Below are 57,671 nucleotides of genomic sequence, written 5' to 3' on the forward strand. Positions count from 1 at the left end.
TCTGACCGACTACATCGCCAAGTTCGACCGGCCCGGCCTGATCGCGGCGCTGAAGGAGCAGACCACGATGCATGCGACGCCCGAAGTGCTGGAGCAGGCGGCATGAGCGAGACCAGGAAGGACACCCGCGATGAGCCGCACCATCGACGCGATCAGCGGCAACACCACCCAGTTCGCCACCGCGATGATCGGCGGCCAGCTGTTCGGTTTGCCGATCAGCCGGGTGCAGGACGTGTTCATGCCGGAACGGCTGACCCGCGTACCGCTGGCGCCCGACGATGTCGCCGGCGTTCTCAACCTGCGCGGCCGGATCGTCACCGCGATCGACATGCGGGCCCGTCTCGGCCTGCCCAAGAACCAGGACGGCAAGCCGCCGATGGCGATGGGTGTCGACCTGCGCGGCGAATCCTATGGCCTTCTGATCGACTCCATCGGCGAAGTGCTGACCCTGCCGGACGAGGGCCGTGAGACCAACCCGGTCAACCTCGATCCCCGCATGGCCTCCTTCGCCAACGGCGTCCACCGCCTCGACGGACAGCTCATGGTCGTCCTCGACGTCGACAAAGTGCTCGAAATCGCAACTCAACGTATGGCTGCTTGACCTAGCGCACCGAACCCAGCTCACCGCCCTCGAATTCTCCCGGGAAGGAACGCATGACACCGCTCGATTACGAGTACCTGCAAAAGCTGCTCAAGGACCGTTCCGGCCTGGTGTTGTCGGCTGACAAGAAGTACCTGCTCGAGAGCCGGTTGCTGCCGCTCGCCCGCAAGGCGGGTGTGCCGGGCATCACCGATCTGGTGCAGAAGATGAAGGCCGGATCGGACTCGCTGATCAACGACGTGGTCGAAGCGATGACCACGAACGAGACGTTCTTCTTCCGCGACAAGACGCCGTTCGATCACTTCAAGGACAGCGTCATCCCCGAACTGATCAAGGCGCGCGCGGGTCGCAAGTCGCTGCGGATCTGGTGCGCGGCGTCGTCGACCGGCCAGGAGCCGTATTCGTTGGCGATGCTGCTGAAGGAGAAGGCCGCTGAACTCGCCGGCTGGCGGATCGAGATCGTCGCCACCGACCTGTCGCCGGAAGTGCTGGAGAAGTCCAAGGCCGGCCTCTACACCCAGTTCGAAGTGCAGCGCGGCCTGCCGATCCAGCTCTTGGTGAAGTACTTCAAGCAGGTCGGTACGATGTGGCAGCTCAATGCCGACGTGCGCTCGATGGTGCAGTACCGTCTGTTCAATCTGTTGCAGGACTTCACGGCTCTCGGCAAATTCGACGTGATCTTCTGCCGCAACGTGCTGATCTATTTCGATCAGGCGACAAAATCTGATATCTTCAACCGGCTGATGAAGGTCAACGAGCCGGACGGCTACCTGTTTCTCGGCGCCGCCGAGACCGTGGTCGGTCTCACCGACTCCTACCGGATCTGTCCGAAGCGGCGCGGTGTGTACCTGCCGAACAGTTCTGCCGCCTCGACGGCTCCGGGGCTCGCGCTTGGCGGCTTGAAGACGAGTGCCCTGACGGGGCGATAAAGGAGGACGAAGTGGCGTCCGAGAGCGGCGGGCCGGAACGGGTGTCCTTCGGGCGTGGCTACAACGTCTGGATCATGGGCATCGACGGCACTTGGCGGCGCAACTGCGTTCTCAAGGCGGTGTCGAGCGTCGATGCCGAACTCGAGCTCGAAGGATCGATCGAAGGCCTCAACCTGAAGGAATTCTTCCTTCTCCTGTCCTCGACCGGTCTCGCCTATCGTCGCTGCGAACTGATCCGGGTCAACGGCTCGGAGATCGACGTTCGCTTTCTCAGCACCCGCAACAAGAGCGTCAAACCTTCCAGCCGCGACGACCGGATGGCCTGAGCCTGAATGACAAATTGCGTCAAATTCGGCAGGGAACTGCTAACCGATTATCCGAAGGTGACGCGGGTCTTGGTTCTGCAAACGCTTCTTTCAACGGTCGAGTGGTAGGATCATTTCGCGCTCTGGTTGGCGGAAGTCAGTTCGTTCCTGACTACGTCAGCCGGATCGCAGAGGAAAACGCGCAGACGATAAGCGACGCGTTCAAGGAGCTCTGACAGAGAGCACGGCGATGCTAGATCCAACCAACCATAATCCGGCGATCGATGTTCTCGTCGTCGACGATGATCCGGTTCAGGGGGCGATCGTCAGCGGTGTCTGCACCAAGCTCGGTTACCGCCCGCATTTTGCCTCGTCCTATCATGAAGCGGCCGCGCGTCTCGCGACCGGCCGGTTCGACTACATCACGATCGATCTGTCGCTCGGCGATCACGACGGCATCGAACTGCTGCGGCTGATCGCGGAGACCGAGGCCAAGCCGCGTCGGATCATCGTCATCAGCGGATGCGAAGAGCGCATCCTCAATGCCACGGTGAGGATGGCCCACGCCGTCGGGATGCTCGACACCATTTCGCTGCCGAAGCCGATCGATCTGGCGCTGCTGCGCGGTGCGCTAGCGCCGTTCCAGGAAGCCGCGGCGTCGCGGCGCGGAGTGGATGCGCGGCTGTCCGACATCACGGTTGAAGATCTTCGCCGCGGTCTCGACGATGGTGAAGTCTATGCCGCGTTTCAGCCGAAGATCGATCTTTCCACCGGCAAGGTGACCGGCTGCGAAGCGCTGGCGCGCTGGGACAGCGCAGCGTTCGGTCCGGTTGGCCCGGATGTCTTCATTCCGCTCGCCGAACAGGGCGGGCTGATCAAGACGATGACGCTGCGGATGCTGCGCGACTCGATGACGTTCGCGGCCGCGTTCCTTCCGACGGAGCCGAAATTCGTCGTGGCGGTCAATCTGTCGGCCTCACTGCTGTCCGACACCTCGCTGCCGGAGGAGGTCGAGTGCCTGCTCGCCGAGATCGGCGTGCCGGCGCGGTCGCTGATGATCGAGGTCACCGAGACCACCGCAATGGCTGATGTCGGCCGTGCCATGGACGTGCTGCTGCGGCTTCGCCTCAAGGGCATCGGCATCTCGATGGACGATTTCGGCACCGGCTATTCGTCGCTGTCGGCGCTGGCGCGAATGCCGTTCAGCGAGCTGAAGATCGATCGCTCCTTCGTCAAGGACTGCCTGACCGACGCTGACATGTGGAAGATCGTGTCGTCTTCCGTCGCGATCGCGCATCAGTACAACATGAAGGTCGTGGCCGAAGGCATCGAGGATGCCGCGACCTGGCATGCGCTCGATGCGCTCGGCTGTGATATCGGCCAGGGCTTCGAGTTCTCGCGTGCGCTGCGCCAGGATGCTTTCGTCGAGTGGTATCGCGGCTGGATGGCGCGGCCTCCGGCAACGCGGGCGGCCGTTGTGCCGCTGCAGCGGGAGGCTTGAGCACTCAAGCCTCCCGCGCATCTCGATCCAGCGTCAGCCCGCCAGTTCCACCAGTTGATTGTCGTCTGCCGCCACGCGGCGCGCTGCGCTGAACGCCGCTTTGATCTGCCTGGTTATCGCCACGTATTCGGCTTGCGTCAGATGCGGTGCGGCGTGCTCGAGTTCGCGCGCCAGCCCAGACAGTGTGTCGAGCCCGAAGGTGGCCGCCGCGCTCTTGAGCGAATGTGCCTCGCGTTCGATCCGGCGGCGCTCACTGGCGATGTCGAGGCTGTCGAACAGCGCGATCCTGGCTTCGGTGTCGCGTGCGAACACCGACAGCACCGCCAGCGTCGCATCCTCGCCGATCTCCTCGACCAGATGGCCGAACGCCTGGCGGCCGACATAGAGCTGCCCCGCGCCGCCGAGGTCCGACGGCGCCGCAGTCTGCTCGGCGTTATCGCCCGGCGGCGGAGCGAGCGGCGCCGGGGCGGGTACGAGGCGAGGAGACTCCGCAGCAGGCAGCGGCGGCAGCGCGCGCAGGATCGCTTCGATCAGCGCCTTCTTGCGAACCGGCTTGGCGACATGGTCGTTCATGCCGGCGTTGCGGCAGGCGGCGGCGTCTTCGGCGAAAGCATTGGCGGTGAAGGCGATGATCGGGACATTGGCGAGCGCGCCGCCGTGTGAGCGGATCGCGCGGGTGGCATCGAGCCCGTCCATTTCGGGCATCCGCACGTCCATCAGCACCACGTCATAGCCGAACCGGGTCGCGGCGGTCACCGCCTCGGTGCCGTCGCAGGCCGTATTGGTCTGGACCCAGAACTCGCCCAGCATCTGCGCTGCGATCGCTCGGTTGGTCGGATTGTCGTCAACTACCAGCACCCGCAGCGGCCGGCCTGCAGCCTCGATCCGCGCACGGAATTGAGCATAGACGGCCTGGTCGTCCTGCTCCGGCGGCGCCGCATCGTCGGCAATCGGCAGCGTCAGCGAGAAGTGGAATTCGGAGCCGCTCCCCGGCGTGGAGGTCACGCCGATCTTGCCGCCCATCTGCTCGATCAGGCGCTTGCTGATCGCAAGACCAAGTCCGGATCCGCCGAACCGCCGACTGATCGAACTGTCGGCCTGGACGAAATCCTTGAACAGCGAGTCGATCTTGTCGGGCGCGATCCCGATGCCGGTGTCGGTGACGATCCAGCGCATCCGCGCGTTCGTGGCGTCGCGCGAGATGCACTCGGTTGTAATGGTGATCCGGCCGGCGGTCGTGAATTTCACCGCGTTTGAAATCAGGTTGAGCAGCACCTGCCGGATACGGCCGGCGTCGCCGGTCAGTGCCTCGGGGATATCGCCGCGGGTTTCCTGACGGATCACCAGGCCCTTGGCGACCGCGCGCGGTCCGATCACGCTGAGCGTGTTGTCGACGATGCTGCGCGGTGCGAATGGGATCGGCTCCAGGCTGAGCCGGCCGGCTTCGAGCTTGGAGAAGTCGAGGATGTCGTCGAGGATTTGCAGGAGGTTGTCGCCGGCATCATGAATGCTGGTGACCGCCTGGCGCTGCTCGGCGTCGAGACGCGTCTCCAGCAGGTTGGTGGCAAGCCCGATCACGGCGTTCATCGGCGTGCGGATCTCATGGCTCATCATCGCCACGAAGCTGGATTTGGCCGCGCTCGCCGCCTCGGCCGCCTCGGCATAGAGATGCTGCTTACCCCACCAGCGCGCGATCGCAACGCTGCCGGTGATGATGACCAGTGCGCTGATCACCGACATCGCGATCATCAGCGCGGCCATGTCCTGCCAGCTCTGCAGTGCGCTGTCCTCCGGTTGCGTGACACGGACCACGACCGGGTAGTTCGGCAGCATCCGCGTCACACGAAGACGTTTGTTCGGCCCCGCAGCCTCCCGCTGGCGTCCCCCTGCGGCCAAGGCCAGGCGGCCGGCGTCGGTCACGACGGTGCCGAGCCGGTCGGAGTGGGGATAGTTGACCAGCAGCGTGCCATCGGATCGCATCAAGGAGATTTCGGTGCCGGTCCCCGGGGAGGTGGCGGCGAAGAAATTCTCGAAATACTGCACCGAAATCGCACCGAGCAGCAGGCCGATGAAACCGCCGCTGGCATCGTTCAGACGATGCGCAAGGTAGATGTTCCAGGTTCCGGAACCGCGGTTCCGGGTGGGAGCGCTGACGAACGAGGTCAGCGCCGGATCGCTGCTGAGGGCCCGGAAGTAGTCGCGATCGGAGATGTCGACGTTGGGAATCGGCCAGTAGCGCGAGAAATTGATCAGCTTGCCGGTCTCGTCGATCATGGTGACGGCGTCGACCTGCGGCATCCCTGTGATCTTCTCGCTGAGCAGCGAATACACGCTCTGCTGCGACATCAGCCGTCGGTAGGAGGCGCTGTCGGTCACGCCGGCGCGGCTGACATAATCACGAATGCTGGAAAGCAGCAGGTCCATCGACTTGAACGACCGATCGGCCTCTTCGGCAAGCGTCAGCGTGTACCGCTCCAGATTGGTCTCCGCCGTCTGCAGCGTGCTTTCGCGCAGGTTGCCGAGGAAGATCAGGTTGGTGCCGACGATGGTGGCGATCAGCACGATCGTCGTGACGCGGAGGGCCACCAGCGATCGCTTCAGGTTCGGGCGGGTCGGCGGCAGCATCGGACGAACGGGCTCCCGGTCAATGATCCGCGGCCGGAGCGGGGCCCCGTCGCGCGCCGATGGCGTCTTGATGGAAGCAGCGCAGCAACGGTGCCGGCCGGAGTTTATCCCCGCGGCCTTCGCCGTTTTGATAGCGCTTGCTTGCTCGAATCCGGTTCATAATGATATTCGGGAACTTAAGTTCTAATCGAGGATATCGGGAAACTCCCGGTCGGTTGGTTCGTACTAGATGAGTGTGTTGTGGGCGACGCTCGAGGCGGGCGCTTACTTAGTAGGGGTGGAAGCAGATAACACCGGCGACCTCGCACGTTTCTGAGATCACCATAACGGTTTGGTGCTGTCTTCGCGTTAACTTGGTTCCCCGTAGAATTACGGGCTGCAATTGAACAGTACGTTCCATTCATGGTTTTACCGGGAGGTCGTGTAATGAACGAACAAGCATCGGGAGGAGAAGTCTTCGTTGTCGATGACGATCCGGCGGTGCGCGAGACACTGTCGATCGTGCTCTCGGCGGCGGGCTATCAGGTGATCTGCTTTGCCGATGGTGAATCATTGCTTGCGGTGGCGCGTAACCGCAGCCCGGCTTGCATCCTGCTCGACGTTCACATTCCCGGCCGGTCGGGTCTCGACATCCTGGCGGAACTGCACGCTGAGGATTACCCGGCGCCGATCTTCATGATCTCGGGCAAAGGCGACATCGCGATGGCCGTCAACGCCATCAAGAACGGCGCCCTCGACTTCATCGAGAAGCCGTTCCGCGGCAAGGAGATCGTGTCACGGGTGGAGGAGGCGATCGAGGCCTTCTCGCGACGGCGCGATGCCGGTCAAGCCAGTAAGGCGCCGTCCTACAATTTCCCCGGCAAGGAGCCGCTGACGCTGCGCGAGCGCGAAGTGCTCGAGCTGTTTTCGTCCGGCAATACCAACAAGGAAGCCGGCCGCCAGCTCGGGATCAGCCCGCGTACGATCGAGTATCACCGCGCCAATATCATGAAGAAGCTCGGTGCGCGCAATGCCACCGATCTGGTGCGCATCGTGATGACGGCGCCGAAGTAAGCCGAAGACCGGCGGCACCCCCGCCGGTCTTCGTTGTCGGGCGGCCGTTACATCGTGCCGGGGAACGCGCCGCCGTCGAGCAGCAGGTTCTGGCCGGTGATGTAGCCGGCGTGGACGCTGCAGAGGAATGCACAGGCGGCGCCGAATTCGTCCGGCGTGCCGAAGCGTCCTGCCGGGTTTTCGTTCTTCCGCGCTTCCAGGATCTGCTCTGCCGGCTTGCCGGACGCCTTGGCCTGGCCGGCCGCGACGCCGCGCAGCCGATCGGTGTCGAACGGGCCGGGCAGCAGCGCGTTGATGGTCACGTTGTGGCGGACGGTCTTGCGCGACAGGCCGGCGACGAAACCGGTCAGGCCTGAGCGCGCGCCGTTCGACAGGCCGAGCACATCGATCGGTGCCTTCACGGCAGCCGAGGTGATGTTGACGATGCGGCCGAACTTCCGTTCGATCATCTTGTCGACCGTCGCCTTGATCAGCTCGATCGGCGTCAGCATGTTGGCGTCGAGCGCCTTGATCCAGTCGTCGCGGGTCCAGTTACGGAAATCGCCGGGCGGCGGGCCGCCGGCATTGTTGATCAGGATGTCCGGCTCCGGACAGGCCGCCAGCGCGGCGGCGCGGCCGTCCGGTGTGGTGATGTCGCCGGCGACCTCGATGATCTCGACATCGGGATAGGCCTTGCGCAGCTCCGCTGCAGCCTGCGCCAGCGCTTCGGCGCCGCGTGCAGTCATCGTCACATGCACGCCTTCGGCGGCGAGCGCCGCAGCGCAGCCGCGGCCCAGTCCCTTGCTCGATGCGCACACCAGCGCGCGGCGGCCCTTGATTCCCAGATCCACGTTTCACTCCCGGATGCATGGCGGTGTCGATGCGGCCGGCACTCTAGCCATCCCGCTCCGGCATGGTAAGGGGAGGGCAACGCATAACGCATCAACGGGAAACGCGGCATGGATCAACTGTTCGACGTCAGCAACGAAGTCATTCTGGTCACCGGCGCATCGCAGGGGCTGGGGCGGCAATTCGCGCGCGTGCTCGCCGCGCGCGGCGCGGCGATCGTGCTGGCTGCGCGACAGATCGACAAGCTGCAAAGCCTAGAACAGGAGATCAAGAACGGCGGCGGCCGCGCCGTCGCGGTGCGCATGGATGTCACCGATCTCGGCGGGATGGCCGCGGCGCTCGATCAGGCCGAGGCCGCGCTCGGCCCGATTACCGTGCTGATCAACAATGCCGGCGTCGCCACCGAGAAGCTTGCGGTCGACACCAGCGAGGCGGATTGGGACAAGGTGATCGGCGCCAATCTGAAAGGCGCTTACTTCCTGGCCACCGAAGTCGCGCGCCGGATGATCGCACGCCAGCAGGGCGGCAACATCGTCAACATCGCCTCGGTGCTCGGCCAGAGCGTGCTGAAATTCGTCTCGCCTTACGCGATCTCCAAGGCCGGCATCATCCAGGCCACCAAGGCGATGGCGCTGGAGCTCGCCAGCTCGCGCATCCGTGTCAACGCGCTGGCGCCGGGCTACATCGACACCGATATCAATCGTGAACTGTGGTCGACGCCGGCCGGCGAGAAGCTGCTCAAGAGCATCCCGCAACGCCGCGTCGGCCACGAGTCCGACCTCGACGGCGCCATCCTGCTGCTCGCCTCCAACGCCTCGCGCTACATGACTGGCAGCGTGGTGACGGTGGATGGCGGGTTCTTGCTGGGCTAGGCGATTCTTTCGCAGCGCGCTCTCTTTCTCGGTGTCTCGTTCGTCATGCCGGGATCGCGCTGCGCGCTTCGCGGAATGACGATGCAAGCCCGGCACCGTCGTCTGTCCGCACGTCGGCGACATCAAGCCGTGGGGAGCCTCTCGCTGCATCGCGACTCGCGACCGCGACAATCCAGCGCGTCTCGTCGAGATGACGCAAGCGCGCCGCGGCGGTATTCAAGGCTTCGGCATCACGAGCGATCTTTTGATCGCATCGTTCAGTAGGCGTCAGGCGCGCATCAGAGAGCGATGTGCGACGGTATCATTTGATATGATGGCTCGGGTCACTGCAATCGGGTCTTTACTGTGAAGTACATTGTGGGTGCCGATCGTCGTTCGGTGCAACCGCAATTGTATCTTGCTTGCAACGACTGAACCTTTTTACCGGCGATTGCTTCCGCTTCGCGCCACCGCGACCTAGTAGTTTTACGAGGTCGGTGGAGTGGGAATTTGGTGGCGTACAAGCGAAGAAGGTCGGCTGACATCAAGGCGCTGCTGGTGGACGGCAGTCGGATCGGTGCAAGGAGCATTGCGGCGCTGAGTGGGGCGCTGTTGCGCGCGATCACAGTCGTCACGACCCTGACAGTCCCGGCGATGGCCGACGGCGGTGCCGGCGGAAAAGGCGGCGACCCCTCTGCCGCCGGCGGGATCGGCGGCTCTGGCTATGGCGGGGCGAGCGGTGGCAACTCGGGACCGAGCACGACCGCGGGATCTGGCGGCGGCGGCGGTGGTGCGGCCGGCGGCGGGAGCGGTGGCTCCAGCGGCAACACAGCCAGTGTCGGAGGTGCCGCGGGCGGCAACACGCCGGGTCAAGACGGCGGCGATGGCACGACGGCGGCCTCTCCCAGCGGAGGTGGAGGAGGCGCCGGCGGCAACAATGGCGGCGAGGTCAATGCCCCCTACACAAATAGCGCAAATTCCACCGGCCAAAATGGGGGCAAAGGCGGCAACGGCGGGGCAGGCACAGATTCAGGCTCGTCCGGGGGCGGCGGCGGCGGCGGCGGCTCCGGGGGCGTCGGTTTCGTCTTTTCGGACAGCAGTTCCTTCACCAATTTCAACGTGACGATTCAAGGCGGTGCCGGCGGCGCTGGCGGTGCCGGAGGATCTGCGGCTGCAGCAAACGGCAACGGCGGCGCGGGCGGAGACGGCGGGATCGGCCTTCTATTGACCTCACCTGGGGCGACGGTCACCAACGGCGGTACCATCAAAGGTGGCAATGGTGGCGTCGCAGGCGCACCAGGCGCCGGTACGGGCACCGCCGGGGTGGCGGGGGCGGTTGGCGCGGGCGGCGCCGGGATCGTCGGCTCGGGTCTGACCATTATCAACTCAAGGTCGATTCAGGGCGGCGTCGCCGGCGATGGCAGGACGCAAGCGAACTCGATTACATTCACGGGCGGCGACAATACGCTGACGTTCATGAACGCGGGGGCGGGTCTTATCGGAGCGATCGGTCTCGCGACCAGCAGCACCACCCTCACGTTCGCACAGTCGGCCAACTCGATCCTCGACCAGATGATCACAGGAGCGGGCTCCGTCACAAAGACGGGCTCTGGCGTGCTGACGCTCAGCGGCATCAACAGCTACACGGGCGGCACCACCATCTCGGCAGGCACACTACAGCTCGGCAACGGAAGTAACACGGGATCGATTGCCGGAGATGTCATCAATAACGCTTCGCTGGTGTTCAAGCGCTCAGGTACGTACGTCTTCGGTGGCGCCATCTCCGGCACGGGGGGAGTGAGCAAAGCGGGGACCGGAACGGTTATCCTGACCGGCACCAACACCTACAGCGGTGGCACCACCATCTCGAGTGGAATACTACAGATCGGCAGCGGCGGCTCCACCGGATCGATCACCGGCGACGTCATCAATAACGGCTCGCTGATGTTCAACCGCGCTGGTCGCTACACGTTCGATGGCGCTATCTCTGGCGTGGGGGGAGTACGCAAGTTCGGCGACGGCATAACCATCCTGACTGGAACCAACACTTACACAGGCCTCACCTCTATTTCGTTAGGTGTGCTGCAGATCGGCGATGGCGGTACGGCCGGATCGATCACTGGCCAGGTGAGCAACAACAGCGAGCTGTGGTTCAATCGTTCGGATGCCTACACGTTCGGCGGCGTCATCTCGGGTTGGGGAAGTGTGAGCCAGCTCGGTCCAGGGACCACGGTCCTCACGGGCGCCAGCACCTACACGGGCGGCACAACCATTTCGAATGGCACGCTGCAGATCGGCGACGGTGGCACCACCGGAAGTATCGCCAACAACGTCACTAACAACGGAACCTTGGCGTTCAATCGCTCCAATGCTCTCACCTTCTCCGGTTTGATCTCCGGCACCGGCTCGGTCGCTCAACTGGGATCAGGCAATTTGTCAATGGCGGGCGCCAACACCTACACTGGTGGAACGACGATCAGCCGTGGCACTGTCACGGTCGGCAACAACAGCGCCTTGGGCGTCGGCGATGTGAAGATGACGCAGGGCGCGACGTTGGCGTTCGGCATCCAGGACTACACCCTTGCCAACAATTTCGTCATCAGTGGCACATCTATTTTCAACATCCGGACTGGCACCACCCAGACCATTACGGGCGCTGTCTCCGACGGGGACACCGCAGGGATCATCCAAAAGAATGGCGACGGTAAGCTGATCTTGAGCGGTCCCACTTCCTATTCGGGCGGCACTATCATCAACGCCGGCACACTGCAGCTGGCGAACAGCAACATGCTGTCGGCGACCACCTCGGCGACGGTCGCTGCAGGGACCACTCTCGATCTCGGCGGCTTCAATCAGACCATTGGTTCGTTGGCGGGAGCTGGATCGGTCGCGCTCGGTGCGGCGCTGCTCACGGCGGGGGCGGACAACAGCTCGACGAATTTCTCCGGAACGATGTCGGGGACCGGGGGGCTGACCAAGCAGGGGACCGGAAACCTCATTCTCTCCGGCACCAATGATTACACCGGGCCGACCACGGTCAATGCCGGCACATTGTCGGTGAACGGGTCGATCGCTTCGGCGGTAACGGCGGCGAGCGGCGGCCGGCTCGGCGGCTCAGGCAGCGTCGGTTCGACGACGATTGCATCAGGCGGGACGCTGGCGCCCGGCAATTCGATCGGAACCCTGACGGTCAATGGCGATCTGACCCTCGCGGCCGGCTCGAGCTATGCGGTCGAGGTGTCGCCGACGGCGTCGGATCGCACCAACGTCACGGGGCGTGCCACACTCGCCGGCACCGTGCAGGCGAGCTACGCGACCGGGAGTTACATCTCCAAGCGCTACACCATCGTCAATGCGGGCGGCGGTGTCGCCGGCACATTCGGTGCGCTTGTCGACACCAATCTGCCTGCCAACTTCAGATCGGCGCTGGCCTACGATGCCAACAATGCCTACCTCGATCTGATGCTGGCGTTCGTTCCTCCTACTGCGCCGGACTACGGCAATGGGTTGAGCCGCAATCAACAGCAGGTCGCTGGTGCGCTGGTCAATTCGTTCAACGTCGCCGGTGGAATCCCGACCACGCTGGGCACTTTGAGGCCGGACGGGCTGAGCCAGGCGTCCGGCGAAGCCGGAGCCGCGCTGCAGCAGTCGTTGTTCGGCTCGGCCGATCTGTTCATGCGCAGCGTGTTCAGCAACGCGCTCGACCCGACGGACGGCTCCGCTGGGCGGGAGTGCGCGGCGCCTGGGTCCCAAGCCGGACCGCGCGACGCGTGCGCGGCGCTGCCTCCCGCGGCCGCCTCGGCGTCGCGCTGGAGCGTCTGGGGCGGGGGCTACGGCGGCACGCTGCGCGTCGGAGGCGATGCGTCCACCGGCTCGCACGACACCACCAGCCGAGTTGCCGGTGCTGCCGCCGGCGCAAGCTATCAGCTGTCGGCGCGGGCCCGCGTCGGTTTCGCGCTGGGCGGCTCCGGTTCGAGCTTCAGCCTCGCGCAAGGCCTCGGCTCCGGCAGCTCAGACAATTTCAATGCCGCGCTCTACGGTCGCTATCAGTTCGGCCCGTCATATCTGGCGGCGGCGCTCGGCTATGTGTGGCAGGACGCCACTGTCGATCGGACGGTGACGGTTGCCGGCGGGGAGGCGCTGCGCGCCCGGACGCATCCGCAGGCTCTGACGGCGCGTGTCGAGGGCGGTCAGCGCCTCCAGGTCAGCGGCATCGGCGTCACGCCTTATGCGGCGCTGCAGACCACCACAATGTTCCTGCCGGCCTTTGGCGAGACGGGCACGAGTGTGTTCGCGCTCGACTACGCCGGGCGCCAGTCGACCGTGACGCGCAGCGAACTCGGGGCTCGCTTCGACGACGAGGTCTTCATCGATGGGCGGCCGCTGGCGCTGAAAGCGCGGGCCGCCTGGGCTCACGGCTGGAACACGGATTGGCAGGCGGCCGCCACGTTGCGGCAAATCCCGGCCGCGCAGTTCAACGTGTATGGCGCGGCGCTGCCCGGCGATTCTGTCCAGGTTTCGCTGGGAGCCAGCCTGGGGCTTGGTCGCGGCTGGGCCGTCTCGGCGGCATTCGACGGTGAGTTCTGGAAGCACGCCGAGAGCTACGCCGGCCGCGCGCTCGTCAGCTACCAGTGGTGACATCGCGCACGGAGCCGCCCCAAGCGAGTGCGCGCACGAAGTCTGATGCGCGACGTGCACCTCATCGGGCAGAGGGGCTGAATCCAAAGACGGTCGCTCCGGCGCACCTTGCGGTGCGTCCGGAAGCGTCGGCTTGACGTGACGCGGACGACGTCAGTTCGCCCGCATCTCTTCCTTGATCATGTCCGCGGCCTTCTCGCCGATCATGATGGTTGGGGCGTTGGTGTTGCCGCCGATCAACGTCGGCATCACCGAGGCGTCGACGATGCGCAAGGCCCCGATGCCATGGACCTTGAGGCGGGGATCGACCACCGCCGTCGGATCGCTGCCCATCTTGCAGGTGCCGACCGGGTGATACACGGTGTCGACGCGGGCGCGCAGAATGGCGCGGATGTCGTCGTCGGTGCGGATGTCGGCGGTGAACAGATCCTTCTGCTGCAGCGCGCGTAGCGCTGGCGTCTCCATCAGCCGCTGCGTGGTCTTGTAGCCCGCTACCATGGTTTCGAGGTCGTCCGGATCGCCGAAGAAATTCGGATCGATCCGCGGCGGTGCCAAGGGATCGGCGCTGCTCAGCCCGACGCTGCCGAGGCTCTTCGGACGCAGCAGGCAGAAATGGCAGGAGAAGCCCGTGCCCCAGTGTCGCTTGCGGCCGTGATCGTCGACCATCGCCATGCCGAAGTGCAGCTGGATGTCCGGCACGTCGAGGTCGGGCCGGGTCTTCAGGAAGCCGCCGCATTCGGCGAAATTGGTGGTCAACGGCCCGCGTCCCTCGCGGCGATACTGACCGATCGTCGACAGCAGGCGCGCGATGCCGGTGAAGCTGGTGCCGGTGAAATATGGGCTGTCCGACTGATAGGCGAAGATGAAGTCCGGGTGATCCTGCAGGTTCTGGCCGACGCCCGGCAGATGGTGCACCACGTCGATGCCGTGCGCCTTCAGCGCGGCGGCATCGCCGATGCCGGACAGCATCAGCAACTGCGGCGACTGAAACGCACCGGACGCGAGGATGACTTCGCGGCGCGCGCGAATCTCGCGGATCTGGTCGTTCTGCCGATAGGCGACGCCGACCGCGCGTCCGCCTTCGATCAGGATCCGGGTCGCCTGCGCCTCGGTCTCGACACGGAGATTACGGCGCGTGCCGATATGCGGATGCACATAGGCCCGTGCCGCGCTCCAGCGCTCGCCATTGTGTTGGGTGAGCTGATACAGGCCGAGGCCTTCCTGCTCTTCGCCGTTGAAATCGTCGCGGATGCGGAATTGCGCCTCGCGCGCCGCCTGCAGGAAGATCTCGTGTGCCGGATTGTCGGTCCGCAGCTTGTTGACGTGCAACGGTCCGCTCTGGCCGTGATAAGCGCCGTTGAAGTCGGAGTTGTTCTCCGAGCGTTTGAAGTAGGGCAGCACGTCGGCGTAGGACCAGCCGGCGTTGCCGAGTTCGGCCCAATGATCGTAGTCCCATTTGTGGCCGCGGATGTAGACCATGGCATTGATCGCCGACGAACCGCCTAGCCCTTTGCCGCGCGGCTGATAGCCGACGCGGCCGTTGAGGCCGGGCTGCGGCACCGTCTCGAAGTGCCAGTTGTTGAGCTTGCTCGGCACCATCAGCGACAGCGCATAGGGTGTCTTCACCACCCAGTTGTCGGCTGTGCCGCCGGCTTCGAGCAGAGCCACCGACGTGCCGGCATCTTCCGACAGCCGCCCGGCGACGGCGCAGCCACCCGAGCCGCCGCCGACCACGACGAAATCCACTGTTTCGCTCATGCGCGTTTCCCTCCGCGATGTTGTTTTGTTTGCTGCCGCCGGCTTCTTCGGCCGTGCGGGTCGTTTTTTGCTACGACATCAGGCGCAGTACCTTCGACAGCCGCGCGATCTTGCCGCCGTAGGGCGGATACAGATCGGCGAAGCGGTTGTAGGGCGAGCGATAGAAGATCGGCTTCAGCTTGGTGAAGGTGTTGAAGCCCCATTCGCCGTGATAGGCGCCGGTGCCCGAGGCGCCGACGCCGCCCATCGGCTGATTGGCTTGGGCGAAATGCACCAGGCAGTCGTTGATGGTGACGCCGCCCGAGACGGTCCGCTCCAGCACCTGGTCGCGCGCGGCTTCATCGGTGCCGAACCAATACAGCGCCAATGGCCGGTCGCGGCCGTTGATGAAATCGATCGGCTCGGTCGGCTCGCCATAGCCGAGGATCGGCAGCAGCGGACCGAAGATCTCCTCCTGCATGATCTTCATCTCGGGCGTGGCGCCGAGCACGAGGGTCGGCGGGAATTTGCGCTTGCCGGCCCACGCCGCATCATCCGCGGACGCCGGCTGCAGCAGCCGCGCGCCGTGCGTGACCGCGTCGTCGACCAGGCTCTTCAGCCGCGCATAGTGATGCTCGGCGATGATCGAGGTGTAGTCCGGATTGGCTGGGTCTGTGCCCCACATCTGCTGCATCGCGCCCCAGATCTTGCCGGCGAGCGCTTCGACCCGGTCCTGCGGCGCCAGCACGTAGTCCGGCGCGATGCAGGTCTGGCCGGCGTTCATCAGCTTGGCATAGGCGATCCGCGGTGCCACCTCGTCGAGATTGGCGGAGCGGTCGACGATCGTCGGCGACTTGCCGCCGAGTTCGAGCGTGACCGGGGTGAGGTTCTTACCCGCCTCCGCCGCGACGATGCGGCCGACCCGGGTCGAGCCGGTGAACATCAGATGATCGAACGGCAGCCGCGCGAACGCCTCGGCGACGCCGGGCTCGATTCCCGTCACCATCATCTCGCTGGCATCGAACTTGGCCGCGACGGTCTCCTGCAGCAGCGCCGTGAAGTGCGGCGACAGCTCGCTCGGCTTGATCATCACCCGGTTGCCGGCGGCGATCGCGCCGATCGCCGGCGCGACGGTGAGCTGCAGCGGATAATTCCATGGCGCAATCACCCCGACCACGCCGAGCGGCTGCGGCAGCAGCCGGTTCTTGCCGGGCAGAAATTGAAGCTGGGTCAACACCTTGCGCGGGGCCATCCAGCGCTTGAGATGCCGCGAGGTGTGCTTGATGTCGCCGAGCAGGCTGAGCGTCTCGGCGATCAGCGTCTCGGTCGAGCTGCGGTGACCGAAATCGGCAGAGATCGCCTGCTCGAATCGTTTCTCGTTGTCCTTGATCAGCGCCCGCAGCCGCGCGAGCCGGTCCTGACGCTGCTCCAGCGTCGGCGGCGGCGCAGCACGGGAAATCTCTAACATGCGATGAAAGCTGTCGTGGAGCGCATTGCCCCCGAAACCGCCGACCGGCTGGTCCATCTTTCGCTCCCTGCGATGCCCAATTGCTTGGTTACGGGCTGATTTTGCCAAATTCTCGCAGGGGAAGAGGATTCCGGCAACCACACCTGGTTCCGTTCGTCATATAATCTTGAAAATCTTCTCCCAAATCCGCCCTTGGGGCTTTGCAAATCCCCCCGGTATTGGTAGACACCCCTCGCGCCCCGGGCATTCGCCCCGGGCACCTTCTCAGGAAGCCTCCGGGAGGATCGATCAGCGCCTTTGGGCGTTGATGGTCATCGGTTTTCTGAAAGCCGCGCAAAGGTTTAACGCGGGGTGGAGCAGCCCGGTAGCTCGTCAGGCTCATAACCTGAAGGTCATAGGTTCAAATCCTATCCCCGCAACCAAGTTACGCCGTCAGGTCCACAGGATCTGGCGGCGTTTTTCGTTTGGGCTGCACGGTTGTTTCGTTACCCGGCGATCTGATCTAACAGGTGCAACATCGGCCGCCGGCGGTGAGCATTGGGCTTGCGACGTCCGCGGCGGCTTGGACATCGACCGTGAAATCGCTCGGCATCATCTTTCTGTTGGCTTTGGCTGTGTTCGCCTATGGCCTGTATTCGGACATCACGCTGACGCGCTGTGCGCGCGGGACGATCACGGCTGCGCTTGGCCTGTGCTCGGGCAGCGACTGACCTCGGCCGTTCGCAACCGATCGGGTTTGCGGACGTAACTCATCAGCATCAATCGAGGAGGGCCGGGCGGCATGAGCGCGGGCGATAGCGGCGGGTTCTACCAGAGTGTCGCGGTGTTTCGCGGCTTCCGCAGCCTGATGGATCCTGCCCTCTACGCACCGCTGCCGGACGATTGGACCGTCGGCGTCGCCGACATCGTCGATTCGACCCGCGCGATCGCAGAGCGGCGCTACAAGTCGGTCAACATGGCTGGCGCGGCCGTGATTGCTGCGGTGACCAACGCGCTACAAGAGCGCGAATTCCCGTTCGTGTTTGGCGGCGATGGCGCCGGCTTTGCGGTGGCACCGGCTGATCTGGCCGCCGCCCGCGATGCGCTGGCCGCGACCGCTGCCTGGGTGCGCGACGAACTCGGCCTGACGATGCGGATCGCGCTGGTGCCGGTCGCGGCGATCCGCGCCAAGGGGCTCGAGGTTCGCGTCGCCCGTTTCGCGCCATCGCCGCACGTCAGCTACGCGATGTTCGCCGGTGGCGGTCTCGGCTGGGCGGAAGCCGCGATGAAGCGCGGCGAGTTTTCGATTCCGCCGGCGCCGCCCGGCACCGCGCCGGACCTCTCCGGTCTGTCGTGCCGGTTCGAAGAAATGCCGGCCCGGCGCGGCGTGATTCTGTCGGTGCTGATCATGCCGACGGCGCAGGCCGATGGGGCGGCGTATCGTAGCCTGATCGAAGATATCGTGACGATGGTCGAGCGCAGCCCGGAGGCGGGCAGGCCGGTGCCCCACGAGGGACCGGGATTGCGCTGGCCGCCGCAGGGCCTCGATCTCGAAGCGCACGCCGAACGCAGCGGACCGCTGACGCTGCGCCGCGCCGGCCTGCTGATCCGGACTCTGTTCAGCTACTTGATCATCCGCTTAGGCATCACCGTGCGCGGCTTCGTGCCGCGGCGTTATCTGTCCGAGCTGGTCGAGAACTCAGACTTCCGTAAATACGACGACGGACTGCGCATGGTGGTCGACTGCGCGCCGGAGCTCGCCGACACGTTGGAGCAGAAGCTCGCTACGGCGGCGGCTGCGGGCGTCGCGCGTTACGGCGTATCGCGGCAACAGTCGGCGATGGTGACGTGTTTTACGCCGTCGGTGGCGCGTAGCGATCATGTCCACTTCATCGACGGCGCGGGCGGCGGCTATGCGTCCGCCGCGCTGGCTTTGAAGGCGAGGCCCGAACAGGCGGTCGCTTAGCGCGTCAGCGTCCAGGTTTCGCCGCCGCACAGGGTGCCGACGCAGCCTTCGACCCGCAGGCTGCTCGGGCCGGTGTGCGAGATGCTGCTCTCATAGGTCTTGCCGTCGTCGGCATTGTAGATGTGGCCGCTCCATTTGCCCTGCGACACCGGGCGCATGTCGCCGAAGATCTGCAGGCCGATGATCGGCCGCGACGCGAGCTGCGGATCGGCGTTCTTGTCGTCGACCTGGGGCTTGCCGGTGTTCGGATCGATCGGCGTCTTCAGCCAGACGATGCTCCCGCACAGCGCGTTGCCGCAGCTCTTGATCCGGACCTTGGCGTCGCCGGCCTGAGTCAACCAGGTGCCCTGCGGCCCGGCCGATTGGGCGATCGCCCCTGCGGGGGACAGCGACACCAGGGCAACCAGGGCAGCAGCGACGAAACCGGACCGAACGGCCATTCCATACCTCCAAACGATACTCGCGGGAGCCGCGAACAGCATTCAGAAGCAGTGCGGCGGGCGGTTGGATAGCAGAGCGTCCGATTCGTGCAATCGTGTGACCCTTGCTGCACGCTGGGGATAATTCCGATTCATTTGACCCAGCGTGTCAGGTAGATCGCGGCGGCGCTGCCGAGGCCGTACACCACCATCGCCAGCGCCACCATTGCGAACATCGCCGATGCCGGCGCCCCGAAGGCGACCAGCGCCCATCCGCCGAGGGCCACCAGCACCAGTCTCCCCGTCGCGGCGAGCACCGGTCCGCCAACCTTGGCGGCGCCCTGGCTGGCGAAATACAGCGTCACGCCGAGGCCGAAGAATCCGAAGCCCGGGCCGGCGAGGCGGAAGTACGTATGCGCAGCGTCGGTGACGGCCGGGTCTGCGGTGAACAGCGACACCCAGAGCGCCGGCCAGATCGCCAGCACGACACCGACCAGCCCGACGATCAGAGCGGATACGATCCCGGCCGTCCACGCCACCCGCCGCGCCCGGGCGATATCACCGGCGCCGATCGCCATCCCGACCATCGGGATCGAGGCAACGCCGACCGCGAAAGCGATCGGGATCAGCAGGAATTCCAAGCGCGAGCCGATGCCATAGCCGGCGAGCGTGGTGGTGCCGTAGCTCGCCAGCACCTTGGTAAAGATCAGGATCGTCAACACCGACTGCAGCGGCGCGAGACAGGCGAGCGCGCCGACCTTCAGGATGTCGACGAAGATCGGACGTTGGAAGCTGAATGCGCGCAATTGCAGCCGCAGCCGACTGCGGCCGCTGGCGAGATAGATCAGCAGGAACAGCGCGCCGATCGTGAAAGCGATTGCTTGGCCGGAGGCGACGCCAGGCATGCCGAGCCGCGGCATTCCGAACAGACCAAGGCCGAGCGCGCCGCCGATCACCACCTGCAAAGCCGCGACGCCCAGCAGGGCACCTGCCGGCAGGACCATGTCGCCGGTGCCGCGCAGGATCGAGGCGAGGGTATTCACCAGCCAGATCGATACGGCGCCTGAAAACAGGACGACCGAGTAGCTGCAGGCCTGCTCCAGCACCTCGCCGCGGCCGCCGAGCAGTGCGAACAGTGATCGGCCGAACAGCTGCATCACCAGCGTGAACAGCAGCCCGCCGCCGATCCCGATCAGGATCGCATGGAGCGCCAGCACGCCGGCGCGTTGGGTATCACCGGCGCCGAGGGCGCGGCTGATCGCTGATGAGACGCCGCCGCCCATGGCGCCGGCCGACATCATCTGCGTCAGCATCGCGAACGGAAACACCAAAGCGATCGCCGCCAGAGGTTCGGTGCCGAGCCGGCCGATATAGGAGGTCTCGGCCACAGCCACCAACGCCGTGCCGAGCATCGCGATGGTGTTGGGGATGGCGAGCCGCACCAGTGTCGGCAGGATCGGGGCGGTCAGCAGCCGGTTCGGTGGTGGAGCGGACAGTGGCGTGTTGGCTGGTGCCTCGATGGTCATGCGGTCGCTCCCCGGATGCCGCCTCGCGATTGACGGCGGTCTTTTGTATGATGATTAACATACAATAAGCGGAAGGTGCTGTCCGGCACAAGCGGCGGGGCATTGCAGGGTACGCGGGAGCGACGGCGTTTCGTGCAGGGCTCCGGAGCGGCGGCCTGGCCGCGGCACCCCTGCATTTGGCGCAGAACCAGAATACCGCTGGGATGGATGGTCAAATCTCCCAAACCAGGGCATGAAGAAGGATAAATATTCTCCGGGAGAGGAACCGCCTATGAAGGCAGCTCAGCTCAGCGCGTTTCAGCGCTGGTCGATCCTGATCGGCGCGTCGGTGCTGCTCAGCCTGGCGATGGGCATGCGTCAGAGCTTCGGGCTGTTTCAGCCCTCGGTGATCCGCGACGTCGGCATCACCAGCGCCGACTTCTCCTTCGCGACAGCACTGCAGAACATCATCTGGGGCGTCACGCAGCCGATGGTGGGACTGATCGCCGATCGCTATGGCACCCGCTGGGTGATGGCCGGTGGCGTCGTGGTCTATGCGGCCGGTCTCGTTCTCATGATGGTCGCCGACTCGGCCTTGATGTTCACGCTCGGCTGCGGCGTCTGCGTCGGCATTGCGCTGTCGTGTACCGCCTCCAGCATGACAATGACGGTGACCTCGCGCACGGTGTCGCCGGCCAAGCGCAGCGTCGCGATGGGGGCGGTCTCGGCTGCCGGGTCGCTTGGCCTGGTGCTGGCTTCGCCGTTGGCGCAGACGCTGATCTCGACCGCCGGCTGGCAGATGGCGCTGATCGGCTTTCTCGGCCTCGCCGCGGCGATGCTGCCGTCGGCGCTGTTCGCCGGCCGTGCCGACAAGCTCGACATCGACAAGTCGGACGACGTGCAGCAGTCGGCCGGCGAGGTGGTGCAGACCGCGCTCGGCCATTCCGGCTTCCTGGTGATGGCGATCGCATTCTTCGTCTGCGGTCTGCAGCTCGTGTTCATCACGACTCATCTGCCGAACTATCTGGCGATCTGCGGCCTCGATCCGTCGCTCGGCGCCTCGGCGCTGGCGGTGATCGGGCTGTTCAACGTGTTCGGCTCTTATGCGTTCGGCTGGCTCGGCGGCAGGTTTCCGAAGCAGTACTTGCTCGGTGGCATCTACATCGTGCGGTCACTGACGGTGGCGGCATATTTCTATCTCCCGGCGTCGGCGACCTCGACGATCGTTTTCGCCGCGATCATGGGATCGCTGTGGCTCGGGGTGATCCCGCTGGTGAACGGCCTCGTCGCCCAGCTGTTCGGGCTGCGCTACATGGCGACGCTGACCGGCATCGCCTTCCTCAGCCACCAGGTCGGCTCGTTCCTCGGGGCCTGGGGTGGCGGCGTGATCTACGACCATCTCGGCAGCTATGATCGCGCCTGGCAGGCCGCGGTGCTGATCGGCCTGATCGCCGGTTGTGCCCAGATGCTGATGAACGTCCGGCCGCCGCGCCGCCGGGACGAATTGGTGGTCCCCGCAACCGCCTGACCCGGAGCGGGAAGGGCCGATCGAGCCTCAACGGTACGATCGGACGCTGGCGGTAGGCTGTTCATGTTGCAACGGTATTCGCTTCGGCCGAGCCGTTGCGACATGCTGTTGCAAGTTAGAATAGATATTGGGTCCAGCCGGGGAACCTTTTATAAGGGTTCCCGTTAAAGACGACGTCTCCCACCACCGTGGAAATGCATCATGACCTTCACGCTACCCGAATTGCCGTATGCCTACGACGCGTTGCAGCCGTACATGTCGAAGGAGACCCTGGAATATCACCACGACAAGCATCATCAGGCGTATGTCACCAACGGCAACAATCTGCTGAAGGGCACCGAATTCGAGGGCAAGTCGCTCGAGGAGGTGGTCAAGGGCTCGTTCAACAAGAACGCCCCGTTGTTCAATAACGCCGCCCAGCACTACAACCACATCCACTTCTGGAAGTGGATGAAGCCGAATGGCGGCGGCAGCAAGCTGCCCGGCGCGCTGGAAAAGAAGATCAACGAAGACCTCGGCGGCTTCGAGAAGTTCAAGGCCGATTTCGCTGCGGCCGGCGCCGGCCAGTTCGGCTCGGGCTGGGCCTGGCTCTCGGTCAAGAACGGCAAGCTGGAAATCTCCAAGACTCCGAACGGCGAGAACCCGCTGGTGCACGGCGCCACGCCGATCCTCGGCGTCGACGTCTGGGAGCACTCCTACTACATCGATTATCGCAACCGTCGCCCGGACTACCTGAAGGCGTTCGTCGATAGCCTGATCAACTGGGAGTATGTCGAGGAGCTGTACTCCAAGGCCTGATCAGGGCGGCAAGCTCGCAATCGAATCGGAAAGGCGGTCGCGGCGCGGCCGCCTTTTCTTTTGGCATCGAGCCCGACCATGCGGCTTGCGGTCGCACCTCTCCTGCTGCAAGAACGGCGGCGGGGCGACGTTCGCAGACGGAGCAATTGTCGGATGGCCTATCTTCTGGTGTTCATGGGCGGCGGGCTCGGGGCGATGTTTCGCCACTTCATCAACACGCTGAGCGGTCGCCTGCTCGGCACCGCGTTTCCGTATCACACCTTCTTCATCAACGTGACCGGCTCGATCGTGATGGGGCTGATCGCCGGCTATCTGGCGTTCAAGGGCGGCTCGTCGCAGCACTTCCGGCTGTTCCTGATGACGGGCATCCTCGGCGGCTACACCACCTTCTCGGCATTCTCGCTCGACGCGGCGCTGCTGTATGAGCGCGGCGCGATCGGGCTTGCGGTGGTGTACGTGCTCGGCTCGGTGGTGCTGGCGATCGCCGGCCTTTTCGCCGGGATGGCGCTGATCCGCGCCGTCACATAAGACCCGCCGTCATTGCGCTCGACTACTTCGTCGCCGCGCTCCTCGTAGCGATGTGGAGCGCCATCATTCGCTGACGTTTAGGCGAGGGCTCAGGCCTCGCTCAGGTCGACATCGTGTGCAGCAGAAACGTCAGCGCGGTCGCTGCGAACACGTGCATGTTGTCGACGCGGTCGGCGTTTTCCGTCTCCAGCGTCATCACCGCCTGCCGCGGCCCGGCCACCGCGATGCAGGTGTGGCCCGCGGCGTCGCCATAGCGGTTGCCTGAGGGGCCGGCGGCGCCGGTTTCCGACAGCGCCCAGTCGGTGCCAAGCCGCGAGCGGATCTGCTTCGCCAGCAGTTCGGCATAAGGCTCGGAGGACGAACGGACGCCCTCCACCTTCATCTCGGCATCGGGAATGTCCATCAACACCCGACGCGCCTGCCGGGTATAGACCACCGCCGAGCCAAGGAAATACGCTGAAGCGCCGGGCACGGCGAGCAGCGCCGCCGAGATCAGACCGCCGGTCGAGGATTCCGCCACCGCGATGGTCTGCTTCTGCGCGATCAGCCGGATCGCGACCTTCTCTGCCGCCGGCAGCAATTCCCGCATCACTGATCTCCTCTGTGCTGCCTGTCACGTCACCTCTGGCGGGACGAATCGACACCTGATCGGCTGTACTTGATCGGAAGCCGTAGCGGCGGGCAAATCGAATGTGAGCCGGCCCGATCGCTCAGCCCAGTCCGGCGAAGCTGCTCCACACCAGGCTGAGGCCGGACAGAAACAGCAGCGCCAGCACCACGTTGCGAAACGAGCGGTCGCTCAGCGCGTGGTAGGTCCGCGCGCCGAGCCAGGCGCCCAGCAGGATGGCTGGCAGCGCCAGCAAGGCTGCGTAGAGAACGTCGCGCGTCACGAGGCCGTGCGCGGTCTGCAGCGCCAGCGCAGCGATCAGCACGGTGGAGTTGAATGCCTGAAACACGCCGCGGCGCTGATGCTTGTCCCAGCCACGGACGCTCGCCCACAGAATTGGTGGAGGGCCGGACAATCCGGCGAAGCCGCCCATCACGCCGCCGATCCAGCCGATCACGCCATCCATCCAGCGGCCGCCGAAGGTCAGCGCCATCGGCGGGGTGAAATACAGCGCGGGCGGGAAGATCAGCAGAAACAGGCCGACGAACAGTTTGAAGCCCCACGGATCGGCATACGCCACGAGCACGCTGCCCGGGATCACGCCGGCGAGTCCGCCGATCAGGAACGGCGTCACCAGTTTGAAATCGATGTGCTGCCACACCATCCGCATCGTCGAGGCCTGAGAGACCATCGAGCACAGCAGCACCAGCGGCACCGCGATTGTCGGCGGGAAGACGTAGAGCCAGAACCCGAGCGACACCAGCGCCAGGCCGAAGCCTGAGAGACCGGAGACGAACCCTCCACACAGCGCACCGGCGATCAGGATGATGAGAGTAGTTAGTTCCATCGGCCTCAATACGCCTGCTCAATTCCGCCGGGCGGAAGCCGTCGCGCGTCCGTGAAGGAGTGTCGATACAAGCTTGCTTTGTGCCGCCTGCCGATCGGGCTTATAGCATCGGACAAGGCTCCGAAAACCAAAACAAGAGTTGCAGATGTTGGCAGGAAACAAACGAGACGCCGCGCCTGCGGCGAAGCCCGGCAACGCCGCGAACCTGATCGCGCCCGACACCACGGGGCTGAACTTCTATCGCGCCGATCCGTCGCTCGCCGATCTTTTGCGGATTCATCTGCCGAAATCCCTGATCGATCACATCGAGCCGCATCTCGACCGGCTCGGCGCGCTGGCCGGCGGCCGGCTCGACGAATGCGCGCGGCTCGCCGACCGCCACACGCCGATCCTGCATCAGCGCGACCGCTTCGGCCGCGACGCGCAATATGTCGAGTATCACCCGGCCTATCGCGAACTGGAGGCTGCCGCGTTCGGCGAGTTCGGCATTCACGCGCTGTCGCACCGCAAGGGCATCATGGGCTGGCCGGACGTCTATCCGGTCACTGCCAAGCATGCCTTCACGCTGCTGTTCAACGAAACCGAATTCGGCATGGGCTGCCCGATCAACGTCACCGACGGCTGCGCCAAGCTGCTGTCGAAGTTCGGCGACGAGACGTTGAAGGCCAAGTATCTCGACGGCCTGACCCAGACCGACATGAGCAAGCTGACCCAAGGCGGCCAGTTCATGACCGAGAAGGAAGGCGGCTCCGACGTCGGCACGCTGACGTCGATCGCCGTGCCCGAAGGCGATCATTGGCGGCTGTATGGCGAGAAGTGGTTTTGCTCCAACGCCGACGCCAAGGTGGTGATGTTGCTGGCGCGTCCCGAAGGCGCCGGTCCCGGCACGCGCGGCGTCGGCCTGTTCGCGATGCCGCGGTTCCTCGACGACGGCTCGCCCAATCACTACCGGATCGTGCGGCTGAAGGACAAACTCGGCACCCGCTCGATGGCGTCGGGCGAGATCAAGCTCGAAGGCGCGATCGCTTACGCTGTCGGCAAGCTCGACCGCGGCTTCGTGCAGATGGCCGAGATGGTGAACTCATCGCGGCTCTCCAACGGCGTGAAGTCCACCGCGCTGATGCGGCGCGCCTGGCACGATGCGATCACGGTGGCGAAGAACCGCGTAGTGTTCGGCAGCCGCATCGTCGATCTGCCGCTGGCGCGCCGGCAGCTCCTGAAGATCCTGGTTCCGACCGAGCAGGGGATGTCGGTCAGTTTCCTCACCGCCGATGCGCTCGACCGCGCCGAAGGCGGCAGCCAGGACGCGGCTGCGCTGCTGCGTATCCTCACGCCCACGCTGAAATTCCGCGCGACCCGCGACGCGCGCAAGGTCTGCGGTGATGCGCTCGAGATGCGCGGTGGGATCGGCTATGTCGAGGAGTTCGCCACCGCGCGGCTGCTGCGCGACGCGCATCTCGGCTCGATCTGGGAAGGCACCGGCAACATCGTGGCGATCGATGCGCTGAAGCGCGCGATCGGCAGGCATGGCGCGGAGTCGGCGCTGGGGGCCGATCTGCATGCGCGGCTCGACGATGCGGCGCGCGTGCCGCAGGCCTGGCGCGACCGGCTGCGCGGGCTGATCGACAAATCTATCGGCTTTGCGCGTGAGGTCGCTCAGAACTCCGACAACGAAGCCGACGCTCGCCGCGCGACCAGCACGCTGTATCACGTTGCCAGCGCGGTGGCGCTCGCCTGGGAGGGTGCGAAGATCGAAGCGATGCGCGGCGATGCCCGCCGGGTGCTGCTGTCGCGCCTCGTGGTCGAGCATCGCCTGCACCAGCCCGATCCGTTCGCGCACCAGGACGGCAAGCTCGAGCTCGCGATTGCCGACCATCTGTTGGGTGAGCAGGCCGCGGGCATGGACGAGATCGCGCCGCTGCTGACCGCGTAAGGCTTGATGTATAGGAACTCGCCGCGCGTCTTTGCGAGGAGCGAAGCGACGAAGCAATCCAGCCCTGTGCTCGGAGCTGGATTGCTTTGCTTCGCTCGCAATGACGAGGCTTGCGACGTTCGCCCTTAACTAATCGACGAACGCCTTCGGCGGTTTGAAGCCGCCGAATTCGCGCTCGATCAGTTCGGCGAGCTTCAGCGGCGTGCGGTCTTCCAGCCAGGGGCCGACGATCTGCGCGCCGATCGGCAGGCCGTCGTCCGACATCGCGATCGGCAGGGCGGTCGACGGCAGGCCGGGCAGGGTGGCGATGCCTGGCCACACCAGCTGATCGACGTAAGGATGCGCCTTGCCGTCGATCAGGATGCGGCGCTCTTCCTGCGGCTCGTGGTGATCGTGCGGATAGGCCGGGGTCGGCATCACCGGGCAGATCACCGCATCGAACGATTTGAACAGCTCGCGCCATTGCGCGCGCAGGCCGGTGCGGCGGCTGTCGGCGGCGACCCAGTCGCGGTGGCTGAGGACGATGCCGCGCAGCCGCTCGGCGGCAAGGCTGTCGTCGCTGGCGCTGAGCCCGGCTGCCATCGCCTGCGCGCCGGCGTAGAGGTCGGGCGGGAAGCCGGCGGCGAGGAACGACAGCAGCATCCGCATATAGACCCGCGAGGTCTCGGCTAGATCAGGCAGCAGCGGCGAGGAGCGGGTGACGCTGACGCTGGCCTTGGTCAGGCCGTCCGCCAGCGTTTGCAATGCGCCGTGCACCGCGGAGCCGGTCGGCAGCAACGGATGGGTATCCAGCAGCAGCACTCGGAAGTCCTTCAGCGCTGAGTGCCGCGCCGCCGGCAGATCGAGCTGATACGCGATGCCGTCGAAGATCGGATCGGTGCCGGCGATGACGTCGAGCAGCAGCGCCAGATCAGCGGCTGAGCGCGCCATCGGGCCGATCACCGACAGATCGCGATTGGACGGCAGCGGCGGAAACGGCGGCGGGGTATGGCCGCGCGCCGGGCACAGGCCGAAGGTCGGCTTGTGGGCGTAGACACCGCAGTAATGTGCCGGCACCCGCAGCGAGCCGCCGATATCCGAGCCGAGCGACAGCGCGCCGAAGCCGGCCGCGAGCGCTGCGGAGGAGCCGCCGGACGATCCGCCGGGCGTGCGGCCGAGATCATACGGATTCCCGGTGGTGCCGTAGATCTCGTTGTAGCTTTGCCAGTCTCCCAGCGCGACCGGCACATTGGTCTTGCCGAGGACCACACCGCCCGCGGCCTTGACCCGCTCGACCGCCAGCGCATCGGCGGCGGCGACGAAGTTCTTCTGCTCGACGAAACCCCAGGTGGTCGGCAGGCCGGCGACGTTGAAGCTCTCCTTGACGGTCATCGGAATGCCGAGGAGCGGCTCGCGTCCGCCGCGCGACAACGCCAGATCGGCCGCCCGCGCGCTCTGCAGGGCGCGGTCGAAGTCGCGGACGCACACCGCGTTGACCTTGTCGTCGTGCCGCTCGACCCGGCTGATCGCATCCTGCGCCAGTTCGGCGGCAGAAACCTGCTTGGCCCTCAGGGCGGCGGAAAGATCGGTGACGGTCGCAAAGCTCCAGGATGAGGCGGGCAAGATGGCTGACTCCGAGTTCGAGGCGGGGGATGCGCGCGGGAGCTTAATCGGTTCTCGGGTGGGCGGTAGTGCCTTGCCTCGCACTGCCTCCTGGGTGTCATCAGCGAGCCTCGGATAATTTTTCGCTGCACGAGATATTCTTGACTTCGGTCAAGGATCATTCCACGAACTACCTGTTGCATACCTGCCTGGGTAGTAAGTAGTGGGCAGCGATCGGCCGTTCGTACATGCGAGCCGGCGAGAGCGATGTGGGGTCGTGCCGCTGCCGGCGAGGCGGATCGGATGTAGCAGGCGAATTCCCACCTCGGATATGGCGACGCGGTGGGCCGAGTCTCCCTTGACTTAAAGCTCCGGCGGTTCCGGAGCTTTCTTTATGTCGGGAGGTTGAAAGCTTGGCGGGCTGGACTGTCTTCAGCCCCGGAAATCCTGCGGCGTGAAGCCGATGTCGAGGATGCGCCATTCCCGGTACTTGTCGGCTGGCAGCATGGTGTAGGGCTGGCACGCTTCGAGGGCGGCGATGGCGCCCTTCATCAGCGCTGGGCCTTTGGCCGAGGCGCTGGCCTCGATCAGGAACGGCTCCTGGGCGAGCCGGCCGTCCGGCGTCAGGCCCACCCGGATCACGATCTTGACGTTGTCGGACGGCGACAGGCCCGCCGGCAGCGCCGCACAGGCTTTCAGCCGCTTGCGCAGGGCTGCCACCGCATCGGCGCTGATGTTGGCGACGGTCTCGGCCGGCGCGTCGAAGCCCCCTTCGGCCGGCAGCCCGAGCGCCACCGAGTATTTAACGGTGATGTCCGGCTCCTGCGGAATCGCCGGCGGATAGGGCGCAGCCGCCGCTGCCTGCGGGGCCGGCTGAGGCTGCGGTGCGGGCTGGGGTTGCGGCGGAGGCGTCGGCGCCTGGGCGCTCTGCTGCGGTGGCTGAGGGGCGGGAGCGAGGGGCTTGGTCTCGGGCGGTTGCTGTTTCGCGGGGGCCTGCTGCTGCGGCTTGGGTTGCTCGTTGGGTGTCTGCGACACCTCGAAATTCGGCGTCGGCTGCTCGACCGGCTTCGGCTCGGGCTCTTTCGCAGGGACCGGCGGCGGGGCTTCGTCGGCGGTCACCACTTCGACTTCGATCCGCTGTTCCGGCACCTCGGCGAACGGGTGCACTTCGGCGAGCAGCAGGACCGTGCCGACCAGCACGACATGCGCCAGCACCGAGACGGCGGCGCCGGCCCGGTGCGAGGTGGATGACGAGGTGGGATCAGAACCGGGCCGCATCGCCGCCAGCATAGCGCGGCAGGACGACGGAGCGGAGTCGTTCTTGGCGGCCCGCGGTGGATCAGAGGTCACACCCCCGCCGGCAGGCGGCGGAGGTGTGGAAAGGTCCACGCGGCTCAGGCCGTCGCGGCGGCGGCCTTCGGCTGCGACGGCCAGTAGCGGTCCTTGAGGTGCCGCTTCACCAGCTTGCCGGTCGGGGTGCGCGGCAACTCGGCCTCGAAGTCGACCGAGCGCGGGCACTTGATCGGCGACAGCCGCTCGCGGCAGAACGCGATCAGCTCGGCCGCCCGCTCGCTGCTCGGAGCGGCGCCGTCGCGGAGCTGCACCACCGCCTTGACCTCTTCGCCCATCTCTGCGTTCGGCACGCCGAACACTGCGACGTCGGCGACGTCCGGATGGGTCAGCAGCACGTCCTCGGTCTCCTGCGGGTAGATGTTCACGCCGCCCGAGATGATCATGTAGCTCTTGCGGTCGGTGAGATACAGGAAGCCCTCGTCGTCGAGATAACCGACGTCGCCGAGCGTCGACCAGCCTTTCTCGTTGTAGGCCTTCTTGGTCTTGTCCGGATCGTTGTGATAGCTGAACGACGGCGCGTCGGCGAAGTACACGGTGCCGATATCGCCGATCGGCTGCTCGTCGCCTTCATCGTCCAGGATCTTGATGGTGCCGACCACCGCCTTGCCGACCGTGCCGCGATGCGCCAGCCACTGCTGCGAGGTCGAGACCGTGACGCCGTTGCCTTCGGAGCCGGCGTAGTACTCGATCAGGATCGGTCCCCACCACTCGATCATCTTGGCTTTGACGTCGACCGGGCAGGGGGCAGCGGCGTGGATCGCGCCCTTCAGCGTCGACACGTCATAGCGGCTGCGGACCTCGTCGGGCAGCTTCAGCATGCGCACGAACATCGTCGGCACCAGCTGCGACTGCGTCACCTTGTACTTCTCGACCAGCGCCAGGAACTGCTCGGCGTCGAAATGCTCCATGATGATCGAGGTGCCGCCGAGTGTGGTCGCCATCATGTTGAAGCGCAGGGGAGCGGCGTGATACAGCGGCGCCGGCGACAGATAGATGCTCTCGGCGTTCATGCCGCACATCTTCTCGCACAATAGGCGCAGGAACGGGCTCGGCACGTCGATGGCGTTGCCTTCGAATTCGCGCTTGATGCCCTTCGGCCGGCCGGTGGTGCCCGAGGAATACAGCATGTCGTAGCCGGCGACTTCGTCGGCGATCGGCGTGGTCGGCTGTGCCGCGGTTTCCTGCTCCCACGAGCGGAAGCCGGTGATCGGCGGATCGACCATGTAGTACAGCGGCGCGCCCGGCGCGTCCGACAGCAGCGACTTCATCGTCTCGCTGCCCTGGGCCGAGGTGATCACCACCTTGGCGCCGCAGTCCTGCACGATGTAGCCGATCTCGTCCTTGGTCAGGTAACGGCTGATCGCTGTGTAATACAGCCCCGCGCGCTGCGCCGCCCAGCAGATCTCCATGAACGCCAGCCGGTTTTCCATCAGTAGCGCGATGTGATCGCCGGCCTTCAGCCCGAGCGACCGGAACAGCTGCGCGCCCTGATTGGAGCGCTCATCGAGCTGCCGATAGGTGATGGTCTGGCCGGTCGAAGCCATCCGGTAGGCGACTTTGTCGGGATTGGTTTTGGCGTGAATCGACGGATGGGTCATGGCAGTCTCCTCTTTGGTGATGCGGCGGATTGGCTCCGCTCTGCTTCGTCATTGCGAGGAGCGAAGCGACGAAGCAATCCAGAGTCCGGTGCAAGGGCCTGGATTGCTTCGCTTCGCTCGCAATGACGGCGAAAGTCTCTCGTTTCGGCGACTGACGATGGTCAGGCGCTGCGGATCAGGGACGAAGTGCGACGCGGACTCCGCCCCCGCGTCGGAGTCGGGCCTTACAGCCGCTCGACGATGGTGACGTTGGCCATGCCGCCGCCTTCGCACATCGTCTGCAGGCCGTAGCGCTTGTTGTTCTGCTTCAGCGCATGGATCAGCGTGGTCATCAGCTTGGTGCCGGAGCCGCCGAGCGGATGGCCGAGCGCGATCGCGCCGCCGTTGACGTTGAGCCGCGCCGGGTCGGCGCCGGTCGCCTTCAGCCACGCGGTCGGGATCGAGGCGAACGCTTCGTTGACCTCGAACAGATCGATGTCGTCGATCTTCATCCCGGCCTTCTTCAGTGCGTATTCGGTGGCGGGCAGCGGGGCCTCCAGCATGATCACCGGGTCGCCGCCGCGCATCGTCATGTGGTGGACGCGTGCCAGCGGCTGCACGCCGAGCTGCTTCAGGCCCTTCTCGTTGACCACCACCACGCCGGAGGCGCCGTCGCAGATCTGGCTGGCGGTCGCCGCGGTCAGCTTGCCGCCGTTCTCGTTGATCAGCTTGACGCCCTTGATGCCGTCGAGCGTCGCGTCGAAGCGGATGCCTTCGTCGATATGGTGGATGTCGGTCGAGCCGTCGGCGCGGGTGATCTCGAGCGGAATGATCTCGTCCTTGAACTTCCCGGCCTGAGTCGCGGCGATCGCGCGCTGATGGCTGTTGAACGCGAACTCGTCGAGCTCGTCCTTCGACAGGTTGTACTTGTTCGCCACCATTTCGGCGCCGACGAACTGGCTGAACTGGATGTTCGGGTAGCGCTCTTCCATCTTCGGGCTCTTGTAGTTACCGAGCCCGGCCTTGGCGGCGAGGATGCTCGGCGAGCCCATCGGTACGCGGGTCATCGATTCGACGCCGGCGGCGATCACGATATCCATGGTGCCGGCCATCACCGCCTGTGCGGCGAAATGCAGCGCCTGCTGCGACGAGCCGCACTGCCGGTCGACCGACGTGCCGGGCACGCTTTCCGGCAGCTTCGAGGCCAGCACCGCGTTGCGGCCGATATTGACGGCCTGCTCGCCACCCTGGCCGACGCAGCCCATGATCACGTCTTCAATCTGATCCGGCGCGGCGCCCGAACGGTCGACCAGCGCATTGATGACGGAGGCGGCGAGATCGACCGGATGCCAGCCGGCCAGACGGCCTCCCTTGCGGCCGCCGGCAGTGCGAGCAGCGGCGACGATATAGGCCTCGGCCATGTGTTCTCTCCCTGAAAATGGTTGTTGGGTACGGGTTTCGGACCGCCGCGATTTAAGTGGTGGGGGAGGATTTAGTCAATCGATCAATTAACGCTTGAGCCATGTCAAACGATGCTGTAAGTCCGACAGCAATGGCAGCGCATCTCAACCATTCTGCGGCTACTAAAGTACCGGCGGCGAAAAACTCCACCGCCGAGAAGCTGTTGGTTGCCGCCGGCGAATTGATGATCGAGCGTAACTCGGTCGAGATCTCGCTGGCCGATATCGCGCAGAAGTCCGGCGTCAACGCCGCGCTGGTGAAGTACCACTTCGGTAACAAGGACGGGCTGCTTCTGGCGCTGCTCGAGCGCGATGCGTCGAACGAAATGACGCATCTCGATTTCCTGCTGACGCAGCCGCTGTCGCCGACCACCAAGATGAAGCTGCACATCGCCGGCATCATCAAGGCGTATCACCAGTTTCCGTATCTGAACCGCCTGATCCACTACTTGCTGCACGGTTCGAATCGCGAGGCCGCCGACGAGGTCACCAAGTTCTTCGTCGGGCCGCTACTCGATTTTCATAGCCGGCTGCTGGCGGAGGGTGTCGCCACCGGCGACTTTCGCGAGGTCGATCCGGTGCTGTTCTACACCACGCTGATCGGCGCATGCGACCATCTGTTTTTCGGTCGGCAGACCATGATGCGTGCGGCCGGCGTCGGTCCGGTGACTGAAGAAGTCTGCCGCGCCTATGTGGCGCATATCGAAAAGATCGTCCTCGGTGGGTTGCTGTCGAACAGAGCGCGTCAGCCTTCCGCCGCCGGATCCTGAGCTAACAAAAAGAAGAAACGACCCCACCCAACTACAGAGACCTTTCAATCAAGACCGGGACAAGCCAAGGAAAATCCGAACAAAAACCAATAACGCCCAAGGACCAGTTCACGGAACCTGCCCGCAAGAAGGTAGGCGGAATGGAGCTTCAGGCACCCCCGGGAAATTGTTCGTGTCTCTATAAGAAGAAAACGCCAGGAAACGCCCAAGCAATCTGTCGGAACGCGAGCTCAACGAAACGCCACCCAAGGAGAGACCTCGAGCCGGATCGGTAGCGGACCAAGTCGCGACCTTTTGCCGGCCTCAACGATCGGGGAAACGCCCAAGGGGCTGTTGAAGGCCCGGACCAACAGCGCAATAACCACGCGGGACGCGTCGGCCCGACCGCTCTTAAAAGGCGGCGAGCGGTGTCGTCCGAGATCAAGCTTCAAGAAAGCGCCCAAGGAAAGGGATATCCAATGCAGTTGAAAGACGTCTCCGTTCTCATCACCGGCGGTGGTTCGGGGCTCGGCGCCGCGACCGCGCGGGCGATGGCCGCCAAGGGCGCCAAGGTCGCCGTGCTCGACATGAACAAGGACAACGCCGAGAAGGTCGCCGCCGAGATCGGTGGCGTTGCCTGCGTCGGCGACGTGTCGCAAGAAGCGCCGGTCAAGGAGGCGATCGCCAAGGCTGAAGCCGCGCACGGCATCGTCCGCGTGCTGGTGAACTGCGCCGGCATCGGCGGCGCGGTGAAGACCGTCAGCAAGAACGGCGCCTATCCGCTCGATCACTTCTCGCGCATCATCAACGTCAATCTGATCGGCAGCTTCAACTGCATCCGGCTCGTCGCCGAGCGCATGCAGAGCGCGCCGACCATCGGCGAAGAGCGCGGCGTCTGCATCAACACCGCCTCGGTGGCGGCGTTCGACGGTCAGATCGGCCAGGCCGCTTACTCCGCCTCGAAGGGCGGCATCGTCGGCATGACCCTGCCGGTGGCGCGCGACCTTGCGTCGATGAACATTCGCGTCATGACCATCGCGCCGGGCCTGTTCCTCACCCCGCTGCTGATGGGGCTGTCGGAAGACGCCCGCAAGAGCCTCGGCGCCCAGGTGCCGCATCCGGCCCGCCTCGGCGATCCCTCGGAATATGCGTCGCTCGCGGTGCAGATCGTCGAGAATCCGATGCTCAACGGCGAGACCATCCGTCTCGACGGCGCCATCCGCATGGCGCCGCGCTAAACGCGCACTTCTCACCCTTTCCGTTTCGGGAGAGGGTGAGTCTTCGATCTCCGCCGCGTGTAGTTCGTCCCATAGTGACGATCTCTCGCGCGGCGGAATTCGAAGCGCAGGATTGTTTCTTTCCCTGTATTTGGGAGGGGAGCGACTATCGCCGGAACGGCGATCCGATTAAACGTCGCAGCAGCGGCGTATAAGAACAAGAACTGACGGGAGTGATGGCGTGACCGAGGCCTTGCTGGTCGATCATCGTGAGGGTGTCGATTGGGTCACGCTCAATCGGCCGGATAGCCTCAATGCTCTCGATCCCAGCCTGATCGACGCGCTTAACGCGTATTTTGGCCGCCTGCAGCGCGATCGGACGACGCGCGTCGTCGTGCTGAAAGGCGCGGGCGCCAATTTCTGCGCAGGTCTCGACCTCAAACATGCAATGGCGCGCCGCGCCGGTGAGAACGCCACGCCCGGCGTCACCGAGTCGCTGGATTCGCAGCGCCGGATTGCCGACATCGTGATGCTGATGCGCCGCTGCCCGCAGCCGATCATCTCGCTGATCCGCGGCGCCGCGGCCGGCGGCGGCTTTGCACTGGCGCTGGCTTCCGATGTCCGCATCGCCGGACGCAGCGCGCGGATGAACTGTGCCTTCATCAAGCTCGGCCTGGGCGGCTGCGATATCGGCACTAGCTACTTTTTGCCGCGCCTCGTCGGCGTCTCGGTGGCGTCCGAACTGATCCTCACCGGCCGCTTCATCGGCGCCGAGCGCGCGCTGATGACCGGACTCGTTTCCGAACTGGTGGAAGACGATCAGCTCGAAGCCGCGGCGCAGCCATTCGTGGATGCGATGATGGCGGCGTCGCCGGTCGGTTTGCGGCTGTCGAAGGAATGCCTCAACATGGCGGTGGACGCCGGCTCGATCGAGCAGGTGATCGCGATGGAGGATCGCAACCAGGTGCTGTGTTCGCGCTCGGAGGATTTCAAGGAAGGCGTCGCCGCGTTCCTCGAGAAGCGCAAGCCGGTCTACGGCAACCGCTGACCAATTCAACGTTGGCCCGGCAAGAGGCCGAGAAAACGGGAGAACACCAGATGACTGCCAGCGCAGCCGCAGTGATGACCAAGCCGCCGTTTCGCAAGGTGAACTGGCTGCCGCGCGAGATCGACGTCGATCGCCGCGAGGACGGCGTTATCGTGATGAAGTCGCGCTTCCCGCTGATGGATCACGATCCCAACCTGCCGATGACGCTGGCGAAATGGGCCAAGCAGCGGCCGGATCACATCTGGCTGGCGCAGCGCAAGGGGCCTGATCGGCAGTGGCGTAAGGTCAGCTACGCCGAGGCCAAGCGCATCGTCGATGGTCTTACCCAGGCGCTGCTCGACCTCAAGCTGCCGGAAGGCCGGCCGCTGACGGTGCTGTCGGGTAATTCGATCGAGCACGCGCTGATCATGATGGCGGCGATGCAGGCGCGGATTCCGACCGCGCCGGTGTCGCCGGCCTATTCGCTGATGAGCCACGATCACCTCAAGCTGAAGTACCTGTTCGATCTGGTGAAACCGGCTGCCGTGATGGTGCAGGAAGGCACTCCCTTCACCAAGGCGCTGCACGCGCTCGATCTGAAGGACGTCCAGGTGATCCACGTCGCCAATCCGGCCGACGGCATCGCCAGCATCGCGTTCGACGACATGGTGGCGACCCCGGTCACCGACCAGGTGGCGCAGTCGATCGCGCAGATCACGCCCGACACCGTCGCCAAATTCCTGTTCACCTCCGGCTCGACCGGGATGCCAAAGGCGGTGATCAACACCCAGCGGATGATGTGCGCCAATGCTGCGATGATGATGCAGGTGCGGCCGCGCGATCCGAACGGCCCGCCGCCGGTGCAGCTCGACTGGATGCCGTGGAATCACACCATGGGCGGCAACGCGGCGTTCAATCCGCTGTTGATCGAAGGCGGCACGCTGTACATCGACGACGGTCGCCCGGTGCCGGGCCAGATCGAAGAGACGCTGCGCAACCTGCGCGAAATCTCGCCGACTTACTACGCCAACGTGCCGGCCGGCTATGCGGCGCTGGCGAGCGCGATGGAGAAGGACGACGCGCTGTGCCGGTCGTTCTTCAAGGACATGCAGCTGATGGCCTATGGCGGCGCGCGGTTGCCCGACGATCTGTACGAGCGGATGCAGGCGCTGGCGGTGCGCACCACCGGACACCGGCTGGTGTTTTACACCGGCTGGGGCTCGACCGAGACCTCGCCGACCTCGACCGGCACCTATTGGGACACCGAGCGCGTCGGCCTGATCGGCCTGCCGTTCCCGGGCGTCGAACTGAAGATGCTGCCGATCGGCGACAAATACGAATTGCGGTTGCGCGGCGTCAACGTGATGCCCGGTTACTACGGCCAACCGGATCTCACCGAGAAGGCGTTCGACGAAGAGGGCTTCTACAAGATCGGTGACGCCGGCGTTTTCGTCGATCCGAACGATCCGGTGAAGGGCATCATCTTCGCCGGCCGCGTCGCCGAAGACTTCAAGCTGATGACCGGCACCTTCGTCCACGTCAGCACCGTGCGCACCGACGCGATCGCCGCGGCCAGCCCGGTGATCCAGGACGCCTTGGTGGCTGGGCAGGACCGCGCCTATATCGGCCTGCTGGCCTGGCCTAACCTCAACGCCTGCCGGGTGATGATCGGCGATTCGAATGCGAGCTTCGAGGACGTCGTGAAGCATCCCGACGTGCTCGCGGCGCTGCGCGCCGGGCTGCAGAAGCACAACCGCGAAGTCGAGGGCGCCAGCTCGATGCGGATCGCCCGCGCGATGCTGATGGTCGAGCCGCCGTCGATCGACGGCAACGAACTCACCGACAAGGGCTACATCAACCAGCGCGCCGGCCTCGAACGCCGCGCCGCCTTGGTCGAGCGGCTGTATGCCGAGCATCCGGATTCGGATGTGATGGTGCTGCAGTGAGACATTTGAACAACCCATCGTTCGTCATTCCGGGATGCGCCGCGGAGCGGCGCAGGCCCGGAATCCATACTCCCTGCGGTGGTTATGGATTCCGGGCTCGCGCTCCGCGCGCCCCGGAATGACGAACTCTGAAGAAATCAGTTAACAACTAACAACAACGAGACCTCGCCATGAATTTCGATTTCTCCGACGACCAGAAGCAATTGCGCGATCAGGCGCGGCGGTTTCTTGCCGAGAAGTGCTCGCCGAAGGCGGTGCGGGCCGTGCTCGAAGGCAAGGCCGACTATGACCGTGACCTGTGGAAGGGCCTCGCCGAGATGGGCTTCCTTGGCGTCGCGATTCCCGAGGAATACGGCGGGACCGGTGCGGGCCATCTCGAGCTCTGTGTGATCGCCGAGGAACTCGGCCGCGCGCTCGCCCCGGTGCCGTTCTCGTCGACCGTGTATCTCGCCGCCGAGGCGCTGCTGCTGGCGGGTTCGGAAGAGCAGAAGCAGAAATGGCTGCCGAAGATCTCGTCGGGTGAGGCGATCGGCACGCTGGCGCTGTTCGAAGGCACCGGCAATCCGTCGCCGGCCGCCGTCAAGCTGGCAGTGTCGAACGGCACGCTGACCGGCACCAAGAAGCCGGTCGCCGACGGCGCGATCGCCGATTTCGCCATCGTCGCGGCGCGCACCGGCAACAGCGGCCGCGAGACCGATGTCTCGCTGTTCCTGGTCGATCTCAAGGCCGGTGGCGTCACCGCCAAGCCGCTGCAGAACGTCGATCCGTCGCGCCAGCAGGCCGAGCTGACCTTCGCCGGCGCCAAGGCCGAGCCGCTCGGTGCGGCCAGTGAAGGCTGGAGCATTCTGTCGCGCGTGATGGACCGCGCTGCGGTGCTGATCGCGTTCGAGCAGGTCGGCGGCGCCGACCGTGCACTGGAAATGGGCCGCGACTACGCGCTCGACCGTATCGCGTTTGGCCGGCCGATCGGCTCGTTCCAGGCGATCAAGCACATCCTGGCCGACATGTATGTCTCGGCGACGCTGGCGCGTTCGAATTCCTACTACGGCGCCTGGGCGCTCTCGACCGACGCGGCCGAGCTGCCGGAGGCCGCCGCTGCGGCGCGGATCAGTGCCACGCAGGCGTTCCAGCACTGCGCGAAGCAGAACATCCAGGTGCACGGTGGCATGGGCTTCACCTGGGAGTTCGACTGCCACCTGTACTATCGCCGCTCCAACGCGCTGGCGCTCAGCCTCGGCAGCCAGTCGTATTGGGAAGATCAGCTGATCGATCGGATGCGCCAGAAGAACGCGGCGTAACAACGGCTCCGTAGGATGGGTTGAGCGCCAGCGAAACCCATCTTCTCTTTCGCGTCTGATGATGGGTTTCGCTGCGCTCAACCCATCCTACGAAGACGATTTCGAGGATGAAGTTATGAACTTCGACGATACCCCGCAGGAAGCCGAATTCCGCGCCAAGGCGCGCGCCTGGATCGACGCCAACGCGCCGAAGCAATACGAGGACGAGCTGCGCAAGGCGTCGCTCGGCCGGGTGGTGCTGAAGGGCGCAAATATTCTGGAGGTCGCCAAGGCCTGGCAGAAGAAGAAGGCCGATGCCGGCTGGGCCGTGCCGCATTGGCCGAAGGAATATGGTGGCCGCGGCGCCTCGCCGATCGAGCGCGTGATCTGGCAGCAGGAAGAGGGCGTGTTCGGCAAGCTGACGGCGATGTTCATCATCGGCCAGGGCATGTGCGGGCCGACCATGATGGCCTATGCGTCGGAAGAGCAGAAGCGGCACTACCTGCCGCCGCTCGGCTCCGGCGAGAAGGTGTGGTGCCAGCTGTTCTCCGAGCCGGCCGGCGGCTCCGACGTCGCGGGCCTGCGGACGCGCGCCGAGAAGGACGGTGATGACTGGATCATCAACGGCCAGAAGATCTGGACCTCCGGCGCCCACTACTCGGATTACGGCATCCTGATCACCCGCACCGACCCGACCGTGCCCAAGCACAAGGGGCTGACGATGTTCTTCCTCGACATGAAGAGCCCCGGCGTCGAGGTGCGGCCGATCAAGCAGGCCAACGGCAATTCCGACTTCAACGAGGTGTACTTCACCAACGTGCGGATTCCGGACAGCCAGCGGCTCGGTGCGGTCGGCGACGGCTGGAATGTGTCGCTGACCACGCTGATGAACGAGCGCATGTCGATCGGCGCCAACGTCGCGACCGGCTTCCCGGAGCTGTTCGACTATTGCTCGTCGCTGACGCTCGATGGCGCGCCGGCGCTCGACGATCGCGCGGTGCGCAGCAAGCTGGCGAACTGGGCGGTGAAGGCCAGCGGCCTGCGCTACACCTCGTTCCGCTCGATCTCGGCGCTGTCGAAGGGGCAGCGTCCCGGTCCGGAGAACTCGATCGGCAAGCTGGTCGCCGGCTCGATGATCCAGGAAGTCGCGATGTACGCGCTCGATCTGCAGGGCGCCGCCGGCGTGCTGAGCGGGCCGGAGGATGCCGAAGTCGCCGGCCGTTTCCAGGCGATGCTGCTGCGTTCGCCGGCGACCCGCGTCGAAGGCGGCACCGACGAGATCCTGCGCAACATCATCGCCGAGCGCGTGCTCGGCCTGCCCGGCGACATCCGCGTCGATAAGGACGTGCCGTTCAACCAGATCCCGACCAAGGGGCGGGCGTAGTGCTCATATCATCTTCGTCATTGCGAGGAGCGGAGCGACGAAGCAATCCAGTCTTCTATTGTGGCCCTGGATTGCTTCGCTTCGCTCGCAATGACGAATCCATCCTGAACTGAAGCGAAAGATCGACCATGAATTTCGACGATACCCCGCAGGAAGCCGAGTTCCGCGCCAAGGCTCGCGCGTGGATCGATGCCAACGCGCCGAAGCAGTACGAACAGGAACTGACCAAGTCCGGTCTCGGCCGCATCAGCCTGAAGAATGCCGACATCGTCGAAGTCGGCAAGGCGTGGCAGAAGAAGAAGGCCGAGGGCGGCTGGGCCTGCCTGACTTGGCCGAGCGAATATGGCGGCCGCGGCGCTACCCCGATCGAGAAGGTGATCTGGCAGCAGGAAGAGGGCGTCTACGGCAAGCTGACCCAGCCGTTCCAGATCGGCGAGGGCATGTGCGGCCCGACCGTGATGGCCTACGGTGCCGAGGAGCATAAGCGCCGCTATTTGCCGAAGCTCGCCTCGGGCGAAGAGATCTGGTGTCAGCTGTTCTCCGAGCCGGCCGGCGGCTCCGACGTCGCGGGTCTGCGCACCCGCGCCGAGAAGGACGGCGACGACTGGATCATCAACGGCCAGAAGATCTGGACCTCCGGCGCGCACTACTCGGATTACGGCCTGCTCATCACCCGCACCGACCCGAATGTGCCCAAGCACAAGGGCCTCACCATGTTCTTCCTGGACATGAAGAGCCCCGGCGTCGAGGTGAAGCCGATCAAGCAGGCCAACGGCATGCAGGAATTCAACGAGGTGTTCTTCACCAACGTGCGGATTCCGGACAGCCAGCGGCTCGGCGAAGTCGGCGACGGCTGGAACGTGTCGCTGACCACGCTGATGAACGAGCGCATGTCGATCGGCGCGCGGCTCGCTACCGGCTTCCCGGAGATCTTCGCGTTCTGCAACGATCTGGTGACGGAGAACGGCCCGGCGATCGACGATCCGGCGGTGCGCAGCAAGCTGGCGAACTGGGCGGTCAAGGCCAGCGGCCTGAAGTACACCTCGTATCGCTCGATTTCGGCGCTGTCCAAGGGCCAGCGGCCGGGTCCGGAGAACTCGATCGGCAAGCTGGTCGCCGGCCCGATGCTGCAGGACATCGCCGCGTTCGCGATGGATTTGGAAGGCGCCGCGGGCGTGTTCACCGATCCGGCCGAGGCCGAAGCCGGCGGCAGTTTCCAGGCGATGCTGCTCGGCTCGCCGTCGATGCGCATTGCCGGCGGCACCGACGAGATCCTGCGCAACATCATCGCCGAACGCGTCCTCGGCCTACCTGGTGACATCCGGGTCGACAAGGACGTGCCGTTCAACAAGATCCCGACCAAGGGGCGGTGAGGCTGCGTACTCCTGCCACCGTCATTCCGGGGCGCGAGCGTGAGCTCGCGAACCCGGAATCCCGCAGTTGTTGACTTCGATCGACGAGTTGTGCGCGTTTCAGATTCCGGATTCGCTCACTTCGTGAGCGCTCCGGAATGACGACCATTCAGGAATGAGGCCATCATGACCGACGCCGCTGCGACCACCGCCCCGATCGACGTCCTCGAAGACCTGATGGCGGCGCGCTACTCGTGCCGGGGGTTTCGGCCCGATCCGGTGCCGCGCGAAACCATCGAGCGGATCCTGGGGGCGGCGCAGAAGACCGCGTCGTGGTGCAACAGCCAGCCGTGGCAGGTGGTGATCACCTCGGGCGAGGCAACGGCGAAGTTTCGCGAGGTGATCTATCCGGCTGCCGCCAGCGGCGCGCCGATGTCGGGCGATTTCGAGTTTCCGCGCGAGTATCGCGGCGTCTATCTCGACCGCCGCCGCGAGAGCGGCTTTCAGCTCTACAACGCGGTTGGCATCGCCCGCGGCGACAAGGCCGCGGCCGCCCAGCAGGCGCTGCAGAATTTCAGTTTCTTCGGCGCGCCGCATGTCGCGATCATCACCACCGACGAGGCGCTCGGCGTCTATGGCGCGGTCGACTGCGGTGGCTACGTCACGTCGTTCATGCTGGCCGCGCAGGCGCTCGGCGTCGCCACCGTGCCGCAGGCCGCGCTGGCATTCCATGCCGGCGTCGTCCGCAAGCATTTCGGCCTCGGCGACGATCGCCGCGTCGTCTGCGGCATCTCGTTCGGCTACGCCGACCCCGACCACAAGGCCAATTCGTATCGCACCAACCGTGCAGCGTTGGGTGAGGTCGCGACGTTCGTGGACAAGTAACGGCTTCTCAACGAGTCATTCCGGGGCGCGCGTTTGCGCGAACCCGGAATCTGATGTTTGCACAGCGCCGGAGAGTCCGGGTTCGCCGCTTCGCGGCGCCCCGGAATGACTCGGGGATAGGCTTCGCGGCGCCCCGGAATGACGACGGAGAGGCTGCGATGCGCGGCGTTCAAAACCTCGGCGCGCGTTTCTCTGTGAACGCAGCGATGCCTTCCTTGATTTCGTCGCTGCGCATCGAGGCGCGGGCGCGGGTGTCGGCGGCTTGTTCGTCGAAGGCGGCGCGGGCGAATTCGTTGATGGCGCGCTTCATGCCGGCGACCGCGTTCGGGGCGTTGCCCGCCAGCGTCGTCGCCAGCGCGTCGACCTCGCGGTCGAGCCGGTCCATCGGTACCATCGCGGTGAGATAGCCGATCCGCAGCATCTCGGCGGCGTCGATCCGCTGCGCGGTGAGGAACAGCCGCTTGGCGTTGTCGATGCCGAGGCGGGAGACGTAGCGCTTGATGCCGCCCGGATAGTAATGCAGCCCCAGCCTGGCGGCCGGCATGAACATCTCGGCGGTGTCGACGCCGATGCGGAAATCGCAGGCGAGCGCCAGATCGGTCGAGCCGCCATAGACGCCGCCGTTGAGCCGGCAGATCGTCGGCACCCGCAGATCCTCGAGCCGATTGACCACCACCTCGAACGCCGAGCCGGGGGATTCGGCCTCGACCTCGGCGGTGGCGCGCTCGGCGACTTCGCCGAGATCGAAGCCGGCCGAAAATGCCCGGCCGGTGCCGGTGAGCACCAGCACTCGCACCGCCGGATCGGAGTCGAGCCGCGCGAACTGATCGAGCAGCGTGGCGAGGTCGTCCGGCTGCAGCCGGTTGAGATGCTGGGGCCGGTTCAGCCGGATGGTGGCGCGCGGGCCGTCGATGGTCAGCACCGGCGCGCTGGCAGTGTCGCTATCGGACATCGATAAGGTCTCCTGATCGGAAGCGGGCGGCTGCCGGAAAGGCGCCAGGCCCTGTGCGGGTCGCGGCTGGTGCCGCGGCCGATGGGAAAATAGGCCGGGCAAACTGCCCGCCGGCCAGCCGTCCGTCAACTCGCCGGGGGCAAGCGAGGCCCCGGGCGCCGCTCGCGCAATATGCGTCGGCTGGTTTATAATTCCGTCCGCACCAGCGTGTAGGGAGGAGCGGCGGTCCGAAAGCCCGCGGCTATCTTTCAGATCGCTTCCGCCGGCTTCGGCGCCTTCGATTGCAAGACAACGGTGGGTCCCACATGGATATGTCTCTCATCGCCCAGAATGCCGGCATGGTGAGCAGCGTGTTCGCGACGATCTTCGTGCTCGCGACCGCCACGATGCGGACGATGATTCCATTGCGGGTGTTCGGCATCCTGACCAACCTGCTGCTGATCGCGGTGTCGATCCCGACTCACAACTATCCGACGCTGGCGCTGCATGCGGTGCTGCTGCCGCTCAACGCCTGGCGGCTGCACCAGATGCTGCAGCTGGTGCGCGACGTGAGGAAGTCGGTGAATAGCGATCTGTCGATGGATTGGCTGAAGCCGTTTATGACGGCGCGCAAATGCGCCGCCGGCGAGGAGCTGTTCTACAAGGACGAGCGCGCCGAGGAGATGTTCTACATCGTCAGCGGCCGCTTCCGTCTGGTCGAATCCGGCATCGAGCTGCCGGTCGGCGCCATTGTCGGCGAGCTCGGCATGCTGTCGCCGACCCACACACGGACGCAGACGCTGGAATGCGTCGAGGCCGGCACGGTGCTCGGCGTCAGCTATCGTCAGGTCGAGGAGCTGTACGTGCAGAATCCGGAGTTCGGGTTCTATTTCTTGCGCCTGGCCAGTGCCCGGCTGTTCGAGAACATTGAATCGCTGCAGGCGCGATTGGCCGCGGTCACGCCGCCGCAGCGGACCGACGCCGTCGGCCGGACCGCCTGAGGCTGCGGCGTTGGCCGGCTACATCGACGCGCTGCGTTTCACGCTCGCCGAAATGCTCGGCGAGAATGACCGCGTTGTCGTGCTGAACGCGCCGGCCGCGGCGTCGCCGCCGATTGCGCAGGCTCTGGAGGATTCGGCCGCCCGGCTCGTGCATTATCAGGGGCACCGCTATGCGCGGCTGTATCTCGACCGGATCGGCCGATTCGTCGGGCGCCGAGAAGTGGACGACGCGATGGTGTTGCGGATCGCCGAGCTGCTTGCGATGCGGATGGCGTATGAAGACCCGATCCGGATTGCCCAGCTCACGCTGCAGGAAGCGGCGAGCGCGCCCTCAGGCCGTTCGATGCCGCGGATCGACCGCAGATGCCGGTTTCGAATCGACGAGGTGGTGGCGGCGCTGCCGGTGGTGGTGGCCGATCCGACGCTCAAGGTGCTGAACTATCTCGGCTGGCTGCACATGCCGGTGAAGATGCGCTTCAACGGCAGCGGCTGGCTCGGCATCCGTAAGCTGCGGATCATCTCCTGGTTGCGGCGCTGGCGGTTGCTGTCGATTCGCTACGCCAACGAGCGCAAATGGGTTGAGCGCTGGCTGCACATGATCGACCGCTGCCTCGCCGCCCGTCCTGAAGCCGCGACGGCCGTGGTCGAAAGCGCCACCATGGTTCGCGGCTATGGCGATGGCTATCGCTACGGTATGGCGAATTGGACGCTGATCATCGACGCGCTGGTGAAGCCGGCGGTGAACGGCACGCTGCCGCTGCCGGATCTGGCGCAGGCGATTGCGGAGGCGCGCGCTGCCGCGCTGCCGGATCGCAAGCAGACCAGCCTAAAGCGCGCGATCGAGGCCATCCGAGCGAGGTGCGATGCGATGCCGATCCAGGCCGCGGCCTCGTGACCGACATGCCGATCGTGCCACCCGGGTACCGTTTATGTGCGATGCGTGCGCGGCGTGAATTGCACAGCCATATGAGGGCTGTACGCTGGCAGCCACGTGCATTCAGTCGCGAGAAATGTCATAAAACTGCGCTGGTCGATGTCGACCGGCTGCGATGCGAAGCCTCTGCGCGGGAGGGTAGGCGATCGGACTGTCGAGCCCCGACAGCGGTCGCCATCACTGCCCCCAAGGCCCAAGCGAAGGTGCGAGCTTGATCCTTCCCGAATTGTCGTCGTCGATTGCGGTGGGCGCACTGATCTATTGGATGCTGCTCCTCACCATCAAACACGTGTTCGCGGACTTCATCTTCCAGAACAAGTGGATGGCGATGGGCAAGGACGCCAAGACCGGGTGGGCGCTGCCGCTGCTGGCGCATTGCAGCGTGCATCTGGTGATGACGACGCTGCTGATGCTGATCCTTGCGCCGCGCTACTGGTACATCGGCGTGATCGATTTCCTGATTCATCTCGCGATCGATCGTCTCAAGGGCTTCCTCGTCGCTACTTACGACGTGACTAATCAGGATCGCTGGTTCTGGTGGCTGATCGGCACCGATCAGGCGCTGCATCATCTGACCGGCTTCGGCCTCGCCATCGTCCTCGCGGCAAATCCGTGATCCGCTGAAGCGCGAGTTGAGGCACTCCGATATCGCACCGCCGGTTCCGCACTCCGTCAATTTGTCAGCGGGGTGTGCACGGAAAACTCACGATCAGACTCAATCGCACCGTTCAATCCGCGGGAATACGCGGATTCGAGGTAGAGCCACGTAGTTGTACGCGGTGCGGCGTTAACTGCTGCATGACTTGCGAGTGATTAGCGTCGTTGCGATCAGCAGGGGTGCTGACCGCACGCGAGGTCGTGGCGGATAACCCGAAGTTCCGGTGTCATGGCCCGCCATTTGGAATCGCAGCTCGACTTCATCTTCTTTTTCTACGGGCTGTCGTTCATCCTGCTTGGCGCCCTCTGTCTCGTGCTGGCGCGCGGCCGTGACGACGATCGTGGAACAACGATCCGCTGGATCGGACTGTTCGGCTGCGTCCATGGCGCCAACGAATGGCTGGACATGCTCGCGCTGATCGCGGGCGATAGTACTGAATTCTTGGTGGTGCGCGCGGCGGTTCTGACCGCGTCGTTCGTCCTGCTGGCGGAGGCGGGACGAAACGGCGGGATCACACGCGACCTGGCCATGCCTGGACCTTGGATCTACATCCCGATCCTGGTTGCAATCGGCGCGATCGGCTTCGTCGACGGCATCGAATCTGCGAAGGCGGCGACCCGCTATCTGCTCGCCGCGCCGGGCGCGATCCTGGTGGCCTTCACGGTGTTCACCGGCCGACATCACGATCTCCATATGAACCGCTCGCTGATGGCGGGCGTGGCGATCGCTTTCGCACTTTACGCGGTGGCGGCTGGCATGATTGTCGAAACCGCGCCGTTCTGGCCGGCCAGGACTTTCAATCAGGAGATGTTCCAGCGCGTCACCGGCGTGCCAATTCAACTCGTGCGCGGGCTGATCGCGGTGGCACTGGCGGCGCTGATCTGGGCGGCCTGGGGTCGCCGGGTGATGGAAACGCTCGACTACCCCGGTTATTCGCTGCACCTGAAACGGCAGTTCGTCGGTGTGCTGACGACCTTGCTGCTGGTCTTGGCGCTGGGCTGGGCGCTGACCGACTATCTCGGCGAGATCCATCGTGACGACGTCGAAAGCGAAGCTGCCGGCGACGTCGCTCTGCTGGTCAGCGGTGTGGAGCGCGAAACCACCATCGCCGACGCGATGGTGAAGGCGATCGCGGCGTCTCCATCGGTTCAACTGCTGCTCGGTGACAGGGAAAGCGGCCGCGTGACCAATCTGTCGATGCTCGAGATCGACGCCGGAGTGATCCACGCGATGCGCGGCCTGATCGTCAACCGCGCCGGAGACATCGTCGGATCGTCAGATTCGTCGGATCAGAGCTGGTTGGGCATGCCAAATCTGCGCTCGGTCGATTGGTTTGAGCAGGCGATCGCCGGCCGGCCCGTGCACCAGATCCGGGTCGATCCGCCCCTACGCTTGCGGACCTATCTGACCGCGTCCCCGATCCGCGATGCGCAAGGAGAGATTCAAGGCATCGCGATGCTCGAGATCTCGCTGGAGACGCTCGCGGAGCTGATGACCCGCTTCGACCAGGCGTTCTTCGTCGTCGATGCTCGTGGGCTGGTGGTCATCACGAACCGCAGGGACGAGCTGTTCCGAACGCTGTGGCCGCGGCCGGATCTGCCGCGTCTTCAGATCGCCGAACAGTTCGGGGCATCGGGGCGCACCATGTTGGCCCGCGAGATCTTCGGCGGCGACTGGGTGGAGTTCGGCGGGCGACGCAGCTACGTGCTCAGGCAGCCGATCGACAGCACTCAGATGTCGCTGGTCCTCGTCATCCCGGTGAAGGGGATCTTTGCCAGCCGGCTGCTCGGCATCATCATCACGCTCCAGGTCGCGATCGCTGCGCTGTTCTATTTCTTCGGCATGGACCGCGGGGTGCGGGACCGCTTTGAGCGCCGGCTTCGCGAGGAACTGCTGACTCAGACCGAAGATCTTGCCCGCCAGGCCGCTACGGACCCACTGACCGGATTGGCGAACCGGATGAAGTTCGATGCACGCCTGAGCGAGGAGTTGGCGCGGTCGCAACGCAGCCGAAGAGTATTTTCGCTGATCATCTTCGATATCGACCACTTCAAGGAAGTCAACGATATCTACGGCCATCCGGTCGGCGACCAAGTGCTGGTCCGGCTGTCGCGGACCATCGGCGCGAGCGTCCGGCAGGCCGATCTGCTGGCGCGCTGGGGCGGCGAAGAATTCGCGATCCTACTGCCCGACACCGATGCGGCGGCGGCCTATGAAACCGCCAAGAAGCTGCGCCTGCTGGTGGCGCATACCATCTTCGAGCATGTCGGCACGATCACCGCGAGCTTCGGCGTCGCCCAGGTTATGCCCGGCGATCATGCCGACACCTTGGTGGCACGCGCCGACAACGCGCTGTACCGAGCCAAGCTGAACGGCCGCAACCGGGTCGAGCTCAGCCTTCCGGTGATCGAAGTCGTCGAGCTTTCACCCACGGCGTAGCTCGCCAGGCGGAGCCTTGTACTTCTCGTCGTGGATGAGCACCCGATTCCGCAAGGCGTGGAGTTCGCACAGTCACCTCGGGATGGCCGGGGCCTGTCCCGGCCAACCACGACTGTTCGTGACTGCTGCCCCAAGACGTGGATACGCGGCGCGCCCCGGTACCTGTGGAAGCTGTGTCCGGGTATCTGGCCGGGCTCTCAGGCGCTCAGCCGATCCTCCGGCGCCGGCGCGGAACTCTCAGTCGGGGCCTCTTGCTTCTGCAGATGCGGAGCGAGTTTGGCGTTGGCCTTCATGAATTGATGCTGCCATGCCATGCCGTCTTCGAGCAGGCGAGCCGCCGCGCCGCTGAGCCAGTCCTGATACTCGCGGAAGGCATCGAGCGGCGTTGTCGCTTCGCCGATCCGCCGGGCCGCTTCGAGAGCGGCTCGGGTTCCAATTCGCCGGCGCTCAAACCAGCCGTCGGCAAACTCCTTCATGTTGTCGAGAACGGTCGCTTCGCCTTCCCAGAACTTGATGCCCATCGGGGCGTAGGTCTTGGCGGCGGGCTGTAACAGGTTGGGGAACAACGAGACCGGATCAGCCATGGGTACTCTCCATCGTGAAGATGAACGAACTCACTGAACCGAAAAGCCGCTCTTAAGCGCGGCAGCCAAATAGTTAACCGATTAGATGGCGGCGTCACGACGAAACTGCAGATCGTCGCGAATCGTGATCGACGTTTAGTTCCATGCGTCTGGTGCAACGGCTGGTAGTGGTATCAGGTTGTGTAGTTAAGAGGTCCTTAACAAAATCGGCCGCATCCTCACGATCGCAACCTGTTCGGGAGAAGGCCGATGTGGTCCAGCCGTGAAGCTTTCGAGAACGACGCTTGCCCGGTCCGTGAGGAACTGCTGGGCCAGATGTACCGAGCCAATGAGAACGGGCTGTCGCAGCTCGTCGACAGCGTATCCGGCGATGTCCGGGCGATGTTGGCGCTGTTTTGCTATCGCCGCGCTCATTTGCAGCCGTTGGCGCTGGCCGTTGCCGCGACCTGCGACGAACGCGACCTGATCCAGGCCGGTGGCCGAGCAGGTTCCGTTCTCTATGCCCTGGCGCACGAAAAGCGCCGTCCGGCGATCAGCAGCTACTCGCAGCGCAAATCGATCACGCTCTCGACTGCGCCGCTCGCCAGTTTCGCGCCACTCGATCAGGAAGCGGACGTGGAACTCGACGATGAGCCGGCGCCGGACGCCCCTAACTGATCGACTTCAGCCTGCGATCGCAGTAGAAAGCGGCGGGAGACGGAACTTCCGCCGCGCCATCAGGCATTCCGGATCGCCGGGCTGGCAGTCGCGGCAGACCTCGGGACGCAGCGCGTAGATCGTGCAGGCGGTTGCCTGACCGATGGTCCCGTTCAGCGCGGCACAGCGATTATCCTCGCAGCGCATGCCCGACAGCCGCTCATTGACCAGCGCGGCCGGAATCGCGTCCAGCGCAGTGTCGTCCTCGATCGTGAAGCGGGGCCAGTTTTCCGAATAGCCGCAGCAGGCGCCGCAGCTCTGGCAGGGGGTGTCGGCTTCGATCGGGGGAAGGACGGTCATCGGCCCTCTTTATCCCGCCACGGCTGGGCGGGAAACCGCCGCTTGGGCGGATCGCCCCGGCATTATTCCCGCGCCTTCGTGGCCGCGGCGAGCAGCGCCTCCAGTTCGGCGATCCGGATGTCACGCGATGTGATCGCCGCGGCGACGTCCGCCGCGTCGAATTTCTGCGGGATGTGCTGGGGGCAGTTGCTGTCCCAGGCCGCGACCTCGAACAGGATCGCCTGTTCGGGCCTTGCCTTGTAGCCCTTCGGCATCAGCCGCGCGATCAGCTCGGGATCGTCCTCGATCACCTTGGCGCGGCCCCAGATCTTGATGCGGCGGCGGTGCGCATAGTCGATCACGAACAGATAGGCCTTCGGGTTTTCGGCCAGATTGCCTTGGGTGATGAACTGCTGATTGCCCTTGAAGTCGGCGAAACCGATGGTGTGCTCGTCGAGCACGTGAAGGAAGCCGGCCGGACCGCCGCGATGCTGGATGTAGGGCTGCCCGTCGGCGCTGGCGGTGGCGAGCAGCACGCTGGTCTGGGCGTGGAGGAAGGCGGCCAAATTCTCGTCGATTGTGGTGGACCAGCCGCCGTTGCGCTCGACGCGGGCATAGGCGTGGCGCGATCCCTTGCGGGCCTGGATTGCCTTGACGGTCGGCGTGAACGCGATGTCGCTTGAGACGTGCTGGGCTTCGGCCAATGTGACCCTCCTGCTCGATGTCCCCGAGTAGATCGTTCTTTCCCTTTGCCGGAACAATCAGTTGATTTGACACTTCATTGTTGCGCGTTCTGAAATGATGGCATGGACCGATTGGACACGATGACGGCGTTCGTCGCGGTCGCCGACCTTCAAGGCTTCGCGCCGGCTGCGCGGAAGCTCGGGTTGTCGCCCTCGGCGGTGACCCGGATGGTCGCGGCGCTGGAAGAACGTCTCGGCACCCGGCTGTTGCAGCGGACGACCCGCTCGGTTGCGCTCACCGATACCGGGGCCCGCTATCTGGAGCGGGTGCGGCGGATTTTGGCCGACGTTGAAGAGGCAGACGCGTCGGCCGCGGCCGAGCGCGTCACGCCCTCCGGCCGGCTGGTGGTTTCGGCGCCGGTCGGTTTCGGCCGGCGTCATGTCGCGCCGCTTCTGTCGGACTATCTGCGGCGTTATCCGGAGGTGACCGGCGAATTGCGGCTGTCGGATCTGATGATCAACCTGGTCGAGGACGGCGTCGATTGCGCGGTGCGGATCGGGCATCTGGCGGATTCGAGCCTAGTGGCGCGGCAGCTCGGTGCGATGCGCCGGATCGTGGTGGCATCCCCGGACTATCTGGCGGCGCGCGGCATTCCGGCGACGCCGGCAGAGATCACGGCGCACGATGTGATTCATTTCGGACAGACCGGCGCGCCGGTCGGCTGGCACTTCGTCGTCGATGGTCGCGATATCCGCGTCGCGTGCACACCGCGCCTTATCAGCAATGTCGCCGACGTCGCGATCCTGGATGCCGAGCGGGGCGGCGGCCTGACCCGCGTGCTGGCCTATCAGGCGGCGGATGCAATCGCCGCGGGTCGGCTGCAGATCGTGCTGGCGGACTACGAAGTGCCGCCGCTGCCGATTGCGATCGTGTATCCGACCTCACGCCTGTTGTCGGCGAAGGTGCGCGCTTTCATCGATCTTGCGGCGGAGACGAGCGATTGGCGCTTCGGCGGCGACGGAAAGAGGGGCGGCGCGTGACGGCGGATCTGTTCGACGGTCTCGGCGACGCGCCGCGGCGGGAAGACATCGCGCCGGGTGCAGCGTTACTAAGCGGCTTCGCCCGTGCCAATGAGCGAGACCTGCTCGCCGCGATCGACGCGGTGGTGGCGCGCGCACCATTCCGGCACATGATGACGCCGGGCGGTCACACGATGAGTGTGGCGATGACCAGCTGTGGGTCCGTCGGTTGGGTCACCGACCGCCGCGGTTATCGCTACTCGCCGACCGATCCGGACAGCGCGACGCCGTGGCCCGAGATGCCTGGGGTGCTCCGCGATCTTGCGCAACGCGCTGCCGTCGAAATCGGCTTTTCCGGCTTCGATCCCGACGCCTGCCTGATCAATCGCTACGTGCCCGGCGCCAAGATGGCGCTGCATCAGGACAAGGACGAAGCCGATTTCTCGGCGCCGATCGTCTCGGTGTCACTCGGCCTGCCGGCGACCTTTCAGTTCGGCGGCATGGCCCGCAGCGACAAGCCGCGACGCTACGAGCTGCGCCACGGCGATGTGCTGGTGTGGGGCGGCCCGTCGCGGCTGGTGTATCACGGCGTGCTGACGCTGAAGGACGGCGAGCATCCGCTGCTCGGCCGGCAGCGGATCAACCTGACCTTCCGCAAGGCGCTGTAGCGTGCGCTAACCCTTCGGCCGCTTGTCGAACACCCGCCGGGCTTTGCCGAGGGAGCGCTCCAGCGTGTCGGGCGGCACCACTTTAATGGTGGTCGAGATGCCGATGGTGTTCTTGATCAGGTGCGCGACGCGTTCGGCGTGCGGCACCAGGCCGGTGCCGTCCCAGCTTTCGGGCCGCGCTTCGGCCAGCACCGTCATCTCGTCCATCCTGCCTTCGCGCGTCAGCTCGATGATGAAGTGTCCGCCGCACCAGTCGGTGCCGAGCAGCACTTCCTCGATCTGGGTCGGAAACACGTTGACGCCGCGCAGAATGATCATGTCGTCGGAGCGGCCGGTGATCTTCTCCATCCGCCGCATCCCGGGCCGCGCGGTGCCCGGCAGCAGCCGCGTCAGGTCGCGGGTGCGATAACGGATCACCGGGAAGGCTTCCTTGGTCAGCGAGGTAAACACCAGTTCGCCCTTCTCGCCATCGGGCAGCACGTCGCCGGTCTCGGGATCGATCACTTCCGGATAGAAGTGATCCTCCCAGATGTGCAGGCCGTCCTTGGTCTCGACGCATTCTTGCGCGACGCCGGGGCCGATTACTTCCGACAGCCCATAGATATCGGTCGCGTCCATGTCGAACGCCTGCTCGATCTCGGCGCGCATCGCGTTGGTCCACGGCTCGGCACCGAACACGCCGTATCTCAGCGAGGACTGCCGCGGTTCGAGGCCCTGGCGTTTGAATTCATCGAGGATCGCCAGCATGTAGCTCGGCGTTACGGTGATGACGTCGGGGCGGAAGTCGTTGATCAGCTGCACCTGCCGCTCGGTCATGCCACCGGACACCGGCACCACGGTGCAGCCGAGCTTTTCTCCGCCGTAATGCGCGCCGAGGCCGCCGGTGAACAGGCCATAGCCGTAGGAGTTGTGAATGATCATGCCGCGCCGCGCGCCGGCGGCGCGCAGCGAGCGCGCCATCACGGTGGCCCATGTGTCGATGTCCTTCTGCGTGTAGCCGACCACGATCGGCTTGCCGGTGGTGCCCGACGAGGCGTGGACGCGCACCAGGTTTTCGCGCGGCACCGCGAACATCGCGAACGGGTAGTTGTCGCGCAGGTCGGTCTTCACCGTGAACGGAAACTTCGACAGATCGGAGAGCTGGCGGAAGTCCGACGGATGCACGCCCTTGCGGTCGAACGCAGCTTTGTAGTGCGCGACGTTGTCGTAGGCGTGCTTCAGCGACCAGGCCAGCCGCTTGGTCTGCAGCGCGACGATCTCATCGCGCGAGGCGCGTTCGGCGTCGTCGAGTTCGGGATTGTAGGTGCCCGGCTTGATCTGGTGCACGGTTGCGGCCATCGCCGTCTCCTCCCTCAGCGTGGGTCTGGTTGTTGCGGGGGCACCAGCGTGCCGCCGATCGAGCGCGAATGGCCGCGGAATTCGGCGATCACCGTCGAGCCCGAGGTGACGCGGACGTCGTAGATGCCGCTGCGGCCGGAGCGCGACACTTCGCGCGCGGTGGCGACCAGCCGGGCGCCGAGTTTGCCGGGGCGGATGAAGGTGATCGCGCCCTGCGCCGCGACGGTCGAGTCGTTGTAGGAGTTGCAGGCGTAGGCGAAGGCCGAGTCGGCGAGGGTGAAGATGAAGCCGCCATGGGCGATGCCGTGGCCATTGACCATGTCGGTGGTCACCGTCATCGCCAGCGTCGCGAAGCCGGCGCCGATCTCGACGATCTCCATGCCGAGCGCCTTGCTGGCGTGATCGTTGGTCCACATCGCATCGGCACAGGCCCGCGCCAGTTGGTCCGGCGATAGGTCGACCTGCGTCTGCGGAGCCGCCACGGTCACTGCGGGCTCCTGCAGGCGCAAGACAGCGACATGCCGCAAGGCCACGACGCCTGATCGGCGATCAGGTCGGTCACGTTTCTCTCCCTCACGTCGCGGGCTTTCGCAAAGCCTCTTGAATTGAACGATCGGTCAGTCAATTATTAGCTCAAGCAATCATCGTGTCAACGGCCGGCGCAGACGTCAAACCGCGCCGCGATCGCGCACCACACGTCGGGGAGAGACGCCATGACCGCCATCCTGCAAAGCCTCGCCTGCGATCGCTGGGAGACGCCGGCGGCCGGGCTTGTCGATATTCCGAGCGCGATCGACGGCCGCGTGGTGGCGCGTGCGTCCAGTGCCGGACTCGATTTCGGGGCCATCGTCCGGCATGCCCGCGAGGTCGGCGGGCCGAATTTGCGCAAGCTGTCGTTTCATCAGCGCGCCGATATGTTGAAGGCGCTCGGCGCTTACTTGGGCGAGCGCAAGGAACAGCTCTACGCGCTCGCAGCCGACACCGGCGCCACCCGCCGCGACAATGCGATCGACATCGATGGCGGTCTCGTCACGCTCGCGGCTTTCGCATCGCGCGGCCGCCGCGAGTTGCCGGATGCGAATTTCATCACCGAGGGCGAGGTTGAGGCCTTGTCGAAGCGCGGCAGCTTCGTCGGTCAGCACATCCTGTCGCCGCTGCACGGCGTTGCGGTGCATATCAATGCGTTCAACTTCCCGTGCTGGGGCCTCTTGGAAAAGCTCGCGCCGGCGTTGCTTGCGGGCGTGCCGGTGATTGTCAAGCCGGCGACGGCGACGGCCTATGTGGCTGAGGCGCTGGTCAGACTGATCGACGAGTCGAAGTTGCTGCCGCAAGGCGCGCTGCAGCTCGTCTGCGGCGGCCTTGGCGATCTGCTCGATCATTTGAACGGCCAGGACGTGATCGCCTTTACCGGCTCGCTGCAGACCTCGGAGAAGCTGCGCGCGCATCCGAACGTCGCGCACCATTCGATCCGCTTCATCGCAGAGCGCGACTCGCTGAACGCTGCGGTCCTCGGCCCTGATATCACGCCGGCCGAGCCGGAGTTCGATCTGTTTGTCCGCGAGATCGTCCGCGAGATGACCGCCAAGGCCGGGCAGAAGTGCACCGCGATCCGCCGTGTGCTGGTGCCGCGCGCGCAGGAGGCCGCAGTGGTCGAGGCGATGAAGGCGAAGCTCGCCGACGTCAGGCTCGGCGATCCGCGACGTGACGACAAGGCGATGGGGCCCCTGGTCAGCCGCGGCCAGCGCGAGGCGGTGCGCGCCGCGATCGCGACGCTGCAGAGCGAGGCCGAGATCGTGTTCGGCGATCCGAACGTTTGCGAAGGTGAGGGCCTCGATACCCAGGCTGGCGCTTATCTGTCGCCGGTGTTGCTGCGCGCGCGCGACCCGATGCAGGCCAGCCGCGTTCACGCCACCGAGGCGTTCGGCCCGGTCGCCACCGTGCTGGCCTATGACGATGTCGCCCAGGCGATCGAGTTGGTCCGCCGAGGTGAGGGCAGCCTGGTGGCGTCGCTCTTCACTTATGACGATGCGATCGCCAAGCAGATGATCCTCGGTCTGGCACCCTTCCACGGCCGGCTGCTGATCGTCGACCGCGACGATGCGGCAGAATCCACCGGCCACGGCACGCCGCTGCCGGCGCTGCTGCACGGCGGCCCGGGCCGCGCCGGTGGAGGAGAAGAACTCGGCGGCTTGCGCAGCGTGCATCACTACATGCAGCGCACCGCGATCCAGTGCTCGCCGCGCCGCCTCGCGCGCCTCACCGGCACCTGGACGCGCGGCGCCCCGGCGCCCGCCGCCGAGGTGCATCCGTTTAGGCTGAACTACAATCAGCTCGCCATCGGCCAGAGCATCGAGACCGCGAGCCGGCCGATCACGCTCGACGATATCGAGCACTTCGCGCATTTCACCGGCGACACCTTCTACGCCCACATGGACGAGGCGGCCGCCAAGGCCAATCCGTTCTTCCCCGGCCGTGTCGCCCACGGCTATCTGATCCTGGCGTTCGCCGCCGGCCTGTTCGTTGATCCCGCGCCGGGCCCGCTGCTCGCCAATTACGGGCTCGACAATCTGCGCTTCCTGAAACCCGTCTCGCCCGACGACAGCATCAAGGTGAGGCTCACCGTGAAGCAGAAGTCGCCGGCTCGGCGGCCGGAATATGGCGAGGTGCGCTGGGACGTCGAGGTCGTCAACCAGAACGGCGAACCGGTGGCGCGCTATGACCTGTTGACGATGAGCTCACGGCCCGCCGCATAGCCCAAAGCGGCGGAATCTGGCACAACGGCGGCGCCGCTCCTGCGCGGCGCCGTTTTTCTGCCGAGACCGTCACCATGTCCGATTCTTCTGTTACCGCTGCTATGTCGATCGAGGCGCGTTGCGTTCGCCTGCACCACAAGGCCGCTGATGTCGCGGCGATCGAGCCGGTCCTCGAGACCCTGCGGCTGTCGCGGCGCGCGGCCTCCGAAGTGCTGATCGAGGTGAAGGCGGCGGCGGTCAATCCGTCCGACGTCAAGGCCGCGACCGGGTTGATGCCGTACGCGGTGTTTCCCCGCACGCCCGGCCGCGATTTCGCCGGCCGTGTCATCGACGGCCCGGCTGAATGGATCGGCCGCGACGTATTCGGCTCGTCCGGCGATCTCGGCATCCGCCGCGACGGCACCCATGCGAGCCACTTGATCGTGGAGGCCGACGCGCTGGTCGAGAAGCCGGCGAGCGTGTCGTGGGAAGAGGCGGCCGGCATCGGCGTGCCGTTCGTCACCGCGACCGAAGGCCTGCGCCGTGCCGCGCTCGCGGCCGGCGAGACGCTGGTGATCATGGGCATCAACGGCAAGGTCGGGCAGGCTGCGGCGCAGATCGCGAGCTGGCGCGGCGCGCGGGTGATCGGTGTGGTGCGCAAAGCGGAGCCCTATGCCGGCCATGCCACCGCGCCGGTGGAGATCATCGACTCGTCCTCCACCGATGTCGCCGCCAAGGTGCGCGAACTCACCGGCGGCAAGGGAGCCGACGTGGTGTTCAACACCGTCGGCGATCCGTACTTCAAGGCGGCGAACCAGTGCCTGGCGCTGCGCGGCCGGCAGATCCTGATCGCCGCGGTTCACCGGATCGTCGAGTTCGACATTCTGGCATTCTATCGCGGTCAGCACACCTATGTCGGCATCGACACGCTGGCGTTCTCCTCGATCGCGACCGGCGAGGTGCTGCGCTCGCTCGGCGACGGCTTCGCCGGCGGCCATCTCAAGCCGTTCCCGATCGTGGATGGGGCGATCTACCCGCTCGATCAGGCACAGGCCGCGTATCGCGCGGTGGCAGGCTCGTCGCGGGACCGGGTGATCATCAGGCCCGATTAGTTCTTTTCGACTCGGTAGCACGTCGAAGCCGTCGCACGTGTCGCCGCCGGCCAACTCATCATGTCGCCCGCACGGTTGACCCGCTTATTATACCGGTTTCCAAACAGGAACCTTGCTCCTCCGGCGAGGGTTTAAGGTCCGC

General features: G+C 65.3%; 48 protein-coding genes and 1 tRNA gene. 31 read left to right on the top strand and 18 right to left on the bottom strand.

Annotation, left to right across the window (positions count from 1 at the left end):
* Window positions 1-130 precede the first annotated feature (130 nt).
* The 4 genes from VRZ08_RS15995 to VRZ08_RS16010 all read left to right on the top strand — a co-directional run bounded on the left by VRZ08_RS15995 (window position 131) and on the right by VRZ08_RS16010 (window position 3,336).
* On the top strand, window positions 131-601 hold the full coding sequence (locus VRZ08_RS15995; protein ID WP_174270123.1) for a chemotaxis protein CheW: 471 nt from the start codon (window positions 131-133) through the stop codon (window positions 599-601).
* Window positions 602-654: 53 nt separating this feature from the next.
* The gene (locus VRZ08_RS16000) at window positions 655-1,530 is read left to right on the top strand and encodes a CheR family methyltransferase (protein WP_107354857.1); all 876 of its coding nucleotides are present in this window, start codon (window positions 655-657) and stop codon (window positions 1,528-1,530) included.
* 11 nt (window positions 1,531-1,541) lie between these two features.
* Window positions 1,542-1,856 (top strand): hypothetical protein, encoded by a 315-nt coding sequence (locus tag VRZ08_RS16005; protein ID WP_011157236.1) that lies wholly within the window; start codon window positions 1,542-1,544, stop codon window positions 1,854-1,856.
* Window positions 1,857-2,085: 229 nt separating this feature from the next.
* The gene (locus VRZ08_RS16010) at window positions 2,086-3,336 is read left to right on the top strand and encodes an EAL domain-containing protein (RefSeq protein WP_414533165.1); all 1,251 of its coding nucleotides are present in this window, start codon (window positions 2,086-2,088) and stop codon (window positions 3,334-3,336) included.
* A gap of 33 nt (window positions 3,337-3,369) precedes the next feature.
* On the opposite strand, the gene VRZ08_RS16015 is transcribed toward VRZ08_RS16010, so the two are convergent.
* Window positions 3,370-5,961, bottom strand: a complete 2,592-nt coding sequence (locus VRZ08_RS16015) for an ATP-binding protein (RefSeq protein WP_414533166.1) — start codon at window positions 5,959-5,961, stop codon at window positions 3,370-3,372.
* 426 nt (window positions 5,962-6,387) lie between these two features.
* Between VRZ08_RS16015 and VRZ08_RS16020 the strand changes: the two genes are divergently transcribed.
* Window positions 6,388-7,014 carry a response regulator transcription factor gene (locus VRZ08_RS16020; protein WP_107354860.1) on the top strand — a complete coding sequence of 209 codons (627 nt, stop codon included), beginning with the start codon at window positions 6,388-6,390 and terminating at the stop codon, window positions 7,012-7,014.
* Window positions 7,015-7,061: 47 nt separating this feature from the next.
* On the opposite strand, the gene VRZ08_RS16025 is transcribed toward VRZ08_RS16020, so the two are convergent.
* On the bottom strand, window positions 7,062-7,844 hold the full coding sequence (locus VRZ08_RS16025; RefSeq protein ID WP_414533167.1) for an SDR family oxidoreductase: 783 nt from the start codon (window positions 7,842-7,844) through the stop codon (window positions 7,062-7,064).
* Window positions 7,845-7,952: 108 nt separating this feature from the next.
* Between VRZ08_RS16025 and VRZ08_RS16030 the strand changes: the two genes are divergently transcribed.
* The gene (locus VRZ08_RS16030; RefSeq protein WP_414533168.1) at window positions 7,953-8,714 is read left to right on the top strand and encodes an SDR family NAD(P)-dependent oxidoreductase; all 762 of its coding nucleotides are present in this window, start codon (window positions 7,953-7,955) and stop codon (window positions 8,712-8,714) included.
* 492 nt (window positions 8,715-9,206) lie between these two features.
* Complete coding sequence (locus VRZ08_RS16035; RefSeq protein ID WP_414533250.1) at window positions 9,207-13,331, top strand: autotransporter-associated beta strand repeat-containing protein; 4,125 nt, start codon at window positions 9,207-9,209, stop codon at window positions 13,329-13,331.
* A gap of 153 nt (window positions 13,332-13,484) precedes the next feature.
* Here the strand turns inward: VRZ08_RS16035 and VRZ08_RS16040 are convergent, their stop codons facing one another.
* Together VRZ08_RS16040 and VRZ08_RS16045 are read right to left on the bottom strand one after the other, a co-directional pair.
* On the bottom strand, window positions 13,485-15,089 hold the full coding sequence (locus VRZ08_RS16040; protein ID WP_414533169.1) for a GMC family oxidoreductase: 1,605 nt from the start codon (window positions 15,087-15,089) through the stop codon (window positions 13,485-13,487).
* A 70-nt stretch (window positions 15,090-15,159) separates the two neighbouring features.
* Window positions 15,160-16,593: a coniferyl aldehyde dehydrogenase gene (locus tag VRZ08_RS16045; protein ID WP_414533170.1), complete on the bottom strand. Its 1,434-nt coding sequence runs from the start codon at window positions 16,591-16,593 to the stop codon at window positions 15,160-15,162.
* Between the two features lie 288 nt (window positions 16,594-16,881).
* Here VRZ08_RS16045 and VRZ08_RS16050 point away from each other — a divergent pair.
* The 3 genes from VRZ08_RS16050 (at window position 16,882) to VRZ08_RS16060 (ending at window position 18,481) form a co-directional block, all read left to right on the top strand.
* Window positions 16,882-16,958 (top strand) — tRNA-Met (locus tag VRZ08_RS16050).
* A 153-nt stretch (window positions 16,959-17,111) separates the two neighbouring features.
* Window positions 17,112-17,246 carry a hypothetical protein gene (locus VRZ08_RS16055; RefSeq protein WP_013503510.1) on the top strand — a complete coding sequence of 45 codons (135 nt, stop codon included), beginning with the start codon at window positions 17,112-17,114 and terminating at the stop codon, window positions 17,244-17,246.
* Window positions 17,247-17,317: 71 nt separating this feature from the next.
* Window positions 17,318-18,481 carry a DUF3095 domain-containing protein gene (locus tag VRZ08_RS16060; RefSeq protein WP_414533171.1) on the top strand — a complete coding sequence of 388 codons (1,164 nt, stop codon included), beginning with the start codon at window positions 17,318-17,320 and terminating at the stop codon, window positions 18,479-18,481.
* On the opposite strand, the gene VRZ08_RS16065 is transcribed toward VRZ08_RS16060, so the two are convergent.
* Both VRZ08_RS16065 and VRZ08_RS16070 read right to left on the bottom strand, forming a co-directional pair.
* Window positions 18,478-18,921, bottom strand: coding sequence for a DUF2147 domain-containing protein (locus tag VRZ08_RS16065; protein ID WP_107354866.1), 444 nt, complete (start codon window positions 18,919-18,921; stop codon window positions 18,478-18,480). The two genes, VRZ08_RS16060 and VRZ08_RS16065, sit on opposite strands and share 4 nt — an antisense overlap.
* Before the next feature lie 131 nt (window positions 18,922-19,052).
* A complete protein-coding gene (locus VRZ08_RS16070; RefSeq protein WP_414533172.1) occupies window positions 19,053-20,426 on the bottom strand; it encodes an MATE family efflux transporter in 1,374 nt (457 codons plus the stop codon).
* Window positions 20,427-20,697: 271 nt separating this feature from the next.
* Between VRZ08_RS16070 and VRZ08_RS16075 the strand changes: the two genes are divergently transcribed.
* From VRZ08_RS16075 to crcB, 3 genes are all read left to right on the top strand, one after another.
* Complete coding sequence (locus VRZ08_RS16075) at window positions 20,698-21,933, top strand: MFS transporter (RefSeq protein WP_414533173.1); 1,236 nt, start codon at window positions 20,698-20,700, stop codon at window positions 21,931-21,933.
* A 201-nt stretch (window positions 21,934-22,134) separates the two neighbouring features.
* Window positions 22,135-22,731, top strand: a complete 597-nt coding sequence (locus VRZ08_RS16080; RefSeq protein WP_107343674.1) for a superoxide dismutase — start codon at window positions 22,135-22,137, stop codon at window positions 22,729-22,731.
* A gap of 153 nt (window positions 22,732-22,884) precedes the next feature.
* Complete coding sequence (crcB, locus tag VRZ08_RS16085; RefSeq protein WP_414533174.1) at window positions 22,885-23,259, top strand: fluoride efflux transporter CrcB; 375 nt, start codon at window positions 22,885-22,887, stop codon at window positions 23,257-23,259.
* A 100-nt stretch (window positions 23,260-23,359) separates the two neighbouring features.
* Here crcB and VRZ08_RS16090 read toward each other — a convergent pair whose 3' ends face one another.
* Both VRZ08_RS16090 and VRZ08_RS16095 read right to left on the bottom strand, forming a co-directional pair.
* Entirely contained in the window at window positions 23,360-23,848 is a 489-nt protein-coding gene (locus tag VRZ08_RS16090) for a CinA family protein (protein ID WP_264054878.1), read from the bottom strand.
* Between the two features lie 121 nt (window positions 23,849-23,969).
* A complete protein-coding gene (locus VRZ08_RS16095; protein ID WP_414533175.1) occupies window positions 23,970-24,713 on the bottom strand; it encodes a sulfite exporter TauE/SafE family protein in 744 nt (247 codons plus the stop codon).
* A gap of 145 nt (window positions 24,714-24,858) precedes the next feature.
* On the opposite strand from VRZ08_RS16095, the gene VRZ08_RS16100 reads away from it, so the two are divergent.
* Window positions 24,859-26,646 carry an acyl-CoA dehydrogenase family protein gene (locus VRZ08_RS16100; protein WP_414533177.1) on the top strand — a complete coding sequence of 596 codons (1,788 nt, stop codon included), beginning with the start codon at window positions 24,859-24,861 and terminating at the stop codon, window positions 26,644-26,646.
* A gap of 129 nt (window positions 26,647-26,775) precedes the next feature.
* Here VRZ08_RS16100 and VRZ08_RS16105 read toward each other — a convergent pair whose 3' ends face one another.
* From VRZ08_RS16105 to VRZ08_RS16120, 4 genes are all read right to left on the bottom strand, one after another.
* On the bottom strand, window positions 26,776-28,248 hold the full coding sequence (locus VRZ08_RS16105) for an amidase (protein WP_414533178.1): 1,473 nt from the start codon (window positions 28,246-28,248) through the stop codon (window positions 26,776-26,778).
* Window positions 28,249-28,659: 411 nt separating this feature from the next.
* Window positions 28,660-29,517 carry a hypothetical protein gene (locus VRZ08_RS16110; RefSeq protein ID WP_414533251.1) on the bottom strand — a complete coding sequence of 286 codons (858 nt, stop codon included), beginning with the start codon at window positions 29,515-29,517 and terminating at the stop codon, window positions 28,660-28,662.
* A gap of 104 nt (window positions 29,518-29,621) precedes the next feature.
* Window positions 29,622-31,178, bottom strand: coding sequence for an acyl-CoA synthetase (locus VRZ08_RS16115; protein WP_414533179.1), 1,557 nt, complete (start codon window positions 31,176-31,178; stop codon window positions 29,622-29,624).
* A 224-nt stretch (window positions 31,179-31,402) separates the two neighbouring features.
* On the bottom strand, window positions 31,403-32,578 hold the full coding sequence (locus VRZ08_RS16120) for an acetyl-CoA C-acetyltransferase (RefSeq protein ID WP_107343684.1): 1,176 nt from the start codon (window positions 32,576-32,578) through the stop codon (window positions 31,403-31,405).
* 131 nt (window positions 32,579-32,709) lie between these two features.
* Between VRZ08_RS16120 and VRZ08_RS16125 the strand changes: the two genes are divergently transcribed.
* From VRZ08_RS16125 to VRZ08_RS16160, 8 genes are all read left to right on the top strand, one after another.
* Window positions 32,710-33,387 (top strand): TetR family transcriptional regulator, encoded by a 678-nt coding sequence (locus VRZ08_RS16125; protein ID WP_414533180.1) that lies wholly within the window; start codon window positions 32,710-32,712, stop codon window positions 33,385-33,387.
* 458 nt (window positions 33,388-33,845) lie between these two features.
* The gene (locus tag VRZ08_RS16130; RefSeq protein ID WP_013503496.1) at window positions 33,846-34,604 is read left to right on the top strand and encodes an SDR family NAD(P)-dependent oxidoreductase; all 759 of its coding nucleotides are present in this window, start codon (window positions 33,846-33,848) and stop codon (window positions 34,602-34,604) included.
* Between the two features lie 220 nt (window positions 34,605-34,824).
* Window positions 34,825-35,631, top strand: a complete 807-nt coding sequence (locus tag VRZ08_RS16135) for an enoyl-CoA hydratase/isomerase family protein (RefSeq protein ID WP_414533181.1) — start codon at window positions 34,825-34,827, stop codon at window positions 35,629-35,631.
* Between the two features lie 50 nt (window positions 35,632-35,681).
* Window positions 35,682-37,556 carry an AMP-binding protein gene (locus VRZ08_RS16140; RefSeq protein ID WP_414533182.1) on the top strand — a complete coding sequence of 625 codons (1,875 nt, stop codon included), beginning with the start codon at window positions 35,682-35,684 and terminating at the stop codon, window positions 37,554-37,556.
* 170 nt (window positions 37,557-37,726) lie between these two features.
* Window positions 37,727-38,854 (top strand): acyl-CoA dehydrogenase family protein, encoded by a 1,128-nt coding sequence (locus VRZ08_RS16145; RefSeq protein WP_414533183.1) that lies wholly within the window; start codon window positions 37,727-37,729, stop codon window positions 38,852-38,854.
* A gap of 115 nt (window positions 38,855-38,969) precedes the next feature.
* Entirely contained in the window at window positions 38,970-40,217 is a 1,248-nt protein-coding gene (locus tag VRZ08_RS16150; RefSeq protein WP_107343689.1) for an acyl-CoA dehydrogenase, read from the top strand.
* A 128-nt stretch (window positions 40,218-40,345) separates the two neighbouring features.
* A complete protein-coding gene (locus VRZ08_RS16155) occupies window positions 40,346-41,590 on the top strand; it encodes an acyl-CoA dehydrogenase (protein WP_230761397.1) in 1,245 nt (414 codons plus the stop codon).
* 165 nt (window positions 41,591-41,755) lie between these two features.
* Window positions 41,756-42,454 carry a nitroreductase gene (locus tag VRZ08_RS16160; RefSeq protein ID WP_414533184.1) on the top strand — a complete coding sequence of 233 codons (699 nt, stop codon included), beginning with the start codon at window positions 41,756-41,758 and terminating at the stop codon, window positions 42,452-42,454.
* A gap of 169 nt (window positions 42,455-42,623) precedes the next feature.
* Here VRZ08_RS16160 and VRZ08_RS16165 read toward each other — a convergent pair whose 3' ends face one another.
* Entirely contained in the window at window positions 42,624-43,406 is a 783-nt protein-coding gene (locus VRZ08_RS16165; protein WP_414533185.1) for an enoyl-CoA hydratase/isomerase family protein, read from the bottom strand.
* Between the two features lie 305 nt (window positions 43,407-43,711).
* Between VRZ08_RS16165 and VRZ08_RS16170 the strand changes: the two genes are divergently transcribed.
* The 4 genes from VRZ08_RS16170 to VRZ08_RS16185 all read left to right on the top strand — a co-directional run bounded on the left by VRZ08_RS16170 (window position 43,712) and on the right by VRZ08_RS16185 (window position 48,417).
* Complete coding sequence (locus VRZ08_RS16170) at window positions 43,712-44,386, top strand: Crp/Fnr family transcriptional regulator (protein ID WP_264076069.1); 675 nt, start codon at window positions 43,712-43,714, stop codon at window positions 44,384-44,386.
* Between the two features lie 10 nt (window positions 44,387-44,396).
* A complete protein-coding gene (locus VRZ08_RS16175) occupies window positions 44,397-45,281 on the top strand; it encodes a DUF6537 domain-containing protein (RefSeq protein WP_414533186.1) in 885 nt (294 codons plus the stop codon).
* 250 nt (window positions 45,282-45,531) lie between these two features.
* On the top strand, window positions 45,532-45,936 hold the full coding sequence (locus VRZ08_RS16180) for a DUF3307 domain-containing protein (RefSeq protein WP_107354887.1): 405 nt from the start codon (window positions 45,532-45,534) through the stop codon (window positions 45,934-45,936).
* A gap of 354 nt (window positions 45,937-46,290) precedes the next feature.
* Window positions 46,291-48,417, top strand: coding sequence for a diguanylate cyclase (locus VRZ08_RS16185; RefSeq protein ID WP_414533187.1), 2,127 nt, complete (start codon window positions 46,291-46,293; stop codon window positions 48,415-48,417).
* A gap of 197 nt (window positions 48,418-48,614) precedes the next feature.
* Here the strand turns inward: VRZ08_RS16185 and VRZ08_RS16190 are convergent, their stop codons facing one another.
* Window positions 48,615-49,001: a hypothetical protein gene (locus VRZ08_RS16190; protein WP_408018281.1), complete on the bottom strand. Its 387-nt coding sequence runs from the start codon at window positions 48,999-49,001 to the stop codon at window positions 48,615-48,617.
* A 249-nt stretch (window positions 49,002-49,250) separates the two neighbouring features.
* Here VRZ08_RS16190 and VRZ08_RS16195 point away from each other — a divergent pair, with 249 nt between their 5' ends.
* Window positions 49,251-49,658: a hypothetical protein gene (locus tag VRZ08_RS16195; protein ID WP_414533188.1), complete on the top strand. Its 408-nt coding sequence runs from the start codon at window positions 49,251-49,253 to the stop codon at window positions 49,656-49,658.
* Window positions 49,659-49,664: 6 nt separating this feature from the next.
* Here the strand turns inward: VRZ08_RS16195 and VRZ08_RS16200 are convergent, their stop codons facing one another.
* On the bottom strand, window positions 49,665-49,997 hold the full coding sequence (locus VRZ08_RS16200) for a YkgJ family cysteine cluster protein (RefSeq protein WP_414533189.1): 333 nt from the start codon (window positions 49,995-49,997) through the stop codon (window positions 49,665-49,667).
* A 62-nt stretch (window positions 49,998-50,059) separates the two neighbouring features.
* A complete protein-coding gene (locus tag VRZ08_RS16205; protein ID WP_414533190.1) occupies window positions 50,060-50,680 on the bottom strand; it encodes a pyridoxamine 5'-phosphate oxidase family protein in 621 nt (206 codons plus the stop codon).
* Between the two features lie 102 nt (window positions 50,681-50,782).
* Here VRZ08_RS16205 and VRZ08_RS16210 point away from each other — a divergent pair, with 102 nt between their 5' ends.
* Both VRZ08_RS16210 and alkB read left to right on the top strand, forming a co-directional pair.
* On the top strand, window positions 50,783-51,700 hold the full coding sequence (locus VRZ08_RS16210) for a LysR family transcriptional regulator (RefSeq protein WP_414533191.1): 918 nt from the start codon (window positions 50,783-50,785) through the stop codon (window positions 51,698-51,700).
* On the top strand, window positions 51,697-52,347 hold the full coding sequence (gene alkB / locus VRZ08_RS16215; protein ID WP_414533192.1) for a DNA oxidative demethylase AlkB: 651 nt from the start codon (window positions 51,697-51,699) through the stop codon (window positions 52,345-52,347). Before VRZ08_RS16210 ends, alkB begins: the two co-directional genes overlap by 4 nt.
* A gap of 6 nt (window positions 52,348-52,353) precedes the next feature.
* Here alkB and paaK read toward each other — a convergent pair whose 3' ends face one another.
* Window positions 52,354-53,685 (bottom strand): phenylacetate--CoA ligase PaaK, encoded by a 1,332-nt coding sequence (gene paaK / locus VRZ08_RS16220; RefSeq protein ID WP_414533193.1) that lies wholly within the window; start codon window positions 53,683-53,685, stop codon window positions 52,354-52,356.
* A 14-nt stretch (window positions 53,686-53,699) separates the two neighbouring features.
* A complete protein-coding gene (gene paaI, locus VRZ08_RS16225) occupies window positions 53,700-54,173 on the bottom strand; it encodes a hydroxyphenylacetyl-CoA thioesterase PaaI (RefSeq protein WP_414533194.1) in 474 nt (157 codons plus the stop codon).
* 225 nt (window positions 54,174-54,398) lie between these two features.
* Between paaI and paaZ the strand changes: the two genes are divergently transcribed.
* Window positions 54,399-56,438 (top strand): phenylacetic acid degradation bifunctional protein PaaZ, encoded by a 2,040-nt coding sequence (gene paaZ / locus VRZ08_RS16230; RefSeq protein ID WP_414533195.1) that lies wholly within the window; start codon window positions 54,399-54,401, stop codon window positions 56,436-56,438.
* Between the two features lie 74 nt (window positions 56,439-56,512).
* On the top strand, window positions 56,513-57,529 hold the full coding sequence (locus tag VRZ08_RS16235) for a quinone oxidoreductase family protein (protein ID WP_414533196.1): 1,017 nt from the start codon (window positions 56,513-56,515) through the stop codon (window positions 57,527-57,529).
* The last annotated feature ends 142 nt before the right edge of the window (window positions 57,530-57,671 follow it).

The sequence above is a fragment of the Rhodopseudomonas sp. G2_2311 genome, from assembly GCF_047501505.1.
Taxonomy (GTDB): Bacteria; Pseudomonadota; Alphaproteobacteria; order Rhizobiales; family Xanthobacteraceae; genus Rhodopseudomonas; species Rhodopseudomonas palustris_H.

Excerpts from the sequence above, each read along its gene's own strand:
- VRZ08_RS16155 (WP_230761397.1), top strand. The coding sequence starts at position 40,346 with ATGAATTTCGACGATACCCCGCAGGAAGCCGAGTTCCGCGCCAAGGCT.
- paaK (WP_414533193.1), bottom strand. The coding sequence starts at position 53,685 with ATGGCCGCAACCGTGCACCAGATCAAGCCGGGCACCTACAATCCCGAA.
- VRZ08_RS16030 (WP_414533168.1), top strand. The coding sequence starts at position 7,953 with ATGGATCAACTGTTCGACGTCAGCAACGAAGTCATTCTGGTCACCGGC.
- VRZ08_RS16045 (WP_414533170.1), bottom strand. The coding sequence starts at position 16,593 with ATGGACCAGCCGGTCGGCGGTTTCGGGGGCAATGCGCTCCACGACAGC.
- VRZ08_RS16070 (WP_414533172.1), bottom strand. The coding sequence starts at position 20,426 with ATGACCATCGAGGCACCAGCCAACACGCCACTGTCCGCTCCACCACCG.
- VRZ08_RS15995 (WP_174270123.1), top strand. The coding sequence starts at position 131 with ATGAGCCGCACCATCGACGCGATCAGCGGCAACACCACCCAGTTCGCC.
- VRZ08_RS16190 (WP_408018281.1), bottom strand. The coding sequence starts at position 49,001 with ATGGCTGATCCGGTCTCGTTGTTCCCCAACCTGTTACAGCCCGCCGCC.
- VRZ08_RS16040 (WP_414533169.1), bottom strand. The coding sequence starts at position 15,089 with ATGAGCGAAACAGTGGATTTCGTCGTGGTCGGCGGCGGCTCGGGTGGC.
- VRZ08_RS16210 (WP_414533191.1), top strand. The coding sequence starts at position 50,783 with ATGGACCGATTGGACACGATGACGGCGTTCGTCGCGGTCGCCGACCTT.
- VRZ08_RS16060 (WP_414533171.1), top strand. The coding sequence starts at position 17,318 with ATGAGCGCGGGCGATAGCGGCGGGTTCTACCAGAGTGTCGCGGTGTTT.
- VRZ08_RS16200 (WP_414533189.1), bottom strand. The coding sequence starts at position 49,997 with ATGACCGTCCTTCCCCCGATCGAAGCCGACACCCCCTGCCAGAGCTGC.
- VRZ08_RS16130 (WP_013503496.1), top strand. The coding sequence starts at position 33,846 with ATGCAGTTGAAAGACGTCTCCGTTCTCATCACCGGCGGTGGTTCGGGG.
- VRZ08_RS16000 (WP_107354857.1), top strand. The coding sequence starts at position 655 with ATGACACCGCTCGATTACGAGTACCTGCAAAAGCTGCTCAAGGACCGT.
- VRZ08_RS16065 (WP_107354866.1), bottom strand. The coding sequence starts at position 18,921 with ATGGCCGTTCGGTCCGGTTTCGTCGCTGCTGCCCTGGTTGCCCTGGTG.
- paaZ (WP_414533195.1), top strand. The coding sequence starts at position 54,399 with ATGACCGCCATCCTGCAAAGCCTCGCCTGCGATCGCTGGGAGACGCCG.
- VRZ08_RS16120 (WP_107343684.1), bottom strand. The coding sequence starts at position 32,578 with ATGGCCGAGGCCTATATCGTCGCCGCTGCTCGCACTGCCGGCGGCCGC.
- VRZ08_RS16165 (WP_414533185.1), bottom strand. The coding sequence starts at position 43,406 with ATGTCCGATAGCGACACTGCCAGCGCGCCGGTGCTGACCATCGACGGC.
- VRZ08_RS16115 (WP_414533179.1), bottom strand. The coding sequence starts at position 31,178 with ATGACCCATCCGTCGATTCACGCCAAAACCAATCCCGACAAAGTCGCC.
- VRZ08_RS16020 (WP_107354860.1), top strand. The coding sequence starts at position 6,388 with ATGAACGAACAAGCATCGGGAGGAGAAGTCTTCGTTGTCGATGACGAT.
- VRZ08_RS16110 (WP_414533251.1), bottom strand. The coding sequence starts at position 29,517 with ATGCTGGCGGCGATGCGGCCCGGTTCTGATCCCACCTCGTCATCCACC.
- crcB (WP_414533174.1), top strand. The coding sequence starts at position 22,885 with ATGGCCTATCTTCTGGTGTTCATGGGCGGCGGGCTCGGGGCGATGTTT.
- VRZ08_RS16170 (WP_264076069.1), top strand. The coding sequence starts at position 43,712 with ATGGATATGTCTCTCATCGCCCAGAATGCCGGCATGGTGAGCAGCGTG.
- VRZ08_RS16100 (WP_414533177.1), top strand. The coding sequence starts at position 24,859 with ATGTTGGCAGGAAACAAACGAGACGCCGCGCCTGCGGCGAAGCCCGGC.
- VRZ08_RS16010 (WP_414533165.1), top strand. The coding sequence starts at position 2,086 with ATGCTAGATCCAACCAACCATAATCCGGCGATCGATGTTCTCGTCGTC.
- VRZ08_RS16090 (WP_264054878.1), bottom strand. The coding sequence starts at position 23,848 with ATGCGGGAATTGCTGCCGGCGGCAGAGAAGGTCGCGATCCGGCTGATC.
- VRZ08_RS16125 (WP_414533180.1), top strand. The coding sequence starts at position 32,710 with ATGGCAGCGCATCTCAACCATTCTGCGGCTACTAAAGTACCGGCGGCG.
- VRZ08_RS16075 (WP_414533173.1), top strand. The coding sequence starts at position 20,698 with ATGAAGGCAGCTCAGCTCAGCGCGTTTCAGCGCTGGTCGATCCTGATC.
- VRZ08_RS16150 (WP_107343689.1), top strand. The coding sequence starts at position 38,970 with ATGAACTTCGACGATACCCCGCAGGAAGCCGAATTCCGCGCCAAGGCG.
- VRZ08_RS16235 (WP_414533196.1), top strand. The coding sequence starts at position 56,513 with ATGTCCGATTCTTCTGTTACCGCTGCTATGTCGATCGAGGCGCGTTGC.
- VRZ08_RS16195 (WP_414533188.1), top strand. The coding sequence starts at position 49,251 with ATGTGGTCCAGCCGTGAAGCTTTCGAGAACGACGCTTGCCCGGTCCGT.
- VRZ08_RS16160 (WP_414533184.1), top strand. The coding sequence starts at position 41,756 with ATGACCGACGCCGCTGCGACCACCGCCCCGATCGACGTCCTCGAAGAC.
- VRZ08_RS16015 (WP_414533166.1), bottom strand. The coding sequence starts at position 5,961 with ATGCTGCCGCCGACCCGCCCGAACCTGAAGCGATCGCTGGTGGCCCTC.
- VRZ08_RS16140 (WP_414533182.1), top strand. The coding sequence starts at position 35,682 with ATGACTGCCAGCGCAGCCGCAGTGATGACCAAGCCGCCGTTTCGCAAG.
- VRZ08_RS16145 (WP_414533183.1), top strand. The coding sequence starts at position 37,727 with ATGAATTTCGATTTCTCCGACGACCAGAAGCAATTGCGCGATCAGGCG.
- VRZ08_RS16095 (WP_414533175.1), bottom strand. The coding sequence starts at position 24,713 with ATGGAACTAACTACTCTCATCATCCTGATCGCCGGTGCGCTGTGTGGA.
- VRZ08_RS16080 (WP_107343674.1), top strand. The coding sequence starts at position 22,135 with ATGACCTTCACGCTACCCGAATTGCCGTATGCCTACGACGCGTTGCAG.